Origin of the sequence: Ureibacillus terrenus, from assembly GCF_006569205.1 — a bacterium.
GTDB lineage: Bacteria > Bacillota > Bacilli > Bacillales_A > Planococcaceae > Ureibacillus > Ureibacillus terrenus.
The window spans coordinates 57,672-115,342 of the sequence record NZ_VIGD01000006.1 but is presented as its reverse complement, the minus strand read 5'-3'; the positions used below and the strand labels follow the sequence as shown (position 1 = coordinate 115,342).

The following is a 57,671-nucleotide window of genomic DNA, read 5'->3' as shown; positions in this document are numbered from 1 at the left end:
TAGTAAATCAGCCCTTTTAGAAAATGCAGATCCACATAATCGGGGTATAGGGCGATGGCTTTATCAATGCCCTCCAAGGCATTCTCAAAGCTGTTTGTATCGACCAGGATGCCATATTTCAAGCGGTAGAGAATGGAAGGCGGTTTAACGCCGTTCAACAAGAAACGAAAAATGGATTCATTTAAATAATCGAACGCTTTTTGGTAGTCTCCGCGGCGGTAATATTCATTTGCCAAATGATATTCAATCCAGGGGCTGTGGTTGGGATCCTTGTATTCTTCCTGAATGAGCTGCAGATTCCGTTCCCCTTTACCGCGCTTTTTGGTTAACTCTTCAATATATCCGTAGTGATGGATTGGCACTTTCAAATAATCAACTGTATAACTGGAATCGCGGTTCTTTGGGAAAATAGGGGTTTCATGGATGCGATTATAGAATTGGATGCCTTTATGATTCTGGAATAAGCGTGGCTGATGATACAAAAAAGCTTTTTCGGGGTCTACCGGGAAAGATTCGCCATAATAATTGATGACCGGCAAATAATACATGGTCACATTTTTATTTTTCAAGTTCTCCATCAAAAATTCTTCATGGCCGGTTTCCAGTTCCTCGTCCGCATCGAGCCACAAAATCCAATCGCCGCTTGCTTTCGATAAGCCAAAGTTTCTGGCATCGGCGAAGTGATGGTTCCAACGATAAGGAAAAATGGATGCATTATATTTTTTGCAAATTTCGATGGTCTGATCGGTTGAACCTGTATCCACGATAATAATCTCCTGCACTGCGTTTTGAACGCTTTTTAAACATCTTTCAATAAAATCCTCTTCATTTTTCACAATCATGCATAGCGAGATGGAAGGGGAAGACAATGAACCTACACTTCCTTTATCTGTTTTATTTGCGAATGATTCGCCAGCCAAGGAGGAGGCAAGGGTGATAAGGTAAAGATTATGCGGATTGTTTCATCATCAGTGGATCCATGATAATAATTCAAAATTTGAGCCACGGTTTTTTTGGCGATGCTTCGATTTGTTTCGATAAGAAAAGGATGCTGATCAATAAGATTGTTTAGTTTCTGAAAGATTTCTTTGATTTCCGCATCTGGGGAAAGGTTGGTAAATTCATTGGGAAAAAAGTGGATTTGTAGAATTGAAAAATATAAAAACTGCTGCATATGTAATTTTTCGATCAGTACCAAGGATTGGATTATTTGATTTTCGCTTTGTATCAGTTCTTTTTTTGATGCTTCCGGTGGAGGATACCCTTCAAAATAGTTTAATAGAAATTGGGCATAAGAATGGATAAATGAAGTAAAGTTTATGGAACTTTGGAAAAATTCAACTTGATCATTCTGTTGCATTGTTCACCCCCCTCAATAAATGGGTTTGATTTATTCGTGCGATTTTTTATGGGGTTTGCATTTCGGACAATTGCAGTTTTTGTTCTTTTTGTTAGGGCAGTAACATAACGATGAATCGAATACTTCTACACAATCTTTCTTTTTGCAATCCTTCCCATCCTGATCTTTGCATTTGCATGGTTTTTTTGGATGGGGAGGGGGACAGCATGATTTGTAATCCAACGTTACTACTTCTTCCAATTTGAATTGGAGCAAGATTTGTGATTTTACAACTGTCCGCAAAGTTTTATTAATGCTATCATTGATGGCCAAATATTTGTAAAAATCGCAGGGAGATTTTTTTAGAAAAGCTTGAAGTTTTTCCGCTTCGGCATTCAAAATATGGGATAGCCCGATTTCTTCCATTGCAATAGAGGATAGCAGCAAGTCGATGGTTTTGCAGCGATCCAATGTAATTTGGGGCGTGATATCGGGGATGGTAGGCAATGACATGTAAGGTGACCTCCTTATAAATTAAACCATACAAAGTGGCATAAACAGCTCCTATACAATTTCTAGTGTATTGAAAGGAAATTAGTTTTGTGCCTACTTTTTATGATTTCATTTATAATCGGGAAAAAATATATGGTGTTGTTCATTGAGGACTATTGCCGATTTAAATAAAAAACTGCAGACCACTTGAATGGATCAAGTGTGTCTGCAGTTTGTCAATTCGTTTATTCAATTCGATGGATGGACCAATGGATTGGAGGAGCAGTACCTCCACCCAAGTTTAAACCGATTGTTAATCCGTTTGCTACATAGAATAGCGCTACTTCGTCACCCGCGTCTAATTGGACATCTCCAACAATTGTGACTGTTCCGCTTCCTAGAATGACTCTTAGCGTGATAAGTAATAAGATGTTAACATCCAAGATAGGGAACAAGCCTGAAATCAGGTCTTCTTGCGGACCTGGAGCGATTTTTCTGATGACAAACGCAGGGTTAACTCCAGCGCCAAGTTGTGCTTGAATAGCAGCGGTTGTTTGATAGCTGATCGTAGCGGAAATCATATATCTGCCTGATGCCGGTGCCGTGTAGACACCAGTAGCTGGAGCAAAGTTACCGCTGTTATAGATTTCCGTCCAACCACCAATTTGAGTAGTAGCGTTAACACCAGTTGCTTGTGTGGTTGCTATGAAACCTTCTTCTGCGAACACAGGTCCTGTAGCTCCAGTAGGCCCCGTATCGCCCTGAGGTCCCGTAGGTCCAGTAGGTCCAGTCGGGCCAGTGTCACCTTGAGGTCCCGTAGGTCCAGTAGGTCCCGTATCGCCCTGAGGTCCCGTAGGTCCAGTAGGTCCAGTCGGGCCAGTGTCACCTTGAGGTCCCGTAGGTCCAGTAGGTCCCGTATCGCCTTGAGGTCCCGTAGGTCCAGTAGGTCCCGTATCGCCTTGAGGTCCCGTAGGTCCAGTAGGTCCCGTATCGCCTTGAGGTCCAGTAGGTCCAGTCGGGCCAGTGTCACCTTGAGGTCCCGTAGGTCCAGTAGGTCCAGTCGGGCCAGTGTCACCTTGAGGTCCCGTAGGTCCAGTAGGTCCCGTATCGCCTTGAGGTCCCGTAGGTCCAGTCGGGCCTGTCATCCCCGTTGGAACAGTATCCATTTCTATTTGTACAGTTGCAGATCCATCAGTTACTGTGATGTTCAAAGTATTAGACAAGAATGTTAAAGTGTCGCCTAATTGCATTGTTGCAATATTACCGGATCCATCGGCTACAAAGAATAAATCCTGATCTGGATCAAATACTCCCGTAGGTCCAGTAGGTCCCGTCGGTCCAGCAGGTCCAGTAGGTCCTGTTGTTCCCCCAGTATCTGTAATTAGTCTTGTAACCTGTTTTAATTTATTATCTAATAACAATTCCTTTTTGATGGACATTGCAATCGTGTCTTGAACAGTGCTGTTTACCAATAATAAATCTTCAAGTGTTGCTGCAGGTGAAAGACCGGAAATGCCTGGAATCGTTCCCAGAGCGTATTGGATTTTTTCTCCTTCTGCATTCAGGATATGTGCCAAACTAAGTTCTTCCATCGCAATGGAAGCAAGAAGCAAATTAATTACATCGGCTCTGTTGATGGTAATATCGGGGGTTATGTTCGGCAAATTGGGTTGTGACATTCCATTTCTCCTTTCCTTTAAAGTGAAACGCTTCACCACATGTGGAAAATTCCAAACCAGAACAGATGCGTAAAGATGATCATCAACGGTGAAACGGTCGTTACTAATCTATTCGGCACCTGCAAGGAGATAGGGAATAAATGCCTATTTTGCAAAGATTACGGACATCATAGATTTTTTTAATAAAATTAAAAAAATGATTAATCATTAGAATCATCTTTTAACAGATCGATGACTTGTTTTAATTTTTGATCTAATAAAAGCTCTTTTTTGATGGCGGCTGCCAAAGTATCATTGACGCTTGAATTTATTTTTAAAATTAATTCTGCGGCAGTAGGCGGAGGAGAAGGTGCATCATTCAAATTTTGGATGGCAAATTGGATTTTTTCGCCTTCCGCATTGATAATGTGGGCCAGCCCTATTTCTTCTAATGCGATGGATGCCAATAAAAGATTGATGACATCGTCCCGGTCAATGCTGATGGCGGGGGAGATGTCCGGGATGTTGGGCATTGACATAGAATTTCCTCCTTTAATGAACATAATAAGTACACCATTTAGGCATACGTACAAAAGTAATATATTCATGTATTAAGCAGGGGTTCTTCCAATTCGGCAAATGGGGACAATTAGGGAAGACTTCATTTGAATGAAATATGGTGAAAAAAGTAGAAAAAATTGACTTGACCTCAAAAATCAGAAGATTCAAAATGGAAATATCAATGAAAAGGGGTGGAGAAATGGAATTTTTACAATACCGTCAAACAGAGGATATCGGTTATATTACCATCGACAATATGCAGGAATTCAATACATTGACGATGGCATTGCTGGAAGAAATGGATGGACTTCTGAAACAAATAGCGAAAGAGCGGGAAGTGAAGGTTGTGGTGATTGAGGGTTCCGACAAAGTTTTTTGTGCGGGGCATAGTTTGCGTGAGATTGAATCTATGACTGAAAATGAAGTGTTGAAGCTTTTTCAAACGTGCCAGCAGGTAATGCGCACAATGAGTGAAATGCCTCAGCTGATTATCGCCAAAGTGAAGAAAGCGGCAGTAGCAGCCGGATGCCAATTGGTGGCTGCCAGTGATATGGCGATCGCCAGCGAAGATGCAAAGTTCGCGACCCCGGGCATCAACAGCGGATTATTCTGCAGCACGCCTGCGGTATTTTTAAGCCGCAATATAGGAAGAAAAAAAGCGGTGGAAATGCTGTTTACCGGAAATTTCATCACCGCTGGGGAAGCTTTGCAGCATGGCCTGGTAAATAAAGTGGTTCCGGCCGAATTGCTGGATGAAGAAACGGAGAAGCTCGCAAAAGAAGTGACAAAGCAAAGTTTAAACATCATCGAATTAGGAAAACGGCAATTTTATCAGCAAATTAATATGGAGGATTTCCAGGCGCTTAATTATGCTACAGAAGTGATTGCGTTAAATAGCAAACATCCGGATGCCCAGGAAGGAATCCGCGCCTTTTTTGAAAAACGGCGGCCTGTCTGGACGGATACAAAAACTCTGATTTAGGTAAGAGGACAAGCCTTAAAATAAGGGGAATTTGAGAAATTCAAGTTCTCCTTTTTTGTTTGCGTAAAACCGTTTATTCAATTGATAACTCATTCTTTAACGCTTTGATATTTACGATAAAATGCCCTGCAGAATCTGTACGGAGAAGTCCTTTTTTCTTTAATTGATTTAGTGTCCGGTTGACTGTTTCTCGGCTTGATCCGATCATATTGGCCAAATCGCGGTTCGTAAATTGATTTTTTATAACGAAAATCTGTTCCCCTATTTCTTCCCCGTAGTTTGATGCCAGACGGATAAGAAGAGAGATGATTTGTTCGTAGGAATTTTGTAAAATTTTCTCTTCCAAACGATTTTGGAGATCGACGATTAAATCTCCCAGTATCCGGAAAATTTTTATACAGACTTGGGGATTCTTCATTAAAAACTCTTCAAAGGACTGAATGGGAATTAAGATTAACGAAGAATCTTCCAGTACTTGTGCATGAGCGGGATAGTTTCCTTTCCGGAAAAAACCTTGATGGGGAAACATTTGTCCGGATACGAGTATGTTAATGATCTGTTCTTTTCCCTGTAAATCGGTTCGATAAATTTTGATTCTTCCTTTCTGAATAAAATATACATTGGTTAACGGTTCATCCTGCATGAATACATGGGTGCCTGCCCTGTATTTATGTGATTTTGCCAGATTCACAATGGGCATCATCTCTTCATCGGATAAGTCTTTAAATAAGGGAAATTGCTGAAGCAGAGATTGAATGGATTGGTTTTCCATAAAGTTTTCACGCCCTTTAAACATGCATTTTATATATTACTTTAACACAGGAACAGAAGTTCAAGGAAGAAAAAATGAAACAGTGTGCTTTATCTCACAACGAAAACTTTTATTTATAGCTATGATTTATTTTGTACTGATAATCAATAAAACATGGAGGTGCCATCATGAAAAAAATTTCCGCAAGCATCCATGCCCCGGATTATGAACCAAGAATCCGGCATGCAAAAATATTTGAAACTTTTGAAGGGTTAAAATCCGGTGAGTATATGGAATTGATTAATGATCATGATCCGAAGCCCTTATATTATCAATTCATGATTGAACGGGAAGGGGAATTTTCTTGGGAGTACGTTGAAGAAGGGCCTGAACGTTGGAAAGTAATCATTGGAAAAAATTAAAGGATATACAGTGTTTATGGTCTAAGTGTTAATCTCTTTAATCCATCTAAAAAAGCTTTCATTCATGACTGGAAACGGGTCTGAATGAAAGCTTCATTTTGACTCAACATTCGGGCAGATTAAATAACTTTCTGGTGTTTTCGGTTGCATGTTTTGCAACGATTTCCGGTTCAACGCCCATATATTTTGCGATTTCTTTTGCAATATGGGGCAAGAAAGCCGGTTCGTTTCTCCGGTTTTTCGGTTTATTTTCCAAGTTTCTCGGAAGAAGATAAGGAGCGTCGGTTTCAATCAATAAACGGTCAAGCGGGATATATTTGACCGCATTTTGCAAATCCCGGCCCCTTCGCTCGTCGCAAATCCATCCGGTGAGGCCTATATAAAAACCCATTGAAACATATTTTTTTACTTGTTCTTCATCGCCGGTAAAGCAATGGACCACGGAGGTTTCGGCCAAATCCCTGAAGTTAGCGAAGATTTCGCAGAAGCGTTCATGGGCGTCCCGTTCATGTAAAAAAAGAGGCATTGATAACTTTCTTGCCAGGTGCAGTTGAGCTTCAAAACATTCCTCCTGAACGTCCTGGGGTGAATACATCCGGTTGAAATCCAGGCCGCATTCCCCGATGGCCACGACTTCCTTATGCTGCGCCAGTTTCTCCAATTCCCCGATGGTTTCACTTGTAAAGGTTTTGGCATCATGCGGATGGATACCGGCTGTTGAAAACAATATGTTTGGATATTGTTTGGCGATTTCCAGTGCTTGCCGGCTGCTTTTTAAGCTGGAGCCGGTTAATATCATTTGAACGACGCCGTTTTGAATTGCCCGATCAATGACTTTTTCCCGGTCGTTGTTGAAATGTTTATCCGTTAAGTTGACCCCTATATCAATCAAATATTGCATAAAAACTTCCTCCATATGCATGATTTAATGAACTTTTACATCGAATACAAAAGCGGTTTTCCCTACTTTCCGACGGTTTCCACCTCGTAAATATCATATCCTTCCTGTAATGGAGGGGCAAATTCTCCGATTGGATGCCGATCGCTTATTTGTGTTTGAATAGTTGGAGTAAAAAGTATTCATGCGTTAAAGGCGTAAGATTTCATAATAAAAAGCAGGCGGCTAAACCGCTTTTCAAGGGTTTAGCCGCTTAAAGAACCAGACTGTGGAATTTCTGCTTAAATCGCCCAATCGCCTTTGCGGAAAATTGGCACGACGGAACCATCTTTGGTAATGCCGTCTATATCCATTTCCGCGGAGCCGATCATAAAGTCCACATGAACATTGGAGATATTTAAACCATGCGCACGCAATTCTTCTTCATTCATTTTTGTTCCGCCTTCGATGGTCGAAGGATAAGCGGAACCGATGGCAATATGGTTTGAAGCATTTTCATCAAACAATGTATTGAAGAATGTGATGCCGGATTGGGAAATCGGCGACGGATCCGGGACAAGGGCCACTTCCCCTAAGCCGGTTGCCCCTTCATTTTCAAAGACAAGTTTTTTGATTGCTTCATCGCCTTTTTCGGCGGAAATGTCCACGATTTTCCCATCTTTGAATTGGACAACAATGCCTTCAATTAATTGTCCCGCATAGCTTAAAGGTTTCGTGCTGCGAACGATTCCTTCCATCCGGCGAGTATCCGGGGCGGTAAAAATTTCTTCCGTCGGCATATTGGCAATAAATTCTTCGCCTTTTGGATTATAGCTTTCCGCACATGTCCAGATATGATTTTTCGGCAATCCCAATTTGAAATCCGTTCCGGGCGCTTTGAAATGCAGCATGTCAAATTGATATTCATTCAATTTTGTAGCCTTTTCGTTCAATATATTTTTGTGTTTGTCCCAGGCTGCAATCGGATCGTCTTCGTATACGCGGCAAGTTTTAAAAATTTGATCCCACAAAGCATCGACTTGTTCCTCGGCAGTTTTCAGATGCGGGAAGACTTTCTTCGCCCAGGCGCTGCCGGCTGCTGCCGCAACCGTCCATTTAATATCATTGTTTTGCGTCGCTTTTCGCTGGGCGTGGAATGCTAGGGTTGCCGCCTTTTGGAACGCGGCCACTTTGGCGGGATCGGCTGAGTCGAGCAAGCCCGGGTCGCTGGAAAGGATGGAAAGTCTTGAAACTTTTTTATTTAACACATGGTCTTCGGATTCCTCGATTTCATATGGAGGAATGTCCGTTAAAACCTCGGTTGGCTGGTGCAGATAATGCAATTTTGTGATTTCGTCATCATTCCATTTGACAATGACTTTTTCCGCTCCTAATGCATAAGCTTCTTCCGTAATGTAACGGGCAAGTTGCGCCTGATCAACGGCAATCGTCAGTTTCACCCAATCGCCCGGTTGTACGTTGATTCCTTTTGCGACCAATAGTTTCGCATATTTTCTTAATAGTTCATCGAAATTTTTTAACATATCAATTCCTCCGCATGCTCTTTTTTCCAATTTTATCATATTGAATGCAAATGGAGTTGCAGGATGCCTTGGATTATTTTTTTGTAAAACGATTGGCATAGGTGCTTGCAACGAAGGAATCCGGTTTAATTTTGGCTTCGATGCCGAGAGAATTCATCCTTGCAATCATTTCATTGACAAAGACGCTCGTTTTGTTCCTTTGTCCGCATCCGATGTCGATATGGCCTTCAATCGTGAAGCTTGCACCTTTGTACACATGAGGCAGGACAAGATTGATCAATTGTTCCTTTTTTTCTTCCGTGAATAGTGAAACGACTTCTTCCGTCAAAGAGGTTTCATAGGAGATGCGCTCATGCAAATTTGTCATTCGCCTTGGGACGATTACTTTGCGGAAGCATGCCCAAACACCTTTGCCTTTTTGCTGAATGACAATGCCGGTAATAAATTTTGTTTCTTTGCTGTATACTTGCGAATCTGTTCCAAACATCAAAGTAAAGTTCCCGGTCGGATCTTTTTTAATAAACTGTACAATGGCTTCAAAAACTTGATCGAATGTCATGTTTTTTTGAGTCAAATTTTGAAAGGTGCCGTCCGTCAATCGATCGTTATTCATAGATCTTACCTTTCTTGGCGATTTTAGAATTAGTACAGTTTATTCAATATTGGAACAGAAATGTGCTTATCCACGACTGAAGGATTTTCGGGCAATTATTGAATCCGTCTCCGCCTTATCTATTCGATTCGCGGATCGATTTCATCACCCGTTTTGATATCAATGATTTTTTCATGATTTTTCGGTGTTGGGATAATTTTGCTTTCTGGAGGCTGTACATTATTTTCCACCCAATCCACCAGCAACAAAAATGCCTGGTGTACATAGGGCAACAACGGCTGAAGCTCTTTTTCGGGATCCGTTGCCGGGTTCCATACGAGCCCATCTACATGATTTCCTTTTTCTATGATATATAGACGATGAAGATGTCCTCTTTTTGCCCGTTTAACCAATTTTTCATATCCTTTTGCATGAATGTCCGGGAAAATGAGGGCGTCCAAAGAACCGGTGATGCTGATGAGAGGAACGTCAATTTGGCCGGTGTTTTCAATCTCTTTTATTTTTTCTTTCATGAATTTTCTTCTTTCGTTGTAACGATAATTTTTGAAAATATGATCATAAGTGCGGTCGCGGAGGCCGTTTTCGTCAAACTTCAAGTAGTCGCGCCAATGAATGCGGTTTGGTGCGGCAGGGTCGAAATGGTCCCGGTAAATGTTCAATGTGATAAACCAATAGATTTGGTCATGATATGCCCATAATTTTTCGGAGCCTTTTGGCACGCCCGCCTTATATAATTCATTTACCGCTTTTTCTTTTTCCTTCCCGTTTCCATAGATGGCCTGTTCAGCATGATTCACGACCGGAATCAGGGAGCTGATCAGATTTGGCGCTTTTTCTGTCCAAAGTACGCCTTCCCAGTCCACACCGCCGTCAAATAATCTCGGTTCCCCCGTCTTTTTCGGGTCATCATTTTCCAAAGCATAGCGCACAATATATCCGCCATTTGAGATGCCGATGGCGTAAGTCGGCACTTTATGATCAGGCCGGACCAATTTGCTTGCCGGATTTGACGAATCATTCGGATCAATCAATTTTTCGCTGAAATTGTTGATTAAATATTGCTGGGCCGCCTTTGTAATTTGCCTGAAGCGGAAATGCCACTCTGCGACGGAATCATCTTCATCGACAAGAGCATTTTTCACTTTCGCCAATGGATCGCCTTCCACTTCCGTTCCCTGTGTTCCCTTGTCGATTGCTGCGAAGGCATATCCTTTTTCAAGAACAAAATCGCTGAATAATAAGTCTGTCGCTGTTTCATTTCTTGTAGCGGGTATGCCGGAAACGACCAATTTGCCGTTCCAATGGTCAGGCACCCGGATGACGAATTGGGCATCTTCAAAAGCGCCCGTCACCTGGGTACCGGTTATTTCCGCCGGTTTGTACATTTGATGCCAACCTGTCCCTTTTTCAGGATTTCCCCAATAAATAGGAGCTAATAGATTATTGCCATATAGATTGGCCTTCTCCAGCTGCCGCGGATTCAACGTTGTCAGCCAGCGCAGGTCTTGTCCGTCAAAATAAGTCACTTCCACTGAATGGGCCCCGGGAATTATTTCATTTGCATGTGCCGGCGTCCCCCCGCCGATGGAATTGATTCCAAAAAAGAGAAACGAGGTTAAAGTAATTCCGGTAAGTTTCCGATACAAGGAATGACTCTCCTTTTCAACGTGATTTTCTTTAATTGTATATTCATATTTTTGGAAATTTATGAAAACTTACTGCATCAATTGGGCTTGGCCGCATGCAAAAGTGGAAGAATTATTGTTATAATTAACGTAAAAAGAAGAAAATTTGCCGAAATAGAGGTGAAAAAATAAAAAATCCATCATAAAATATAGATAACAATAAAATTTTTAGGGAGGTATGTGGATGATAACCGGTCAGTTAGAGCGGGCTTTTCAATTGGCTGAAAAGCATCGTCTCGAAGTCAGCACCATTTTGGAATTAGACAAAATCATAAGGAAGGAAATCAATTCGACCCCGATGATGGAGGAAAAAATACTTCATCAAGTCATTAAAATTTTGGAAAACAATAAAAGATTTCTTAAGGAGGCAACATAGCAATTGGAAAAACAAGTGGAATTGTATGGTGATATAGACGAATTTGATTAAAGGCACTGCTCTTTAAAAAGAAATGGTGAAAGAGCAGTGCCTTAATAATTTTATACATAATTCAGTTTGCTTTTGACTCTTTGCGTTTTTTGGCAATTTCCGCAGTAGCGGTGAACAATACGTCGGATGAGGAATTCAATGCGGTCTCGCAAGCATCTTGCAATACGCCGATGATGAATCCGACAGCCACCACCTGCATGGCGATATCGTTGGAAATGCCGAACAGGCTGCATGCGACAGGAATCAGCATCAATGAACCGCCGGGAACTCCCGATGCGCCGGCGGCTGAAATTGCCGAGAGCACTACCAGGATAATGGCCGTAATGACATCTACATCAATTCCCAACGTATGACAAGCCGCAATCGATAAAACGGAAATCGTAATTGCTGCACCGGCCATGTTAATCGTGGCGCCTAATGGAATGGATACGGAATATGTGTTTTTATCCAAACGCAATTTTTCGCATAAAGCCAAATTGACCGGAATATTCGCTGCTGAGCTTCGGGTAAAGAACGCGAATATTGCGCTTTCTTTTAATGTCATCCAAACGAGGGGATATGGATTTTGCTGCGTAAAAATAAAGGTAATCAGCGGATTGATCACTAAAGCCACAAAGAACATGCAGCCAAGAAGAATGGCTAAAAGTCTTACATAATCTTCCAAAGCGGTAATTCCGTTTGTTGCGACCACTTCAAATACAAGCCCCATAATGCCGACCGGCGCTAATTCAATTACCCATTTCACAATTGCCGAAACGGCTTCCGCAAAGTCATCGATCATCGTTTTAGTGGAGTCCGACGCTTTCTTTAACGTAATTCCAAGGAGGACTGCCCAGGCCAAAATTCCGATATAATTGGCATTCACCAGCGCATCGACAGGATTTGAAACGATATTGGAAAGCAAGGTTCCAAACACTTCCCCGATTCCTTGAGGCGGTGTTATATCTTCAGCGCCCGATTTAAGTTTAATGGTCGCAGGGAAAAGGAAGCTGGCAACGACCCCGACCGCCCCGGCGGAAAATGTGCCGATGGCATAAAGAACTAAAATCATTTTCATATTGGTTTTCGCGCCGCTTTTATGATTGGCAATCGCCTGGATTACCAGCACCAGAACCAGGATAGGCGCAACCGATTTTAATGCCCCGACAAACAGACTTCCAAAAACGGAAATCCAACTGATTGCTTTTGGTATTGTTATGCCAAGAATAATTCCTAAAATTAATCCGGCCAATATCCGTTTGACCAGACTGATCCGACACCAGGTATTCCAAACTTTTTTCATAAAAAACCTCCACATTTTGCTCTGAAAATACATTTGTTTTCATCGAAAGGACATCGTCAAATATAGTTTAGCATGAATATTTCAAATCCGAAGAAATTTGTAATTTCAAAATAGTAAATGTATTTTGATTAAATAAAAAAATCTCCTGAAAAGGAGATTTCAAAATTATGATAATTTTGTTATTTTACTTTCCACAAACCGGCTCCATTCAAAATTCTTTGGATTCCTCCTTTGCAGAGGCCATATGACCTCCAACTGCACGTATAACAGAGAACATCTATATCTTCCGGAGTCACATATTTCCGGATACGGGATTCCACTTCTTCCCAAGTGATGACTTGTCCGACGCTTAATCCTAATTTTTCCAATACTTTTTTGTCCCGTTCAAAAATGTTTTTGTCCAGGCAATGATAGTCTTTGCAGTCAGGGTATTTTTCGCAGATTTGATCAACCCCGTCAATAATTTCAATTAATGTTTTCGGGTTTTTTCTCAATTCAGTATGTATTCGTTTCATATTTTCCGCAAATTCCTCGGAATACCCCATCCCCCTGAAACCGATGAGGCAGAACAGATGGTGACCACGTAATTTAAACATGAGCTTCCTCCCATAGGCAACGTTATAAAGTTAATTACATCATACCATTTGGGAGGAAAAAAATGCACATCCAGAAAAAAACAACAATTATATGCGGCAAAAATCAATGGATTTCCAACGATTCTCAATGTTCCCTGCATTTCTAAAGTATTAAAAACTTCCCCTTGTGCATTCTAATGGCACAAGGAGGTGAACGGCATGGCGAACCGCAGCTCCAACAAATTATTATTCCCTGGTGCAGAAGCGGCCTTAAACCAAATGAAATATGAAATTGCGCAAGAGTTTGGCGTAAATCTTTCACCGGATTCTTCATCCCGTGCAAACGGTTCTGTCGGTGGGGAAATTACGAAACGTCTTGTGCTAATGGCTCAACAACAATTGCAAGGGAAGTCTGAATAAATCATCAGAGTAGAAAAAAGAGCGAATAAAATTTCGCTCTTTTTTCATTTGCTGCAAGCCCGCTATTATTGTAACCATTATGAATGATATTACTCATATGTAAAACAGAAAATGTTTAAGAATTTATTAACAATGTGAAATATAAACCGGCCAATGTGAAGAACAAAATCGGCAAAGTCAACACAATCCCTATTTTAAAATAAGTTGCCCAGGAAATTCTGATTCCCTTGTTTTTAAGGACATGTAGCCAAACAAGGGTGGCAAGGGAGCCGATGGGCGTAATTTTTGGGCCCAGATCGGAACCGATGACATTGGCAAAAATCAATGCTTCGCGGATGGCGCCGGATGTATCGGTTTCCGCAATGGCCAGCGAGTCAATCATGATGGTAGGAAGGTTGTTCATCACAGAGGACAGGAAAGCCGAGATATATCCCATGCCGATGGTAGCGGCAAACAATCCGCCCCGAGATGTCCACTCGATGACAGATGCCAATCCTTTTGTAAATCCCGCATTTCCCAGACCATAAACGACCAAATACATCCCGATGGAAAAAAATACAATATTCCATGGAGCTCCTTTTAACACCGCTTTTGTATTGACTGCAGGACTTTTCCAGGCCATTCCCAACAGGAAAAGCGCCATAATCCAACCGATGAAGGAAACGGGGATATGTATCAATTCTGCTGTAAAATAACCGGTTAATAATATTGCCATCATCGGCCAGGCCAACAGAAACAATTTTCGATCCCGAATCGCTTCCCGCGGATTTTTCAGCATCGCTACATCATATTTTGATGGAATGGATTTATGGAAATATAAAAGCAGCACAACAATCGTCGCGGTTAAAGAAAACAAATTCGGAATGATCATCCGAAGAGCGTATTCCTTGAAACTGACACCAAAAAAATCGGCAGCAATCACATTCACCAAATTGCTGATTAAAAAGGGAAGGGAAGTGGTGTCCGCGATAAACCCACTGGCCATGATGAATGGAAAAATCATTTTTTCGCTAAAACGTAAATTCCGGACCATGGCAAGAACAATCGGTGTCAAAATCAGAGCCGCTCCGTCGTTGGAGAAAAAGGCTGACACAAAAGCCCCGAGAACCGTCACGGTAATGAACATCCGCACTCCGTTTCCTTTCGCGATGCGGGCCATGTGCAGGGCAGACCATTCAAACAAGCCGATTTGATCCAAAATAAGTGAAATGATAATGATGGCTATAAATAATAATGTGGCATTCCAGGTGATGCTTACAACGGCGAAAACATCTTCCAGGTCCACCACTCCGGCGATCAACGCAAGCACCGCACCGCCGCAGGCAATCCACCCGATATTGATGTTTTTTGGCTGTCTTATCACGAGGACAAGGGTGATGGTGAAAATGAAAATGGCCAAAATGAAATTAAGCAAAATCGTTGCCTCCATCCAAACTCAGCTGAAATAGGATTATCTAAATTTCACAAGTGCTATTTTACTATATTGATTTTTGTTTTCCTATCGATTCCTGAATATGTGCAAAATAAAAACCTGCCAATCAATTGGCAGGGGAATTTATGAAATCAATTGCGGCTCTATGTCTTTCAGCAACTGCTCGATTGTTTTTTGTTGTTCCTCATTTAATGGCACTAATGGCAAACGTACTCCTCCAACAGATATGCCTTTTAGATTTAAGGCAGCTTTGACAGGTGCAGGGTTTGGCGCGATGAACATTCCTTTCATGATCGGCAAAAGTTTTCGGTGTTCTTTTGCAGCTTCTTGGATATTGCCGTTCAAGAAATGCTGGATCATGGATTGCATTTCGTTTCCAATAATATGGGAAGCTACGGAAATAACTCCTGTACCTCCTACCGCCATTGAAGGCAATGTCAAGCTGTCATCTCCGCTGTAAAGGGAGAAATCATCCGGTGTTCTTTCGATGATTTGTGCCATTGCATCCAAATTGCCGCTTGCTTCTTTAATAGCCACAATATTCGGAATCTCCGCAAGACGGACAACGGTATCAACGGATAAATTTACGACGCTTCGTCCAGGAATGTTGTACAAAACTACAGGCAGCTTTGTGCTTTGGGCAATGCTTCTGAAATGTTCATACATGCCTTCCTGGTTAGGTTTATTGTAGTACGGAGTAACGAGCATTACACCGTCAACACCGATTTCTTCGGCTTTTTTTGTAAGTTCAATGGAAGCCCTTGTATTATATGATCCTGTACCTGCAATTACCGGGATTCTGCCATTGACAGTTTTTACTGCAAATTTAAAAAGTTCCAATTTTTCGTTTTCTGTTAATGTAGGGGATTCCCCGGTTGTTCCGCAAACAACCAAACCGTCTGTTCCGTTGGCCATTAAGTGATGAATTAACCTTTCTGCTGCGTCAAAGTCCACTTCACCGTTTTGGTCAAACGGTGTCACCATTGCTGTTAATACTCTCCCGAAATTCATTTCTTCTCCACATCCTTTTCATTTTTTTGTAATGGAGAAGGGCAATTTTCTAATAAACGCAAAAAGCAACAACGAAGAGCCCCGTTGTTGCAAAAAAATGAAAATTTTTGCGTAAGATAGCCCTCCATATAGTTTCCTATATGACAGTCCTGCACTTATTCAATGCAGGACCAGCCCCTGAAAAAATGAGTTTCCAGGGACTTCGGCAAATCCCCCTTTCCACAATGATCATTGGACCTCATTATCCTCACACTGTGTACTCTTGGTCTTTGCGCCTCTATCCTTACTTCAACACAATATTGAATTGAAATAAGTCGATGTATAATTATATACATTGTATATTCTTTTATTTGGAAAAGCAATAATGATTATGGCTTCAAATGGCTTCCGTATCTTTATTTTATAAGAAATATAGAAAAATTTGAAATATTCGATTGGATTTTTTATAAAATAAATTTTTTGGTGTCCATAAATTGGAATCCGGAAACGCAGGCAAAATGTAGGACAAGGCCGATTGGAAAATGTATTTTTTATTATTTTCGCAACTTGCCGTTTCCGTCAATTCATCGGATTTTATTAACCGTATATGATGCAATGAAGCGTATCGTTTGGCGGAAGCGGTAAATTGGCCGGATATAATAATGGCTTCATCCGCTCCATAAGTTTTTTTCTTGGATTGGACAATTTGTATGCTCCGGATATCCGCTGCATTTCGGGAATTTATAGATTGTACAATATATTTTTTTGTGCCTTTCCATAAAATCAGATCTACATCGAAGGACTCCAATTCTTTGGATACAACGGCCACATAACCTTGTTTTTCAAAAATGTTTTTTAAGAAATAGAGGTATTCCAAATCTTGTGACCGGTTGATTTGTTTTAAATCAATCTCTTTTTTTCCGGATTTTATCAATTTAATAAAACGGCATACCGAGTAGAAAATGAAACGGAAACTCGATGTTCTAAAAGGTTTGTAAAAAATGGCGGCTGCAATGAATAACATGAAGTGCAATTTTACATCATAAATATCCGGCTTTGCGGAAAATGAACTGATAAATGTGATGACAATTCCGAAACTAAACATCGACACTATTATGAATTCAATCGCTTTATGGCCGAACTTCCGATTTTTCATGGCAATCATCCTTGTTTTTAGTCTTATTTTTCGCTTATTGGGTCCAAGTTATTCTTAAAACTATGGGCTATACCGAGATAAAAATATTGATAATTTTTCTGTTCTTTGTGTATGATAAGAAAAACATTTCAATTTCGAGATAATAGCCATGAAGGCTTGATGGGGGAAAAGTGATGGAAATAGGATTAACGACATTTGTCGAAACGACGCCCGATGTACGGACTGGGAAAGTGATCAGTCACGCACAACGCCTTCGGGAAGTGGTGGAAGAAATCGAGCTTGCGGATGAAGTAGGATTGGATGTTTATGGTGTGGGGGAACATCACCGGAAAGATTATGCATGTTCCGCTCCGGCGGTTTTGCTTGCGGCAGCTGCAACGAGGACAAAACGCATCAAATTGACGAGCGCGGTCACGGTGCTGTCTTCGGATGATCCGGTTCGGGTGTATCAGCAATTTGCAACGCTCGATGCCATTTCAAATGGCCGGGCGGAAATCATGGCCGGCCGCGGTTCTTTCATTGAATCATTCCCGTTATTCGGGTACGATTTGAAGGATTATAATGAATTGTTTGAGGAAAAATTGGATTTATTATTAAAAATACAAAAGAATGAAATTGTTCAATGGAACGGCAAATTCCGTCCAAGCATTGACGGACGCGGAGTATATCCAAGACCGGAAAGGGAAATTCCCATTTGGATTGCCAGCGGAGGAACACCCCAGTCCGTGGCAAGAGCGGGCGCATTAGGCTTGCCTTTATGTTTGGCCATCATCGGAGGAAGTCCATTGCATTTTGCGCCTCTGGTAAAGCTCTATTACCGAGCAGCCAAAGAAGCGGGGCACGATCTTTCAAAATTAAAAGTGGCTTCCCATTCCCATGGTTTTGTTGCGGAAACGACCGAAGAGGCAGTGGAAAAGTTTTTCCCGCCAACCCAGTATGCCATGAATGTATTGGGCAGGGAGCGCGGCTGGGGACCTTATACGCAGGCGACATTTGATTATGCCCGAAGTTTGGAAGGGGCATTGTATTGCGGAGATGTCAAAACGGTAGCGGAAAAAATCATTTTCCTGCGCAAAAATGTCGGCATTACACGATTTTTGCTTCACTGCCCTGTAGGTTCGATGCCTCATGAGGATGTGATGAGATGCATTGAACTGTTGGGAAAAGAAGTGGCGCCAATTGTCCGGGAAGAAGTGGCAAAATGGGAAGCGCAAGGAAATGGCCAAATTGAGAGGTGATCAATGACCTTGGGAAAGAGAAAGGTGAAACAAAGACGAATTGGGAAGATCCCCAATTCGTTTTTTATGTAATATTGACTGATTCGGAAATATTATCAGAATTGGAAGCCGCAGATGAACGACATGTAAATGGCATTATCAAATGAGGAGGAAATAAATTTTGGCAAATTGCCTGGGAGAACATAAAAAAGGGTGCGGGCTGAAAATCCCGCACCAAAATGGAGTAGATAAGAAAGGGGTTTCGAAAGGATATACTTAAAGCATGGGGCAACAATGTAAAAGCTTTACAAATTGTACTCCATTCATCCTTTGATTTAATTTTACTCCAAAAACATGATGAATAAAAGAAATGGGAAATTTTTTCAAAGAATATTCAAAACTTTTTGAACAGCTTTAGACAAACAAATTTTGATTGAATATGGAAGAAAATACTTGGGGTTTATTTTTCTGCTATAGAATGTGATATAATTGAAGAAATTTTGTGGGATCCAGAGGTGAACATTATGATCAAAATTACGGCAGATAGCACTTGCGACTTGTCTCCGCAAATTTTGGAACAATACAACATTTCATTAATCCCTTTTCACATACTGATCGATGATGAGGATTTCCGGGATGGGGTTGACATTACTCCGAAAGATTTGTTCCGCTATGTCAGCGAAGAGGGGAAATCCTGCAGAACAGCCGCGATCAATGTTTTTGAATACGAAAATTTTTTCAAAGAATTTTCGCCGAATTATGATGCGGTCATACATATCAGCTTAGGATCCGGCTTTTCTTCCACCCATCAAAATGCAAAAATTGCCGCAGAACAATTTGAAAATGTGTACGTTATCGATTCGCAAAATTTATCGACCGGAAGCGGACACGTTGTTCTGGAAGCGGCGATTATGGCGCAAAATGGGGCACAGCCCGAAGAGATCATCAAGCATTTGGAAGAAATTGTTCCTAAAGTGGATACAAGCTTCGTCATTGATACGATGGAATATTTAAGAAAGGGAGGACGCTGTTCCGGAATTGAAGCTTTTGGAGCTACACTGTTGAAAATCAAGCCGTCCATCGAAGTGGTCGATGGCAAAATGATTGTCGGAAAAAAATATCGGGGAAATTTCGACCGCTGCATTGTCAACTATGTTAAAGACCGCCTTGAAAATAATGATGATATCGATTATTCAAGAGTGTTCATTACCCACTCTTATTGTTCACCGGAAACTGTCCAAAAAGTCAGAGTGGCCATTGATAAGTACGCCAAGTTTGAAGAGATTATTGAAACGTATGCGGGCTGCACTGTTTCCACTCACTGCGGTCCCAATACGTTAGGGATCTTATATAAGCGAAAAAGCAAAAAGTAACATAACGATATGCTGAAACCGTCCGGATTACTCCGGACGGTTTTTTCCGTTTTTTACATTCAGGGCAAGTCCTAAAAAGTGGAAAAGAAGGGATTGATATTTGTATAATAAAACTGGAATCATTTTGAAAGAATAATAGGAGGGATTATGAATGGATCCGAAGGCGAAAAGAACTGCATTGAGAGGGATCACATACGGGCTCTACATTATCGGCACAAAAGACAATGAAGGTGTAAACGGATTTGCGGGCAACTTTTTGACGCAGACTTCTTTTGAACCGCCTCTTGTAGCCATCGCTGTAAAAGAAGGCACCCGCTCCCAAAAACAAATTGCCGAAAGCGGCGTCTTCAGCGTAAACATTTTGGAATCCGGCCAAAAAGATATGGTCACTGCCTTCTTTAAATCATTGCAACCGGAAGGGAATAAATTGGCAGGATATGAATTCTACACGGCAGAGACAGGCTGCCCAATCTTCAAAGATGCATTAAGCTTCTTCGAATGCAAAGTGGTGGACAAAGTTGAAAAAGGCGACCACTACATTTATGTAGGGGAAGTCATCAATGCCGGCGTTCACCGCGAAGGAGATCCGCTAACAATGAAAGAAACAGGCTTCTATTATGGGGGATAAAATTTCTTCATAAAAATGATGAACCATCATAAAATGGTAGTGAAAATCTTGAAAAAAGCTTTCCTAAAGCAGGCGTGCTTAGGAGAGCTTTTTTCTATCTTATAGAATCTCAAATGAAAATTCATAGGTATCATACACCAAACGCAATCATACTATGTTATAAATTAAAGCCCTGAATGGAGGGAAGGCGCTATCGACATTTTAAAGAAAATCAAAGAGCACAGAGAAGAAGAAGAGAAGCTGAAGTGGGAAGGGACTTTTGCCGAATATTTGGAAATTGTGAAAAAACGTCCAGAAGTTGCACAATCTGCTCACGCCCGGGTTTACAATATGATCAAAAGCGCAGGAATCGAGGAAAAGAATGGACAAAAAATCTATAAATTCTTCAGCAACGAAATCTTTGGTCTGGAATCGACTATTGAACGCTTAGTGGAAGAGTATTTCCATCCTGCCGCCAAAAGACTTGATGTGCGGAAACGGATTCTGCTTCTAATGGGACCGGTCAGCGGTGGAAAATCAACCATCGTGACATTGTTAAAACGCGGATTGGAAAAATATACCCGCACTGATGAAGGAGCGGTCTATGCAATCAAAGGCTGCCCGATGCATGAAGATCCTCTGCACCTGATTCCGCATCATTTGCGCGACGATTTTTATAAAGAATATGGCATACGCATTGAGGGAAGTTTGTCTCCGCTTAATCAACTGCGATTGGAACAAGAGTATGGAGGACGCATAGAAGATGTCATGGTAGAGCGGATCTTCTTCTCGGAAGATAAACGGGTAGGAATCGGAACTTTTACCCCGTCCGATCCAAAATCCCAGGACATCGCAGATTTGACAGGCAGCATCGACTTCTCGACCATTGCGGAATACGGTTCGGAATCCGACCCGAGAGCTTACCGGTTTGACGGCGAGTTAAACAAAGCGAATCGTGGGCTTATGGAATTCCAGGAAATGTTAAAGCTTGATGAAAAGTTCTTATGGCATTTATTATCACTCACGCAAGAAGGCAACTTCAAAGCCGGAAGATTCGCGCTCATTTCAGCCGATGAGCTCATTGTGGCCCATACCAACGAAACCGAATACCGTTCCTTCATTGCCAATAAAAAGAATGAAGCGCTCCACTCAAGAATTATCGTCATGCCGATTCCATACAACTTAAAAGTGAGTGAAGAAGTGCGCATTTACGAAAAAATGATCAAAGAAAGCGACATGGCCCATGTACACATTGCGCCTCATGCGCTGAGAGTGGCTGCGATGTTTTCCGTATTGACAAGACTGGAAGAGCCGAAAAAGCAAGGCATTGATATTGTGAAGAAAATGAGGCTGTATGATGGGGAAACAGTCGAAGGATTCAACGATACCGATGTGGAAGAATTGAAAAAGGAATACCCGAATGAAGGAATGAAAGGCATTGATCCGCGCTATGTCATCAACCGCATTTCATCGGCGATCATCCGTAAAGAAGTGCCATCCATCAATGCGCTGGATGTTTTAAGGTCATTAAAAGATGGACTAGATCAGCATCCGTCCATTACACCGGAAGATCGGGAAAAATATTTGAACTACATTGCCATTGCAAGAAGAGAATATGATGAGATAGCCAAAAATGAAGTTCAAAAAGCCTTTGTTTATTCTTACGAAGAGTCCGCCAAAACATTGTTGAACAATTATTTGGACAATGTGGAGGCTTATTGCAACAAGCATAAAATCAAGGATCCGCTGACCGGTGAAGAAATGCCGCCTGATGAAAAACTGATGCGTTCAATAGAAGAACAAATCGGCATTTCGGAAAATGCGAAGAAGGCGTTCCGGGAAGAAATCCTCATCCGTCTTTCCGCATATGCAAGGAAAGGAAAGAAATTCGACTATAATTCCCACGAAAGGCTGCGGGAGGCGATTCAAAAGAAATTGTTTGCAGACTTGAAAGATGTCGTAAAAATTACGACTTCCACAAAAACACCGGATGAAGCGCAGTTGAAAAAAATCAATGAAGTAATCGCCAGATTGATAGATGAATATGGCTACAATTCCACTTCAGCCAATGAATTGCTGCGTTATGTCGGCAGTTTATTGAACAGATAAACTTATTGCAGGCAGTAAACACCCAGTGTATGTGCTAAGATTTTTTCTTAGCACATTTTTTATGAAAAAAATGTAGTGGTAATCCTGCAAAACTCGCGCATATGATAAAAAAAGTGATTTTCCGGATGGACTCGGGAAGATCATGAAAGATGGGTGATGAACAAATGAAGAACGAAAATAATAAGGATTATATTGTTTCTCGAGAGGATTGGTCTTTGCACCGCAAAGGTTACCAGGACCAACAACGTCATATGGAAAAAGTGAGGGAAGCGATCAAAAACAATCTGCCGGATTTGATCAGCGAAGAGAGCATCATCATGTCCAATGGCCGCAAAGTGATCAAGATTCCGATCCGTTCTCTTGAAGAATATAAAATCCGTTATAACTACGGGAAAATGAAACATGTTGGCCAAGGGCAAGGAAACAGCAAGGTCGGCGATATCATCGCGCGGGATTCGCAGGGAGCCCAAGGGCCGGGAAAAGGGAAAGAGGCCGGAAATCTGCCCGGTAAAGACTATTATGAAGCCGAAGTGAGCCTGGAAGAAGTGCAAAACCTCTTATTCAGCGAATTGGAATTGCCGAACTTGGAACAAAAGGAAATGTCCAATATTATAACGGAAAAAATTGAATTTAACGATATCCGAAAAAAAGGCTTAATGGGAAATATCGATAAGAAACGCACGATTCTTTCGGCGATGAAGCGCAATGCATTGAGGGGAAAAGCGCAAATCATGCCGATTACCGAGGAAGATTTGCGGTTCAAGACATGGAATGAGGTCATAAAACCGGAATCCAACGCGGTCGTGTTGGCAATGATGGATACAAGCGGCTCCATGGGAAATTTTGAGAAGTATTGTGCCCGGACATTTTTCTTTTGGATGACCCGTTTCTTGCGTACGAAATATGAAAAGGTGGAAATTGAATTTATTGCCCATAGCACAGAAGCGAAAATCGTAACGGAAGAAGAATTTTTTACAAAAGGGGAGAGCGGAGGAACCATCTGCTCATCCGCCTATTTGAAAGCTCTTGAATTGATTAAGTTAAAGTATAGTCCAAGTCGTTATAATATTTATCCTGTTCATTTTTCAGACGGGGAAAACATGTCCAGCGACAATGAAAAATGTTTGAAACTCGTCAATGAACTGATGAAAGTTTCCCAGATGTTTGGATATGGGGAAGTGAATGCATTAAACCGTTATTCCACTTTGATGAATACTTATAAAAAAATCAAGAATCCGAAATTCCGCCATTATGTGATTCGCCAAAAAAGCGATGTTTACGAAGCGTTAAAAAGCATGTTCCAAAAACAAGAGGCAAATGCTTAAAGGGGAGATTCAGGTGGATAAAGAACTCCAGAAGGCCATTGATGAAATTACGGAAATTGCCATTGGTTTCGGGCTGGATTTTTATCCGATGAGATATGAAATCTGCCCTGCGGACATCATCTATACCATTGGCGCCTACGGGATGCCGACAAGATTTTCCCATTGGAGCTTCGGGAAGCAATTTTACAAAATGAAGCTGCAATATGATCTGGGTCTCAGCCAAATCTATGAACTCGTCATCAATTCCAATCCTTGTTACGCCTTTTTATTGGAATCCAATACCCTTACGCAAAACAAATTAATTGTCGCCCACGTACTGGCCCATTGCGACTTCTTTAAAAACAATGTACGTTTCTCCAATACGAGAAGAGATATGGTGGAGAGCATGACGGCGACCGCTGAACGCATTGCCAGCTATGAGCGGCAATATGGCAAGCATGAAGTTGAAAAGTTTTTGGATGCGGTATTGTCCATCCAGGAACATATCGATCCGTCCATCATTCGTCCGCAGTTGATCTACGATGAAGAAGAGGAAGAAGATGAAAGCAGCATCATCATTCCGACACCATATGATGATTTGTGGAAATTGGATGAACTTGTGGAAGGAAAAAAAGAAGAGAAGCCCAAGAAGAAAAAGAAGAAATTTCCTCCAAAGTCGGAAAAGGATTTGCTGTTGTTCATCGAACAATACAGCCGCGAACTGGAGGAATGGCAGCGGGATATTTTGACGATGATGAGGGAGGAAATGTTATACTTCTGGCCACAGTTGGAGACGAAGATTATGAATGAGGGATGGGCGTCCTACTGGCATCAGCGGATTATGCGGGAACTGGATCTGGATACGGCCGAAACGATTGAATATGCCAAACTGAATGCGGGAGTGCTTCAGCCATCGAAAACCTCCATCAATCCGTATTACTTAGGTTTAAAAATCTTTGAAGATATTGAAAGGCGCTACGACAATCCGACGGAAGAAATGAAAAGAATGGGGGTAAAACCGGGATCAGGAAGGGAAAAAATCTTTGAAGTTCGGGAAATCGAATCGGATATTTCCTTCATCCGGAATTATTTAACAAAAGAACTTGTGGAACAGGAAGATTTATATTTATTCGAGAAAAAAGGAAATACGTATCAAATCACGACTAAGGATTTTGAAAAAGTCCGGAATCAGCTGGTATCCATGAGAGTGAACGGAGGATTTCCTTACATCGTAGTGGAAGATGGAGATTATGAAAGAAACGGGGAATTGTACTTAAAGCACTGTTACGAAGGAATGGAGCTGGATCCTTATTATTTGGAACATGTATTGCCATATATTTATCAGCTTTGGGGGCGCTCCGTCCATTTGGAAACGGTGGTTGAAGGGAAGCCGGTGCTCTATTCCTATGATGGAAAAAGAAATTCAAGAAAAACGTTGTAACGGCCTCTTGAAAGCTCATGAAGTATCATGGGCTCTTATTTTTTATTTTATGGGAAGAAGACGTGGAACTTATTTTTTTTATTTCATCGTTTTTCATACCGGGTAACTTTACTAAAATTTTGTTAATATAATTGTAGGGTAGTAGATTGATTATGGTTTCTTTTCAGAGGCGGAAATGAACATGCTTAGAAAATTGAATTGGAAAAAAATTACTTGGACCATTTTGTTTTTTTCATTATTGTTTTCCGTTATTTTTATTATCACCCGTATGGTGTTTGCTCCCGCAGAATTAAAAGCGATGGAAGAACATGCAAAGGTCAAGACTGATTATGTGCTGATGCTTTTGCAATGCAGTTCCGGATTATTGATCATGATGATTCCTGCAATTATCGAAAGAAAAAATTCCGTTGACATTCCTGACTCCATTGAAGTCATTTTTTATATGTTTTTATTTTGCGCCATTTATTTAGGGGAAGTGAAAAACTTTTATTATCTCGTACCATTTTGGGATACCATCCTGCATGCTTTCAGCGGAGTGATGCTGGGGGCGCTGGGATTCATATTAGTGAGGTACTTAAATGAATCAAATCGCATCCACGTTCAATTGTCTCCGTTTTTTGTATCTTTTTTTGCTTTTTGTTTTGCGGTGACGATGGGGACAATGTGGGAAATCTATGAGTTTTTGGCAGATGGTATTTTATCAACCAACATGCAAAAATTTATTGCGTCCGATCTGACCGTGCTCAGTGGAAGGGATGCTTTGAAAGATACGATGATGGATTTGATAGTGGATTCAGTCAGTGCCCTGATCATATGCTTTTATGGATATCTGAAGTTGAAAAAATTGAAGAAACAAGGATACTTGAGATAAAAAGGGTGCAGAAGGGCATACCTTCTGCACTCTCCTTTTATTTATGGAAAGAAACGTGCCCTTTCAATGGATTTTGTTTCCCGGCCTTTGTACCTCTTCTTTCGCTGCTTTCCGAATTCTTCCTGGCAAACGTTCTTACTTTTAAATAGGAACTATGATCGGCAGTATCATCGGCTTTTTCTTTGTTTTTTCATACAAATATTGGCCTACGTCTTTTTTGACGGCTTTTTTCATGGCAAAAATATTGAAATCTTTATCTTTGAAAGAATCAATTGTGCTCTTGGTGATTTCATTAATATTGCGAATCAAATCACCCGATTCCTTGGCATAAACAAATCCCCGGGAAATGGAGTCCGGTTCTGATACCCGGCTTCCGTCAGCTTTATTGACGGTGATGACAATGATCAGCATACCTTCTTCCGAAAGCTGCTTCCGGTCTCTCAACACAATATCTTCAATTCCTTCTTCGCCAAAGGCATCGACATACGCATCTCCGGCGGGGATTTTTCTCGTTTGCCGGGCTTCCTGGTGCTGTATATCCACCACATCGCCGTTATTTAATATGAAAATGTTTTTTGGTTTGACACCGACGTCTTCCGCCAATTTGGCATGCAAATGCAACATGCGGTACTCCCCGTGAATCGGAATGAAATATTTTGGCTTCATCAGCGTCAGCATCAGTTTGAGATCTTCCTGATAGCCGTGTCCTGAAACATGCATGCCGGTTTTGGAGGCCGGGCCATAAATGACATTGGCTCCCAGCTTGAATAAGTTATCGACGATTTTTGTGACGTCTTTTTCGTTCCCGGGAATAGGCGATGCGGCAAAAATCACCGTATCTCCCGGGTCCACCCGGACATCCCGGTTGCTGTTGGTGGAAAGCCTTGAAAGGGCGGCAAGCGGTTCCCCCTGGCTGCCGGTACATAGAACGACGACTTTTTCGGAAGGCCATTGTTTGACGTCTCTTGCATCGATCAGCAACCAATCCGGGATATCAATATAACCGTATTTTTTGGCGACACTGACGACGTTCACCATGCTTCTTCCAAGAAGGGCGAGCTTCCGGTCCGTTTTGATTGCCGCTTCCACAATCTGTTGGATCCGGTTGACATTGGAAGCGAAAGTAGAAATAATGATTTTCCCGGAAGCATTAAAAAAGGATTCCTCAATTTGTTTCCCCACTTCCCTTTCGGAGGGGGTCGAACCTGGCCGTTCCGCATTCGTACTCTCGGAGATCAGAAGCAAAACTCCATCGTCCCCAATTTGGGCCATTTTATGAATTTCCGTAAACTGCTTGTTTACCGGTGTAAGATCGAATTTGAAGTCCCCGGTATGGACTATTTTTCCTTCCGGCGTATGGAAAACGATGCCTAAACAATCCGGGATGCTGTGGATGACTTTAAAAAAGGTAGCCTGAATGTTTCCGAAATTCAATCTGGAATCCGAATGAATCTCAATGAGTGTGGATTCGCGGAAAATTTTATGTTCCTTCAGTTTTAATTCGATTAATCCCAAAGTAAAACGTGTGGCGTAGACAGGGATATTGATTTTTTTCAGCAAATATGGGATGCCGCCAATATGATCTTCATGGCCATGGGTAATGATGATTCCGCGGATTTTGTGTTGATTTTCCACGAGATAGGTAAAGTCAGGGATAATCAGATCAACCCCCAAAAAAGTCCTGTCTGCAAACTTTCCTCCGCAGTCGACAATGACTAAATCCTCTCCGTATTCAATGACATACATATTTTTCCCGATTTCATTAATGCCGCCTAATGCGCAGACAGAAAGCATGCCTGTAGATGACAACATCATCCCCTCGCTCCATCAAATTTCCATCCTTCAGTATGGGATATTCTTTTATTTCGTATACAACAAAAGCCTGCTCCCTTTATTCTGCTGCAGGAAGCAGGCTCTCCGTTTAATTGGCCAAAGCTTGCATGATGGCGTGTGGATTAAATCCCACAATCCATTGTCCATCGATTTCTATTTGAGGTACGCCCATTTGACCCGTTTTGTTTACGAGTTCAAACATCGCTTGAGGGTTCATCTCAACGTTTATTTCTCTATAAGGAATGTTTTGCTGCTTCAAAAAATTTTTGACCATCACACAATATGGACAGCTGTTTGTCGTATAAACGGTTACGTTCTTCAAAGAAAAATCCCCCTTTTTGCATTATACCCTTATAAGTATAATATACAAAAACATTTATAAAGTACAATAATATGCGTTTTGTTTATTTCGTTAATTAATTACCTATATGGGTATTGTGGCAAGAAAAATTTTATAAATCAATCATAAATCTCTTTTTGCCGAATAGTATGGTAATAACCTGATAGAAGGAAAGAAGTTTTTAGCGAATGACTTTAATAGAGGTGATGTGATAATGCCCCTTTTCATTTGTGTGCTGGAGATAGTTTATTTGTTTTTATGGATGGGATCCGGAAACAAGATTTTTTTCTTTATTGCATTGGGGATTTTTCTTTGGTGGATTTATGAAATGAGGAAGGAGGCAAGGCTCAGAAGGGAAAAAATCGAACAGGATACGATCCGGAGGCTGGAACGGATTCCCCATAACAGAAGAGCGGTTTCCGATGATTGTTTAACCGCAATCTTATTGGACGAGCATTCGAAAACTTTTTACTATCTGAAAAGAGATGACGTGGAATCGGGTTTTAAAAAGAAGAGTTATTCATTTGACGAAATCTATGAATGCGCGATTGCCGTGAACGGAAGCATCTGCTCCTTGATTTCAAAAGGCGGCATACATGGCTGGTCAATATTGAATGATGATGTAGAAATATATAATGAGGAAGCTTTCAAAGAAGAAGATACGATCAAAAAATTAAGTTTAAAGATCGCTGTGGACGATTTATCCAACCCCATTATCGAATTCGTATTTTTTGAGGACAAGCGCGGCATTGAAAAAGATACTGAAGAATATGAAGAAATTTGGAAAGAATGCAGGAATTGGCATAAAAAAATCAGCATCATTATTAAACGCAACCAGAAGAATCAGGTGGCTGTCAGCAACTGGGCCCACAATTGAAGAAATTAATTTTGCAACGATCCTTCATGTTAAGAAAAGGATCGTTTTTTATTGAAAGTGTGATTTTCCTCACTTCGTGATTAGTTCGCTTTCGATACAATAAAATCAAAAGATGTATTAATAATATTTCTTTTGGAGAGTGTGATCGGAATGTATAAACGGGATTATAATCAAAATCCTTTTATTGTCATTTGGGAGCTGACAAGGGCCTGTCAGCTGCATTGCCTGCATTGCCGTGCGGAAGCGCAGCGTCACCGCCATCCGTTGGAGCTCGATTTTGAAGAAGGAAAAGCGTTGATTGATCAAATTTATGAGATGGATAATCCGATGCTTGTTTTTACAGGCGGAGACCCGCTGGAAAGGGAAGATGTGTTTGATTTGGCGGAATACGCCATTTCCAAAGGAATGAGGGTATCAATGACGCCATCTGCCACACCGAATGTGACTAAAGAAGCCATTCAACGGGCAAAAGAAATCGGTTTAGCAAGATGGGCGTTCAGCCTTGATGGCCACTGTGCGGAAGTGCATGACCATTTTCGCGGTACGAGCGGTTCTTTTGATTTAACGATGAAAGCGATTTCATATATACATGAACTTGATTTGCCGTTGCAAATCAATACGGTCATCTCCCGTTATAATATCGATTATTTGGAGGAGATGGCCAAAATGGTGGAAGATTTAAATTGCGTCCTTTGGAGCGTTTTCTTCCTCGTCCCGACAGGAAGAGGAAAAGAATCCGACATGATTTCTCCGGCTGAGCACGAGAAAGTATTCCTGTGGCTATATGAATTGTCGAAGAGGGTGCCTTTTGACATAAAAACAACTGCCGCCCAGCATTATCGCCGGGTAGTCATCCAGCAGAAGCTCCGGGAACGCCGGGGGGTGAAGAGTGGGGACCATATTGATTATGAAGATGCTTTGATGAAAGGAAAAACAGGCCAAATTGATGGATTGGGACGGGCCCCGCAAGGCGTCAATGACGGAAACGGCTTTTTGTTTATCTCCCATATTGGAGATGTTTATCCAAGCGGGCTGTTGCCAATCAAAGCGGGGAATGTACGAAAAACACCGCTTGCCGAAATTTACAGAGAATCAGAGATTTTTAAAAATTTGAGAAATCCGGATATGTATAAAGGGAAATGCGGTGTATGCGAATTCAACAAAGTGTGCGGCGGTTCACGTTCACGGGCCTATAGCGTCACAGGCGATTATATGGAAAGCGAACCGTATTGCGTCTATATTCCGAAAGTAATGCGCAAGAAACCAAAACATAACGAAGTTCGATAAATGGCGGTGCAGGAGTGCAATTACTCCGCCCGTCTTTTTTTCATATGTATCTGCAAAGCGCTAAAATAATAAAGGGGACATCTCAAATATAGATAGACGCCCCCGCAAAGTTAATAGTGGATATATACCGCTGTCCCATTTGGTACGATGCTCGCCAGTTCTTCCACATCTTCATTCAACATGCGAACACATCCCTTGGAAACCGCATATCCGATGGAGCCCGGATCATTGGTTCCATGAATACCGTAGCTTTCCTTGGAAAGGGTCAACCACATCGTACCAAAAGGTCCTCCAGGATTAGGGGCTCTATTGACGATCACGAAGTTTCCTGTGGGCGTTTCATAAAGCATTCTTCCTACTGCAATCGGGTAAGTTTTTACTAAAACGCCGTTATGATATAAAGATAAAGTGCGGTTATTGATGGATACATCAATTTCATAAGGAATCGTACTTGGATCCGGCAAACCCGGGATGTTTATCGGTTGGCCGGCATAGATCAAATCCGGATTTGTAATCTGCGGATTATTTTCCAATAATAGAAGATATTCGACCCGATAATCCCTTGCGATTTGAACAAGTGTTTCTCCGGGTTTTACATAGTGAATCATGAATGCACCTCCAACCTATCCGCTAAACACATTTTATTCGGTGCTTTTGGAATAAGTGTCACACAGGAATTTTTTGGGGCTATGATGCTTGTCGGCACATATGCAAAGACCCTGTATAATGTATGACCATATTCTCAAAGATATGTTAGACTTTGTATCAGGTTGTTTTAGAAAAGCGTATTTCTTTATAATCAAAACAGGGTACTTTCTTGGAGGATGCTATGAAAAGATATATTGGGGAAATAATGTTGCTGACAACCGCCATCATCTGGGGGAGCGGTTTTGCTTTTAGCGCCATTTCACTGGACTACTTTACCCCTTACCAAATATTGGCGGTTCGTTTCACTGTCGGGGTATTGATTTTAAGCGTTATATTCTTTCCGCGGGTGAAGCGATTGAAGAAGCCGACCATAAAGAGGGGATTCATTTTAGGTTTTTTATTGTATTCGGCGTTTCTGTTGCAGACGGTCGGACTGCAATATACGACACCTTCGAAAAATGCTTTTATTACAGCGATTAACGTCGTGATTGTCCCGTTTATCGCTTTTTTTCTGGATAAAAGAAAAGTGGATAAATTTGAATTGGCCGGTGCATTTTTGGCCATTATAGGCATTGCCTTTCTATCATTGGAATTATCCATAGCGGAAATAAATATGGGCGATTTGCTTACCTTTGGATGCGCCGTCGGTTTTGCTTATCAAATTTATTACACTTCCAAATATGTGAAAGACGAAGACCCGATATTGCTTACGGTTGTACAGATGGGGGCGGCTGCCCTGTTTGCATGGATGTTCGTGATGGTCAAAGGGGAAATTCATTTTGCGCTGGAATGGAAAGGAATTTTATCTATTTTGTATTTAGGTTCGTTTTCGACGGCTCTTGCTTACTGTTTCCAAACGATGGCGCAAAAGTATACGGGCGAAACCAAGACCGCCATCATTTTATCCACTGAAGCATTATGGGGGATGATTTTCTCCATAATCATATTAAACGAAGTATTGACAGGAAGAATGATCATCGGGGCAGCTCTGATTTTAACGGCCATCATCTTGGCTGAAACGAAACCGGACTTTTTGAGGGGAAAATCAGTGGAGGATGTCAGACAAATCAAATAATGTAGCGGAAAATTGGATCCTGGAGTATAGCTCCAGGATTTTTTACATGAAGGTTTTTTTATGTTTTCTTTTTGCAACGGCACTTGTCGCAATACCGACCGAGGTGATGGCAACAATCGACAGCCATAAAGTGTTGGCGGAGATGAGGAGTCCTCCGATCAGGACAATAATGGAATCGATCATCAAAATAATGATGCCGACATTCCATTCGGTTTTATCGCTGATGAATTGCGCCAATAGGTCGGTTCCCCCGGTGCTTGTATCGAATTTTAACATCAAACCGATTCCCAGCCCTACAAAGGCTCCTCCGATGATTGCCGCATAGATGGCTTTGATGTCCAACAAGTAACGGAGGGGTTTTAACATGTCTATGATGACAGAAGAGACTAATAAGCCGTGGATGCTGTTAAAGAAGTAATGCTTATATTTAAACCATGCCAAAATAAAAATGGGTATGCTCAATATAATCGCCATCAATCCGATTTTCAGATTGAAGAGGTAATGCAAAATCAGCGAAAGTCCAATGATTCCGCCATCCAAAATTTCGTAAGGCGCCAGAAAAAGATTAATGCCAATCGATAATAAAATGCTTCCGAACAGAATAGCCATTCCCTTTTTCACACAGTACATGAACATTCCTCCATATAAGGACATGCACTATTGTATGAAAGGGAAGGGCGGAAAATGCGAAATATGTTATGTGCCGATGAACGCGGCATTATACCTTCCAAACGCAAAAAGGATGGCCTCCGGTTATGCCCAATGATTTGATCTTGCGATAAAAACGTATATGCATTTCAGGGCTTTTAAGGAGTTGGAAGAAAATGAACGATGGTATGATGAATAATTCAATGCAAATTTAACATGATAAAGGCATAACGCTTTAGGAGGTGTTTTAAATGGCAAATAACAATAAACGGTTTACACAAACAGGAACAGATATTGAAGAGGTAAAGCAACAAAATGCCCAAGGAAGCAGCAGTTCTTCTGGAACAAATCCTCAAAAAGTGAGAGAAGAAATTGCGCAGGAAGGCGGATTTGGGACTCCGGGCTTTTCTCAGCCAAGCCAGCCTGGTAAAACCCCAGCCGGGACAGACATTCAGAAAGTGAGAGAAGAAATAGCGGAGGAAAGCGGATTGGAAAGACCAAGCAAGCCGCAGCCTGCTCCGGCACCCGGGAAAACACCGGCCGGGACTGATATTCAAAAAGTAAGGGAAGAAATTGCAGAGGAAAGCGGATTCCCGCAGCAGCAACCGAAAAACAATCAACCAACCCCATAAAATGGAAGCGCCTCTTTTTTAGAGGCGTTTTCATTATTTTGTACGAAATTTGATTTATCTATCATAAACAAAATTTGCTAGTATGGAAATAGAACAGTCGTGCGAGGTGACTTTCATGGAAACTCCCAAAATTATCGGTTTGCAAAAATTAAATGAGCAATGGACGACAGAAAGCCCCTTTATTTCTGTGACATATCATAAAGACATGTATCCGCCGGGCACTGACCAGCAAGGAGTGGAAGAAAAGTGGCTGGAAGGAAGAGACTTAGGGGAGGATTTCAAATTAAAAGACGGCTTTCGTATGTATCATGGAAAAACGGTTCCCGGATTCCCGGTTCATCCCCACAAAGGGTTTGAAACGGTGACAATTATTTTAAAAGGGGTCATTGATCATTTCGATTCAAAAGGTTCGTCCTGCCGGTATGCCGACGGGGATGTGCAGTGGCTGACAACGGGCCGGGGGTACCAACATTCTGAAATGTTCCCTCTTGTCAATGAAGATGGGCCTAATCCTCTTGAAATGTTCCAAATTTGGTTGAATTTAGACAGAAAAGGGAAAAGAACGGATCCGGAATACAAAATGTTTTGGAGAGAGGATATACCGGTAATTGAAAACCATTTCAACGGCAAAAAAACGATCGTAAAAATCATTGCAGGCGAATTGTATGGAATTCATTCATTGGAACCGAATCCGGCATCTTGGGCCAAGGACAAAAACCATCATGTAGGAATTTATTTGATACATATGGAGCCTGGGGCAACTTTCACAATCCCGAAAGGATCCGGTACGATGAACCGGAACTTGTATTTCTACGAAGGGGATACCATCCAATTGGAAGGTGTGACTATAAAATCGAATTACCGTTGCAAACTTGTAGGCGATGAAGAAATCGTAATAGTAAATGGAGAACAAAACAGTTCGATCCTCATTTTGGAAGGGGAGCCGATCAATGAGCCCGTTGCTCAATTCGGTCCGTTTGTGATGAATACAAAAGAAGAAATCTACAATACTTTTGCTGAATACAATAAAACGAAATTCGGCGGCTGGAAATGGGACCGGCCTGATCCGGTCAATGATCGCAATGCAGGCAGATTTGTCAAATATCCTGATGGAAGAATTGAAGAACCGGGGGCAGGAACGAATTAAGGGTTTCCTGCAAGGTGACATCCCTTGCAGGAAACCCTTCGTTATTCTTCGCTTATCCGTTTTACAAGCACATCGCATTCGGCATTCGTTACAATCTGTTGGGTGACAGATCCTAAAAAGATTTGTTCGGCAGGCGTCATTCCTGTTGCACCGCATATGATCAAATCGGCGTTTACTCTCTTTGCGATATCGATCGGAATTAATTTTTTTGGCGAACCTTTTTCGATGATCACTTCCACGTTTTTTATATTTTGGGCTTCCGCCTGTTTGCGGTAAGCATCCATCCGTTTATTTATTTCATCAATGTTGCGTGTCAATAAGTCCCTGTATTTTTTCGCTCTTGCAACACGGGTTGTATCGATTACCGTTACCAATATTAAAGAAGCTTGATTTTCTTTGGCCATTTCGATTCCTTCGCTAAGGGCGGCTTCAGACTCTTTCGAACCGTCAATGGCGACTAAAATGTTTTTATAAATTCCTGGCATCCCAATCACTCCTTTTATTGGAAATATTATAACATGAAAGCGCATTCAAAAATTTTGAGATTTTGTGGAAAGTAAAGGCATGGTTTGCTCCAATCAGCTCTTCGGAGTAGTCGGCATGATGAGCGTATTTGGAGTCAAGGAGGATTGTGAAAAAAAGGAACGTGATTGGGCGATCCATAAAAAAAGCTGTCCGGAAAGCTTCCGGGACAGCCTTTCGTTTTATTATTATTTTAATACGTCATGATCCACATAACGTTCTCCGTTTAATTCACTGAGAACATTGATGGCCACTTTTGCGCCGTCACCGGCAGTGATAATTGTGTGGACGCTGACGCCCGCGCAAGTGCCTGCAGCCCAAATGCCTTCCACATTTGTTCTGCCATCTGCATCGACATCAAAAACGGTTTTAATTCTTGGCTCTGTGCCAGGTTTTGTTTTAAGCCCGATGCTTTCGGCAAGGTCCGTTAGCACACCGGTAGCCAGGATGACATGTTTTGCTTCAACTTCGCCATTTTCATATTGAAGTTTAAATCCGTTTTCTGTTTTTGAAATGTTTGTTACTTTTGCTTCGATGAGCTCTGCGCCATAATGTTTTGCCTGTTCGATTCCCGTTTTGACTAGTTCAGGGCCTGTAATTTCTTTCACACCGTAGTGATTATAAAGCATCGCGCGTTTTGTAATCCCTTGATCGCTGTCCAAAATTACCGTTTTTTTGCCTGCTTTAGCCGTGAAAAGCGCTGCGCTTCCTCCGGCAGGTCCGGCACCAATGATTGCTACATCATACATAACGATATCCCTCCTAAATTTTTCTATATTTATAATTCTACCAAAATATTAAATTCCTCTCTAAAAATATGGCTATTTTTAAAAAAGAAGTCGATGATTTGAAATTCCATTTTTTGAGTATTACGATTTTGTTAAGGACACTTTTTGATTTTTGGAGGGGATAGTCGTGGGTTGCTTATTATCAATCGACTGGGACTATTTTATTTCCGCTGAAAATCATGAAGTTGTATCAAGCATTGAAAACAAAAGAACCATCAATGATTTATGGTATAAAAAATACTTTCAATATAAATCTTATGGCGAAGATTTCGAGAAATCCTTTGTCCTTTCAGAAGAAACAGACAATTTCTGGGATAAAATCAAACAATTCTTCAGATGGAATCAGGATGTGGGAATTTACGTATCGGATTCTCATGCCTTATCTTATAAAATTGCTGAAAAATTTGGCGTGGATGAAGTATATCTTTTTGACGCCCATTCCGATTTGGGATATGGAGGCCTTGCTTCGCTGGAATTTGAAGTCAACTGCGCCAATTGGCTTGGAAAGCTTTTGCAAAATCAAATCATCAATAAGGCCAAGATCATATACAGCCCATTTACAAAAGAAGCGCCGGAGTTTTTTAAAGACATGATAAAAGTATTTGATGTCGAGTTTATTAATTTTGAGGATTTGAGAAAAGATATCAAAACAAACGTCATCCACATTTGCCGCTCCGGCGCATGGAGTCCGCCTTGGTTTGACGGGAAATTTATAGAATTTGTCAAAGGTCTCGGACTTCCTTACAAAGTGTATCAGTGTCCAACTAGAAAGTGGAATCCGAATAATGTGACATATGCGGAAAAATTGCAGTACTTAATGGCATAAGCCAATGCGTATAATGGTCCGGTCCCGACACATACTATCGTAAAAGGAGTGTGTTGGGATGAAAAAAGAATCATTGCCGGAATCCAAAAAGCGTTTTGCCGATATGCCTTATAAAGAGAAACCGGATCGGGTGCCATCCGATGGAATCAGCATTTTCGATTTGCATGAAGATATGCAGACGGTGGATGCCATTCCGGTGGATGAGCTGAATAAACGGGTGAAAGCAGAAGGAGATGAACTCCTAGAAGAATTGTTCCGAAAAGAATCTCCCGATGAAAAGCACCATTTTGATAACGCTTAGATGCAGCGACGACTGCATCTTTTTTCTTTGGCAACTGGAAGAAAAAATTTCTTCATCATTGTACAGAATTTGTAATAATTATTGCAGAAATTACAAATAGAACTTTGTCCAAATAATTGATTTTAATACCATTTCATGCTACTTTCATTTTGTCGGAAAGTTGTTAAATATAATGATGAAGAGAGATGAAGAAACGATGAATCAACCATTTTTGCCGGTATTGTGCGGTTCGGATATGAATGCATACGGAATGGCCCGCGCCTTCCATGAAGCATATGGAATAAAATCGCTCGTTGTAGGGCGTTCTCATTTAACAGCAACGCAAAACAGCAAAATCATTATTTTTGAACAGGTTGACAATTTTAATAATCAGGAAGTTTTTGTGCCTGCATTGAAAAAAATTGCCGAAAAATACAAAGATACAAAATTGCTGCTTCTTGCCTGCGGGGATGATTATGCAAAATTAATCATCAAAAATAAACCGGAACTTCAAAAATATTTCATAGTGCCATACATTGATGAATCGTTGATGGATAAAATTGTATTAAAAGAAAACTTCTATAAAATGTGCGACAAGTATGGCTTCAAATATCCAAAAACAACGATTATCAGCTATGAGAATTACAAAGAATTTAAAATCCCGTTTGATTATCCGATCATCATCAAAGCATCCAATTCCGTAGCCTATTGGGCATGCAAGTTCCCGGGAAAGAAAAAAGTGTTCGTCGCCCATGATGAAAACGAGAAAAATGCAATATTAGATGCCATTTACAGCTCCACTTACAAAGACAATTTAATTATCCAGGAGTTCATTCCAGGCGATGATTCTTATATGCGCGTATTGAACGCCTATGTAGGAAAAGACGGAAAAGTCAAATTGATGTGTTTGGGCAACCCGATTTTAGAAGAACATTCCCCGGAAGGAATTGGAAGCTATGCGGCAATTATTACTACATACGACAAAGAGTTGATGGATCGTGTACGCTATTTCCTGGAAGATATCGGTTATACCGGATTTGCGAATTTCGATATGAAATTGGATCCAAGAACCGGGGAATACAATCTGTTTGAGATTAATTTGCGCAATGGCCGTTCAAGTTATTTTGTAACGGCGGCAGGCTATAATCTGATGAAATATGTTGCGGATGACCACATATTTAATATTAAACAGGATTTAACTTATGCCGATAACAAGCACCTTTGGCTGGTCATACCTAAAGGTGTATTGTTTAAATATGCATCAAATGAAAAGCTGAAAATTGAAGCAAAACAATTGATCCGCGAAGGGAAATGGACAAACTCCCTATATTATCCTTACGATATGAATTTCAAACGTTGGATCAAATTAACGTTGAATAAATTAAATTATTATCGTAAATATAAAAAATACTTTAATAAAAAAGGTTTGGCTGAATAATGAAGAAGACTTTAGGAATCATCGGCGGTGTAGGTCCCCTTGCGACGATGTTCCTTGGGGAAGCGATCGTCCGTTTAACGAAGGCATCCAAAGATCAAGAACATGTTCATACAATTATCGACAATGATACATCGATTCCTGACCGGACTGCTTTCATATTGGGAAAATCCAAGGAAAACCCGGTTCCCTACATTATTCGGGATGCCAAAAAGTTGGCTGCCTGCGGGGCAGATCTCATATGCATCCCGTGCAATACGGCCCATAGCTTTTATGATGAAATCCAGCAAGGTTCTCCCGTCCCTGTCATCCATATGATCAGGGAAACGGCGAAAAGGGCAAAGGAGCTTGGCGCCCATAAAGTGGCCATTTTAGCGACAGACGGCACCATCCATTCGAAAGTTTATCAAACGGCATTAATGGAAGAAGGCATTGAACCGGTTATTCCTGATGCACAAACACAAAAGATGGTAATGTCCGTCATTTATGATGGCGTAAAATCGGGAAAAGATGTATCGCAAGAAGAGTGGAAGAAGATTGAAGAATCCGTCTTTGCGCTCAATTGTGACCGTGTGATTTTGGGATGCACCGAATTATCTGTTATAAACAAAAATTTGGGATTGGGAAATCAGTATATTGATTCGTTAATTGTGCTGGCGGAAACCTCCATCATCCGCTGTGGCTATGAAATAAAAGAATAGAAACACGAAGAAGAATTCGCTTTTCGGAATTTGTCATCCCGGAAAAGAAGACCTTTTGGAGAAGAATTTCCGGCAAAAAGCGGATTCTTTTTTCATGCTGAAATCGGAAAGAATAGTTGAAGCGGCGATTGATGCCTGCTAAATTGTGGTAAACTATTGGTGGGAAGGCGGGAAGACGATGTCAGTCATTGATTTATTGAATGAATCGTTGCAGCAAAAATGGAAATTTAAATCCACGACGAAAGTGCAAGAGGAAATGATTCCGGCCATGCTGGAAGGGAAAGATATTGTGGCCGAATCCCCTACAGGATCGGGGAAAACATTGGCATATGTTCTGCCAATGCTGCATAAATTGGATGGCTCGAAAAAAAGAACGCAAGGTTTGATTGTAGCACCTTCTCAAGAATTGGCTATGCAGATTGTAGAAGTCATCCGGGAATGGAGCGCCGGAACGAATATTACAGTCCAACAACTGATCGGCGGAGCGAACATGGCCCGCCAAATTGAAAAATTGAAGAAAAAACCGACGATCGTCGTCGGTACGCCAGGACGATTAAATGATTTGGCGAGAACGAGAAAATTAAAATTGAATGAAATTGAAATGATTGTGTTGGATGAGTGCGACCAACTGTTGAGCAGAGATTACCGGGTCATGGTGAAATCCTTTATTGAAGGGGCATCTCCTAACCGGCAAGTAGCGCTTGTATCCGCGACCATCACCGATGAAATACAGTTGGTTGCCAGCAGGATGTTGAAAGATCCGGTCCGTATCAAAATCAAGCCGGAAGAAATGATAAAGGTCGGAAAAGTTGTTCATTCCTTTGTGAAAGTGGAAGAACGGGATAAGACGGACGCTTTAAGAAAACTTGCCAATATCGAAGGAATCCGGGGGCTTGCGTTCATCAACCATTTGGATCAGTTGTTGTTGAAAGAGATGAAATTGAAATATAAAAATGCAAAAGTGGTATCCCTTCATGCGGAAATGAGCAAAGAACAGCGGAAAAAGTCATTGGAAGAATTCCGCAATGGCGAAGCGCGCATTTTGCTGGCAACGGATTTGGCTGCCCGGGGACTTGATATTGAAGGGCTTACTCACGTGATTCATGTTGATCTTCCGCATACAGTGGAGCAGTATTTGCACCGTTCCGGACGCACCGGAAGAGCGGGAGCGGACGGGGAAGTGCTTACTCTTTTATCCTATAAGGATGAAAAAAATTATAGGAAATTGTTAAGGCAAGTAGGGCAGAAACCGGTCCAAAAGGTGATTTACAAAGGGCAATTGATTGAAGGAAACGCCAATACCATTGCAAAAAAAGTGAGGGATCCACATGACTTTTGAAGAAAAATTGGAACAATATGCGGAACTTGCCGTGAAAATTGGAGTAAATATCCAAAAAGGCCAATATTTATTGATTAATACGACATCAGACGCATTGGACTTTACAAGATTGGTTGTAAAAAAAGCGTACGAAGCCGGTGCGGGGAGAGTGGCTGTTCATATAACAGATCAAGAGATTACCCGCATGTTTTATGAATTTGGGGCAGAGGAAGAATTCGCCAAGTTCCCGGAATGGATTGTTGCGCAGCGGAATGAATGCATTGAACGGAAAGGAGCCATCCTCTGGATTGATGCGGAAGATCCGGATTTGTTGAAGGGGATTCCCGTGCAGCGCATATCTGCCCAACAGAAAGCGAGCGGAGAAGCCCTTGTGAATTATCGGAAAGCGATTATAAACGATTTGATTGCCTGGTCCATCATCGCGGTTCCATCGAAAAAATGGGCGGCAAAGGTGTTTCCGGATTTGCCGGAAGAAGAACAAATGAATGCGCTTTGGGAAGCGATTTTCAAAACGGTGCGCATCGGAGAAGGGGATGCGGTGGAAAATTGGAAACGGCATATTCGGGAACTGGAACAAAGGGCGGAATATTTGAACCGCAAAAAATATGCAAAATTGCATTACAAAGCGCCCGGTACGGATTTGACGATAGAACTTCCCGAAAAACACATATGGTGCACCGGTTCCAGCAAAACGCCGGAAGGGGTTACATTTATTGCCAATATGCCGACGGAAGAAGTATTTACGCTCCCTTCGAAATTTGGCGTCAATGGCTATGTGCGCAATACGAAGCCATTAGTCTATCAAGGAAACATCATCGACGGGTTTACTCTCACTTTTGAAAAAGGAAAAATCGTTGAAGCCCACGCGAAAACCGGCAATGAATTGTTGCAAGAATTGATCCGCACGGATGAAGGATCCGCCTATTTGGGTGAAGTGGCGTTGGTTCCGCATGAATCGCCGATTTCATTATCAAACATTTTATATTACAACACGCTCTTTGACGAAAATGCCTCCAACCATTTGGCCATCGGCGAAGCTTATCCGACTTGCTACGTGGGAGGCCGCGATTTGGAAGAAAAGCAATTGGAATCTTTGGGCATCAATGTTTCGATTACCCACGAAGATTTTATGATAGGAAGCGCGGAAATGGATATTGACGGAATTTTGCCGGATGGAACCCGGGAGCCGGTCTTCAGAAAAGGGAATTGGGCTTTTTAAATCAACGTGCAGCCACATCTTTCCTTGTTGAGAAAGGAGATGTGGCTTTTTTCGTTTTCGGAAAGAAACAAATTTTGAACAAATAAAAAGGGGAACGGATATTCGTAAATCGGGTGGCCGTTATTTTTCACCCATGCTACAATAGATACATAGTTGAAAGTGGAGGTCGATTGAATTTGAAAATTTTCCATACGGCAGACTGGCATTTGGGAAAGCTGGTGCAAGGCGTTTACATGACGGAAGATCAGCGGCATGTTTTGAATCAATTTTTGCAGGCAATCGATGAAGAGAAGCCGGACGCAGTGGTCATTGCCGGGGACTTGTATGACCGGGCGCTTCCCCCGGTGGAAGCGGTGGATTTGCTGGATGAGACTTTCGCGGAAATCGTATTGAAGCGGAATGTGCCAGTTCTTTGCGTCGCGGGAAATCATGACAGCCCGACCCGCCTCGAATTTGGAAGCAAATTGATGAAGGAAAGCGGGCTTTATATCGCCGGTGAACTCGATGATCAATTTGAGCCGATCATTTTGCATGATGAATATGGAGAAGTTCATTTTCATTTAGTGCCCTTTGCGGAGCCTTCCACTGTCAGAAACGTGCTTCAATGCGATTCGGTTCATACATATGATGATGCCATGAAAACGATCATTGAAAAAATTGAAGAGAAAATGGACAAAACCAAACGGCATGTATTTGTGGGACACGCCTTTGTCACACCGGACGGGGAAAAAGGGGAAAATACGAGCGAATCGGAACGGCCTTTGGCCATCGGGGGCTCGGAATGTGTCAACGCCCATTATTTTCAACCGTTTCATTATACAGCGCTCGGACATTTGCACAAGGCCCATTACGTTTTGGACGAAACGATACGATATCCGGGCTCGCTATTAAAATATTCGGCATCTGAAGCAAATCATCAAAAGGGTTTTTTAATAGTCGATTTAGATGAAAAAGGGCAAGTTGCCGTCGAAAAGCGCATTTTTACCCCAAAAAGGGATTTGCGCATTATCGAAGGATCCATCCATGAAATATTGAAACATGATTGCTCCGAAGATTATGTGTTTGTGAGACTGACAGATTTGACGCCGGTCGTGGGAGCAATGGAACAGATCCGCACCGTTTATCCGAATGCCATGCATGTAGAACGGAAAACGATCCAAAGAACGGATGAATCGGAGGAGATGATAAACATCCGCCGGGAACAATTGGATGATGTAACGCTGTTCAAAGCTTTCCACCAAGAAGTTATGGGAACAGAGCCGACGGAAGAGGCCCTTCAGCTTTTTAAAGAAGTGCTGGAAGAATTATTGCAGGCTGAAAGAGAAACAAAAGGGGAAGTGGTGATGAAGTGAAGCCGATTCTGCTGAAAATGACCGCCTTTGGACCATATAAAGACGAAGAAGTGATCGACTTTACGAAACTTCAAGAGAAAAGATTATTTGTCATTTCCGGACAAACGGGAGCAGGAAAAACAACGATTTTTGATGCCATCTGTTTTGCCCTGTATGGATATGCCAGCGGACAGGACAGGAAAGAACCGAAAATGCTTCGCAGCGATTTTGCGGATGATGATGTCCATACTTCCGTCGAGTTCATTTTTGAAATCCGCGGCAAAAGATATCGGGTATTGCGCCGGCTGCCGCATGTGAAAAAAGGAAGAAAAACTGCGACAGGCGAAAAATATGAACTGTTTGAAATCCTGCCGAATAATGAAGAAGTTCCGGCGGTGGAGCGGCAAAGGGTGTCGGATATTAATCAAAAACTGGAAGAAATCATCGGGTTGACCTATGATCAGTTTTGCCAAATCGTCATGCTGCCCCAAGGGGAGTTCCGCAGATTATTGACTTCAAAATCGGATGAAAAAGAAGAGATTTTAAGAAAAATCTTCAAGACGGAACGGTTTATTAAAATGGCGGATAAATTGGAAGAAAAGAAACGGGAAATGGAACGGAAATTGAACGAAGCGCAGGCGTTAAAAAACAGTTATATCAATCAAATTGCAGGCGCGTTGCCGGAAAGGGAATCGCCGCTTTTTTCCGCGCTTAGCAAAGATTCGAACATTTATCAAATTCTTGACGGGTTGGCGGAGGAGCAGAAATTTTACCAAGAAAAAATCCGGGAAGATGAACATAAATACCGCGAGGCCTACCGGAAGTATCAAGAAAAGTATGAAATATACGTTGCGGAAAAAAAGTTGAATGAAGAAATCGAAGCCTATGAAAAAAAGAAAGAACAGTTGATGCAATTGCGATCCCGCCAGGACCATTATGAACAAATGAAAGAGACGATTGATGCGGCCAATCGGGCAATCCGGATTTCCCCCCTTTATTCCCGCATGATGGAACTGGAAAATGAAAAAACGGTCCTTGAGCAAAAAATGAAAGATGCAACCGGGCAACTGGACGAAGCGAAAAGAACCTTTGCTCTGGCTGAAGAGTGTTTCAAACGGGAAGCGGATTTAGAGGACGAGCGGGAACGGGCGAATGAACGGGTAATCCAATTGGAAAAACTTGTCCCCCTTTATGAACAAATGAACGAACAATTAAAGCTTGTGGAAAAACTGTTGAAAGAAAAGAATGAGCTGCAAACACAATTGCATCTCTTGGAAAATCATATCAAAGAAAAGAACGAGGCCATAAAACAGGAAATGGACATCATTGAACAGCTTGAGAAAGATACGGAATCCTTAAGTGAACTTTTGGAAGAGCAGCGGCGACTAAAAGAAATCGTCGACACTTATTCCAAATATCATGAAACCGGGTTGAAAGTCCGCGAACTCGAAAAGGAATGGGAAAAGGCGGCCGCGACATATGAAAAAATTCAAAAAGATTATATAAGGGAAGAAGAAAAATGGCTGAACAACCAGGCGGCGATGCTTGCGGCAAAGCTGAAGCCCGGAATGCCTTGCCCGGTTTGCGGCAGTACGGAACATCGGATCGAACATAAAGAGATGGATGACGGCGTTGAACTGATGGAGCTGAAACAATTGAAGGCGGCCTTGGACGAAGCGCAGCAAAAGCGTTATGCCGCTATGGCGAAGTTGGATTCAAAACGTCAAATGTTGAAAGAAATAGAACAGACATTAATGGAACGGTCTGCGCCGATTGACGGACAGCAGATATTCTTCAATCGTTTGCGGGAAGTCGAAGAGGCGTTACATGAAAAAGAAAGAAAAAAAGAGGAGCTTTCCAACAGCAAAAAACTGCTGAAATTGCTGCAGAAAGAAAAAGAAGAAATTGAGGAGCAATATAAGGAAACCGAGCGGGAATACAATGAATCCAATGAAAAATACACGCAGGAAAACACGATTTTGGAACAGCAACGGAAAAACATTCCAAAAGAATTAAGCAGTTTTTCCCTGCTGCAGGAAGCATTGCAGCAAGCGATGAGCGTAAAACAAAAATTAAAAGAGTCCTGGGAGAAGGCGCAGAAAGATTACCAAGAGGCCAATAAACAACTGGCAACAAGCGAAGAAGCGGTGAAACAGATTTCCGGGCAGGCGAAAAGTGTACAGGAAAAACTGCAAAAAGCAAAAGACGAATTTATTGCAGGGCTGGTCCAGGCGCAATTTGCCACAATCGACGAATTTTTGCTTGCCAAGCGGCCGCAGCAGGAAATTGATGAGCTGGAGAAGATGTATGAAGATTTCATGAAGGAGCTTCATTTGCTGGAAATACAGGTTGAAGAAGATGAAGAAAAATTCAAAGGCAAAGCAAAGGCGGATTTGACAAAATCGGAAAAAGAATTGGAAGATTTGAAATCTGGCTACGAGAAGGCGCTGGATATACTCAATTACTCGAAAGCGTGCGAAAAGCATTGCATCGATTTTGCGGAAAAACTTGAAAGAATTGCCGATGAGATATTCCAAATGGAAGAAAAAGCAAATCAAATCATCCATCTCTATAATTTAATCCGGGGACAAAACAGCAAAAGGATTTCCTTTGAACGCTATGTGCAAATGGGATACTTGGAACTGATTACGGAAGCGAGCAATCTCCGCCTGAAAAATTTATCGAACGGCCAATATTATTTGCAGGTTTCGGACCGGGTGGAATCCCACGGAAGAGCAAGCGGTTTGGGATTGGATGTATACGATGCGTACACTGGACAAGCAAGGGATGTCAAAACGCTGTCCGGAGGAGAGAAATTTAATGCTTCTTTAAGTCTGGCGCTTGGAATGGCGGATGTGATTCAAAGTTATCAGGGAAATGTCAATATTGAAACTTTGTTTATTGATGAAGGATTCGGCTCTCTGGATGAAGAATCCTTGATGAAGGCGATTGATACGCTCATTGAGCTTCAGAAAACCGGACGGATGATCGGGGTCATCTCCCATGTGGAAGAACTGAAATCGGCCATGCCTGCGGTTCTGCAAGTGGAAAAGAAAAAAGAGGGATACAGCAAAACTTCGATTTTGTTAAAGTAGTGTATTTTATTGAAAGAATAATAGCTTTTGGTAAAATAACAATAAATCCAACTGAACATTGGAAAAACCACAAGGGGTGCTGATGAAGTCAGCTGAGAGTGTGCCGTATGCACTAACCCTTTGAACCTGTAAGTTAGTACTTGCGTAGGGATGTGGGATAGAAACCGAAACGTCTGGCGTCTCGGATCTGTCCGGGCGCCTTTTTCTTTTCTATCCTTCTCTCGGGTTTGCGCTGGGAAGAGAAAGGAGTTGCTGAAATGAGAAATACTAAATTATTAATAATGATCGAAATTGCCATCTTTGGTGCAATCGGGTACGTGTTGGATCAATTGAAATTTTCGGTTTGGGCGCAAGGCGGTTCCGTCAGCCTGGCAATGCTTCCAATCGTTTTGATGGCCATTCGCCGGGGGATATCTGCCGGCCTCGCTACAGGGCTTATTGTAGGATTATTGAATATGACAATCAACCCTTACATTGTACATTGGGCCCAGGCGACACTGGACTATCTTTTCGCCTTCACTTTTGTCGGATTTGCGGCGCTCGTCCGGGAACAAGTGCTGGATGGTGCAGCGGCAAATAATAAAAAAAAAATAGCATGGTTTGTTGTCTTAGGAACAATTGTCGGCGGATTGCTGCGCTTCATCTGCCATACGATTGCCGGAGCCATTTTCTTCAAGGAATATGCCGGCGATCAGAATGCATGGATTTATTCAATTGTTTATAATGGCACTTATATGGTTCCGTCAATCATTTTAACTGCTATTGCGGCGTCTTTAATTTTCACGGCCGGCCCACGGCTGTTGAAACAATAAAAAAAAACTGAATGGCTGCATTTAGGAGCTTTTGGCAAAACAGCGAATTGGAAAATGTTTGTTTTCCGATTCGCCATTTTTTGTGCTGCGATTTTGCGGTTCATCCAAAAAAGCTTTAATATATTTATTGTGTTTTGTTGTGCCGGTTCCATCATTCCAAACGTCCATTTACCGCAGAATATGTTATTATTTATAAAGAGAAATTGAACAGAGGAAAGGATCTTTTACATGATAGTCAAAACGCAAGAAGAATTGGAAGCATTAAAAAAAATCGGCCGCATTTGCGCGGAAATTCGTGATGCCATGAAAGCCGCAACAAAGCCTGGCATCACAACAAAAGAATTGGACGAAATCGCAGGCCGCATGTTTGAAGAAGCCGGAGCCATTTCCGGTCCAAAAGGGGAATATGATTTTCCGGGTTATACGTGCATCAGCGTCAATCATGAAGTGGCCCATGGCATACCCGGAAATAAAGTCATTAAAAAAGGCGATTTAGTCAACATTGATGTTTCTGGTTCTTTAAACGGTTATTTTGCCGATACGGGAATTTCATTTGTTGTCGGCGAAGGATATGAAGACAAGGAAAAGCTTTGTCGAGTGGCCCAATCAGCCTTCGATCGCGCGATGACAAAAGTGAAAGCGGGATCGAAGTTAAATCAGATCGGGAAAGCGATTGAACGGGAAGCAAAAGCCCATGGACTGAAAGTGATCATGAACTTGACGGGGCATGGCGTCGGCCGCTCGTTGCATGAAGAACCCCAGCATGTTTTGAATTATTATGATGCTTGGGATAACACCATTATGAAAGAAGGGATGGTCCTGGCGGTAGAACCGTTCATCTCCGAAAAAGCGGACCACATCATTGAATCCGGAGACGGCTGGACATTTGTCACACCGGATCAGTCCCTTGTTGCCCAAGTTGAACATACCATTGTGGTTACAAAAGATAAGCCGATTATTCTAACAAAAATCGATGACGAAACCGATTCATGATCAATTTCATTAGGATGCACAAAATTTCCCTGAAAAAAAATCCTGTACGTTCATAAACGTACAGGATTTTTTTTCATGAATAATACCCCGACTATCAATACTCCGCTTAAAAATAGGGCGGAAGTGGTCACTAGCAATTCATCGAAGCCGTTGGCAATGGCGATTCCGATAAAACACCATACGAAAACAAGGGGATAGGCGATATCATGATGGTGGTAGCGCAGGTGCAATGCAACCAAAGTGGCAAATGTAAGGATGATGACAGCCCACAAAGCATCGCTCAATCCGAATCTGTTCCATTCGTTATACACCAGCAAATAACAAGCGTTGATAATAAAAATAAAAGTTGTCCAGCCGAAATAAATAGCGATGGGCATTCTTTTTTTCAAATAGTCCCCTTGCATGGGATATGTAAGATATAATGCAAATAAAGCGAAAAGCTGCAAGCCAATGCAAATCAAAGAGTAAAATAGCATTTCTTTATTCCATAGATAGATGGAAAGGATTTGCAAAAGCATTGCAATGAAAAAAAGGATCGTCTGCAATGGTGAAACGAAGCTTTCAGATTTTCGATTTTTGGAATAACTGAAGGCCCAGATAAATAAAACAATAAATAGGAAAAACCAAAATATATATACATATGAAGCCGGTGATATCAAAAGTGGCAGACGGTTGATAATTTCAATGGTGGATTTGTCTCCGATGTTCGGCAGCCAAAAGGTATATAAAGTAAAGATGGTTGTGACAATCAGGCTGCCAATAATCACAATGATTCGGCCCATGCTTCGCACTCCTTTCCATAAAATTATATACATTAAAAAATAATTCAACAACTTAATCTCGGGATGGATTCATTTTTTTGTAAATTTTTTTATGGAAAATGGACACTTTTGAAACAAACGTCGATTCTAATAAATTTCGGGAAAAAGAGATAATAATTATATCAAAAATCTGCACAAGAAGCGGTGCCGGCCATTTGAAACATTCGACTGGAAAGCTCAAACATAAAATTCAAGACCTGCGAAGAAAATTGAAATAATAATGAAGGCATCTGGAATCTACTATATAGTAGATATAGAAATAAATAATTTAAGAAAGGGCTATAGGTATCAAAATGGTGAAAAAGCTGTTTCAAATTATTAAAAAGAAGGGTGATCATGTGATTCGAATCGAAAGCGACAGGCTGCATTTGCGCACCTTTGTGGAAACGGATGCAAAAAAATTGGCGCAATTATTGCAAAGAAACAAATATTTTTGGGCAACGTATGAACCGCTGCATGATGCCGAGTATTACACAGAAGAAGCCCAATACCGGAAAATATTGGAGGGAATCCATCTTCAGCGTTCAAATCGCGAATATTCTTTCGGGATTTTTACAAAAGATGAAGAAGAATTAATTGGGCACATTTCCCTTTATGCAATTAAACGATTGCCTTATAATAGCGCGTTCATCGGGTATTCCATAGATGAAAGATATACCGGGAAAGGCATTGCGACCGAAGCGGTAAAGGAAGTTGTGCAATTCGGGTTCAATGTCGTGAATCTGCATCGAATCGAAGCATATGTATCACCCAAAAATATCGCTTCCGTAAAAGTGTTGGAAAAAGCGAATTTTAAAAAGGAAGGGCTATTGAGGGAATTATTATATATTAACGGTTCTTGGGAAGATCATTATATTTATGCCCTTTTGCAAGAAGATTATTATCGGAAAAACAATTAAGGAAACCCCGTTTCCAACCGGATTTTACGGGATTTGATCCGGAGTCGATTTATTCAGGGAAAAATAAAAAAAGCCCATCCGTATAAAACGAATGGGCGAAGCAAATTCAATTATGAATGTTGATGGCGCAATTCCAAATATTCATGTCCATTTGTCAATAAATCAAGTTTTCCTGTTTCCGGATCCATCACCAAGCCATGAACTGGCGTATTTTTAGGGAAAAGCGGATGGTTGCGGATGATGTCCACGCTTTTTAACACATTCTTTTCAACGTCGCCAAAACCGCGAAGCCATTCAACTAAATCAATTCCCGAATACTTGATGGATTTAATCATTTCATCGCTGATTCCTCTTTCTCTCATATGATCAATCATGACGAAAGGATCCACTTTGCTCATGCCGCAATCATGATGACCGATTACATACACTTCATCCGCCTGTAATTCATAGACGGCCACTAAAATACTTCTCATAATTCCTCCGAAAGGATGTGCAACCATTGCGCCTGCGCTCTTGATAATTTTTGCATCGCCATTGCGCAAATTCATCGCTTTCGGCAATAATTCAATCAAACGCGTATCCATGCAAGTTAAAATGACAATTTTTTTGTCAGGGTATTTTGATGTTATATAAGGCAAATATTGCTTATTCTCAACAAACTCTTTGTTAAAACGCAAAATTTCCTCTAATGATGTCATCATGTATCCCCCCTTGGATGTTAAACATGATTATAACAATAAGAAAAGGGGCAAAACAACGGAAATACTACAAGACCAATAAATCAGGCAATAATTGATAAAAAAAACCGACAAAAACAGGAGAACCTGTTTTGTCGGTTTTTAGGCAGCTTTATCTAATTAAAATTTTTCAGTTGGTTTTGGATCAACTTTTACTGAGCTGGAGGAATCTAAACCTTTGCGCAAATAATGAATGAACATGGCAACTGATACCACAAGAAGCCCAAGAAAACCAGTTACAGTCGTTAAAAATAAGCCCATCATTAGACCCCTTTCTAAAAAAACAATTCTGGTTACTACTAATTATACTATAACTATATGATTTTTTTAAAGGTTTTAGGAGAAAAATAACGTTAGCAATTCCAAGGAGACTTTCGTTGGATTGCTAATTTTGTATAAAACATGGCAACCCTGTGACCAGCCTGGAAAACGGCCCAACCTTTTTTCCCCATTTAAAAAAGCAGCGGATTTTGGTTTGCTTATAAAGCTGTTGAGCGGCATGGTACCTGTAACGGAAAGGCTATGCCGCTCTTTTTTTTGCCATTAAAACTGTTGAACGTTGTGACATTGTCCCATCATTAAATAACCAGTTTTTATCAAAATATTAATGTATTCAAATAAAAGGAGATTAAAAAATAAGGATAGATGCCGAAATAAATAGTAGCGGAAGATTTGGAGGTACAGATTATGGATAAAGCGACAGTGATAGGTATACTTCTTGGAATCATCGCTATTTTTTTCGGAATGGTATTAAAAGGTGCATCATTAAGCATTTTGATTAACCCGGCAGCTTTTTTGATCATTATTGTCGGTACAATCGCATCGATTGTAGTTGGATTTCCTGGAAAAGAACTTAAAAGGATTCCGAAATTATTAAAAGTCATTTTCACAGAGCAAAAAACCGTCAGCGATGCGGAAATCATCAAAATGTTTTCAAAATGGGCAGATCTGGCCCGTCGTGAAGGTCTTCTTGCATTGGAAAGCGAGGCGCAAGAAATCGAAGATCCTTTTTTAAGAAACGGATTAACCCTTGCGATCGATGGCCAAAGCGCAGATTACATACGCGACGTGTTAAATGAAGAAGTGGAAGCGATGGAAGAACGCCATGAAAGCGGCGCCCAAATTTTTTCCCAAGCGGGTACATATGCACCGACGCTCGGAGTGCTTGGTGCGGTTGTCGGCCTGATTGCAGCATTGGGTGATTTGAATAATATAGATAATCTTGGTTATGCAGTTTCATCCGCCTTCGTAGCAACATTGTTGGGGATTTTCACAGGTTATGTGCTATGGCATCCATTTGCCAATAAATTAAGACGCAAATCCGTTATCGAAGCAAGACAAAAACGTTTAATGATCGAAGGTATTTTATCTGTATTGGAAGGCGAAGCTCCACGTATTATTGAGCAAAAATTGGCTTCCTATTTGACGGAAGAAGAACGGAGACAAATTTTTGAAAGCGGGGCTGATGGCCTTGGCAAAGAAAAATAAAAAGAATGCCAAAAAAACGGAAATTAATGATTCATGGCTGTTGCCCTATTCGGATTTGATGACGCTGCTGTTGGCATTGTTCATTGTTTTGTTCGCGTCCAGCACCATTGACCAGGAAAAACTGGAAAAGATGTCACAGGTGTTCAGCGAAATTTTTAGCGGAGGAGTCGGCTTCATGCATGATACTTCAATGGTTGATAGTCGAGAACCGATGCCTGGCGGGATAACGCCCGAGCAAAAAGCTTATTTGGCAGATCAGGCGCAATTGAAACAAATCCAAAAAGATATTGACGGCTTTATTGCTGTCAATGAATTGGAAGATACCTTTTCAACGAAAATGACAAATGAAGGCTTGCTTCTGACAATACGTGACAGCATTTTGTTCGATCCTGGAAAAGCGGATATAAAGCCCGAAAATATCCCCATCGCCCAGAAGCTATCGCGGATTTTAGATCTTGATCCTCCGCGTTATATCGTCGTGACGGGACATACGGATAATGTACCCCAAAACACCCCCGAATTCAGGTCGAATTGGGAACTGTCTGTAATGAGGGCGGTCAATTTCCTGAAGTTGCTGATCGATTCGAACCCGGATTTGGATCCGAAATATTTTAGCGCAAAAGGATATGGGGAATACAACCCGATTGCATCGAATGATACCGCCGAAGGAAGGGCGCAAAATCGCCGGGTAGAAGTTTTAATTCAGCAAACAGTAAAAGACAATACGGAATCATCCCGGACAACTTCCGAATAAGCAACAAAGAGGAGCGTCCCATCATGGGGCGCTCCTTTTTGTAAGCTTTTGGATAATCATTGAGGATTCCACATTTTTTGAATAATGGTGCATAAATTAGGAAAAAGTATGCGGTAGTAATCGAAATCAGGCTCATTTGCGGAGGGAACCCAGCTCGGAAACGATGGCCTGTATTTCGCTTGGACTGAAAGTATCGCGCTTCATAATCCATTCATATATATCGTATAAAGCTTGATAATCGGATTCTGAAAAATCATCAGGACGCAATACGTTTGTATTCACCATTTTTAATTTTTCTTTAATTTTTTCTATCATATACGCCAAATTATCTTTAGAAGGCGTAGACAAATTCATATTCATTTTCCACCTTTCTTTGAACTTTGTATCATCATTTCATTTCAATCCATTGTTGTCAAGTGAATTCCATGCATTTGTCTTTGCTTTTAAAAGATGAAAAGTTCTTATAGAATATGATTAGAAATTATTTACAAGGATCGACAGGAGGAGTAGGGTCATGAGCGAGAGTAAATTGTGCAAAGGCGTTGTGATTGGAGCATTGGTTGGGGCGGCAGTGAGCATGTTGGATCGCACGACAAGGGAACAGACGGTGGAAAAACTGAAAAAAACAAAGAACAAGGTTATTTATTATGCGAAAAACCGGAGCGAATTGCAGCAATTGGTAAATGAAAAAATCGAAAAAATGCAGAAATTGTATGAGGATACAAAGGATAATGTCAATTTCATTATGGAAAAATTGGATGAAGTAAAAGGAATCCCTGGAGCAGTGCAGGAGATTGTACAGGATACAAAAGAAGTTTTTTCATCCAATGAAGAAAAATCATATCAGGGGGAATGAAGGGAAGTGAACTAGCGTTTGGACAATACGAAAATTCCCCAAATAAAGTGGATTTCGAGAATTCAATCCTTTTTCAAACCGGATGAATCAACCATAAACGTAACCACGTTCAAAGGATTTGTCCAAGATTTAATCATTCGGATATGGAAAGTGGATGTTTCCGGAAAGGGAGCGCAACTGGCTTATTTCTTTTTATTATCTTTCTTTCCGCTATTGTTAGTGATTGTTTCCATCCTCCCTTATTTGAACATTAATCAGGAACATGTATTTCGTTTCATGCAAACCATTGTGCCTACAGAAGTATTTCTGTTGACACGGGGAACGATTGTGGAAATATTGACGACTTACAATGGCGGCGGTCCTTTGTCGATCGGGATTATCGGTACCCTTTGGGCGGCTTCGCAGGGGATGAACGCAATTTTAAAGACGTTGAATGAAGCGTACGAAACGGAGCCGAAGATGGGAATCATCAATCGGGGCTGGTCATTGGTTTTCACGGTATTACTTATCCTCGTGCTATTGCTCGCATTGTTGGTTCCGATTTTTGGACAACGATATATGTATCAGTTGTTTGATTTTTTAGGAGTGGGGGCATCCTTTGTGGTTTTTTGGAATTATGTTCAATGGATTTTGCCGCCGCTTCTCATTTTTATTGTATTGCTATTGTTGTTTTGGCTAATCCCATATACACAACCGAAAGTGCCTATAAGGACCGTTCTTCTGGGAGCGTTGTTTTCCACCGTTTCATGGGTAATATTGATTTATGGTTTCTCTTTTTATGTAAAGAATTTCGGTAACTTTACATCAACCTACGGAAGCATTGCAAGCGTCATCATTTTATTGCTCTGGCTGTATTTTACCGGCATGATTTTAATCTTTGGCGGAATGCTGAATGCTACCATGTATAAACGATATCTGGCCAAGAACAAGCGGGGCAGTTAGGAGCGCCGGCATTACATCCCCCAATGAAGCGGGACAGGTCGGACAGCAAATAAAAAAGGCGGCTTAAGCTCTTTGAAGGCTTAAGCCGCTTTCTGTTATTTGAGGCCATTCCTTATAAACTGAAAATGTTTACTTTAAAGTTTTAAGCATCCTTAATCCGTTTAATATGACCAAAATGGTGCTGCCTTCGTGGCCGACAACGCCCAAAGGGAGATCGACAATTTGAAGGAAGTTTGAAGTTATAAGAATCGCAATGACGGCGGTCGAGAAGATTATATTCTGTTTGACAATCTGCTGCATTTTTCTTCCAAGTTTAATGGAGTAAGCAATTTTTGATAAATTGTTTTTCATTAAAACGACATCGGCCGTTTCCAATGCAACATCGGTTCCTCCCCCCATGGCGATGCCGACCGTCGATTTGGCAAGGGCAGGAGCATCGTTAATTCCGTCTCCGACCATGCCGACATATTGATATTTCGTCAATGCCTGCTCAATAAATTCCGTTTTGGTGATTGGAGAGCATTTTGCAATATAATCGTTTACTCCCGCCTCTTTAGCAATCACTTTCGCTGTTTTTTCGTGATCCCCTGTCAGCATGGCGACTTCTATCCCAAGTTGTTTCAAAGTTTCGACCGCCTCTTTCGCTTCGTTTCGAATCGTATCTTTTAAGGCGATCATTGCTGCAATTCCATCATCATCTTTCAAAAAGACGACGGTTTTTCCTTCTTCTTCGAGGCGGGCTGCGATGCCATCGGCGAAGCTGTCTGCTTCTTCATTGCCGACAAAATCGGCATTACCGATTATATAAGAACGGCCGTTGAAATTTGCCTTTACCCCTTGGCCAGGAATATCGATGATATCGATTCCGGAAATGATGCCGATTTGTTGATCTTTGACGTATTGAACAATGGATTTGGCAAGCGGGTGATTGGATTGGGACTCCATTGATGCAATGAGCTTCAGCGTTTCTCTTTCATCCAAATCTTCCCGGACCAGGACATCCGTAACGACCGGCATTCCCTCTGTCAATGTTCCTGTTTTATCCACGGCCAGCAACTTGAGGGCGCTTAAATTTTCCAAGTGGACGCCGCCTTTGAATAAAATTCCGTGGCGAGCGCCGTTTGAAATGGCTGCAAGTGTGGCAGGCATGATGGAAGCTACTACGGCGCAAGGTGACGCAACGACAAGCAGCACAATCGCCCGGTAAAATGTTGTATTCCAATCCCAGCCGAATAAATAGTGCGGCAGAAACATCATGAGGGCAACGGCGATGAGCACCGCTTTTACATAAATGCCTTCAAATTTTTCAATGAACAATTGGGAAGGGGATTTTTCGCTTTGGGCCGTTTGGACAAGCGTGATGATTTTTTGGAATAATGTTTCGGAATTCGGCTTCGTCATATGGACGGTGATTGTACCGTTTAAATTGATGGTACCCGCAAATACTTCGTCCCCCACGTCTTTTGACACCGGGATCGATTCCCCGGTAATCGCCGATTCATCGATGGAAGAAGAACCTTTAATGATTTTGCCGTCCGCCGGGATGCGTTCGCCCGGTTTAATTAAAAGATGGTCTCCCACCTTCAATGAAGAAACGGGCACTTTCATCGGCTCGAAATCCCCGCGGACGAGCCACGCTTCTTCCGGCTGCAGGTTCATCAGGGCGGATATTTCACGATGGCTGCGATTCATTGCATAAGTTTCAAGAGCTCCGCTTAAAGAGAAAATGAAAATTAGGATGGCCCCTTCCGTCCAATACCCGATGATCATGGAGCCGATGGCGGCCAAAATCATTAAAATTTCCACATTCAACGTTCTGTTTTCTATGGTATCAATGATTCCTTCCTTTGCTTTCGCATACCCCCCGATAATAAATGCGGCAATATAAGATATGACAGATGCTGTTGATAAACCGTTCTTTTCCAATTTCCATGCGATTAAGATCAAAATTCCGCTCGCAATAGCGGCAATCAATTCCTGATGCTGTTTTATATTCTCAATTAACGAGAATTTTTCTCGATTAGAATTCAACATCAATACCTCCTTATGATAATGAATTTCAGTATCAAAGCATCAATTTTATTGCAATTGATAATAAATATCAATTATTTAAAATTTATATTATTTTATAATTATTCTAATCTATAAAATTCCCTTTGTAAAGAAATAAACATAAAAATAAGAAAATTTAAAATATATTATTCTTACTTGACTAATAGGAATAAATATGTATTATTAGGTTTGTTCATAAAAAAGGAGGTTGCTGTATGGGAATTATCTTAAATATAACCGTGCTAGCGGTGTTAATGGCATTTTTATATTTTTTTAAGGAAAAAACACGTAAAATTTTCCAATAGAGTGTTTATTGCAATGGCGCTTGGCGTTTTATTCGGCATCGGGATGCAATGGATTTATGGATTCGGATCAGAAACGATAGAGAAAACAATGCCATGGTTTAATATTATTGGAAATGGCTATGTAAAGTTGCTGCAAATGATTGCGATGCCGCTTGTGTTTATTTCCATTTTGGCGGCATTTACGAAAGTGACAATCGGAAAAAACTTGGGTAAAATTGCGATTCTAATATTGGGAGTTTTAATTGGCACAACGGCGATTGCCGCATCATTCGGTATTTTATCGACGGCATTGTTTGATTTGGATGCGTCACAAATTGTGCAGGGGGAACAGGAAGCGGCACGCGGAGAAGAAATAGTGCAAAAAGCGGAAAGTGTCAAGACTTTGCCGGAACATATTTTGGAAATGTTCCCTTCAAATCCGTTCCTTGATTTGACTGGGGCCCGTTCCACTTCAACAATCGCTGTTGTTATTTTTGCCGCATTTTTAGGATTTGCCTATTTGCAGCTCCGACGGAAAGATGAGGATACGGCCAATACAGTCAAAAAGGGTGTTGATGCATTATACGGCCTTACCATGGGCGTTGTGCGAATCGTCTTGCAATTAACGCCATACGGGGTTGTCGCACTTATGGCCCGCACGGTTGCCACTAGCGATTTTGGGGCAATCGCCGATTTGGGCAAATTTGTCGTTGCGTCCTATGTTGCGTTGATTGCCATGTTTATTGTGCATTTAATTATTGTGTCGTTAACCGGTCTAAATCCATTGATTTACGCGAGAAAAGCGGTAGAAACTTTATTATTTGCCTTCACTTCACGTTCAAGTGCTGCCACATTGCCGTTGAATCTTCAAACACAAACAAA

Annotated in this window: 57 protein-coding genes, 1 pseudogene and 2 riboswitches (2 of these 60 cut by a window edge); of the genes and pseudogenes, 32 read left to right on the top strand and 26 right to left on the bottom strand. The window is 41.4% G+C overall.

The genetic code is table 11. The features are described 5' to 3' along the window. The 5 genes from FKZ59_RS06245 to FKZ59_RS06225 all read right to left on the bottom strand — a co-directional run. Positions 1 to 842, bottom strand: the 5' portion of a protein-coding gene (locus tag FKZ59_RS06245) for a glycosyltransferase family 2 protein (RefSeq protein WP_246045837.1). 163 nt of this gene lie to the left of the window's left edge; 842 of the gene's 1,005 nt are visible here — the first part of the coding sequence; its start codon is at positions 840 to 842; the stop codon falls past the left edge of the window. A 32-nt stretch (positions 843 to 874) separates the two neighbouring features. Further along, positions 875 to 1,360, bottom strand: coding sequence for a hypothetical protein (locus FKZ59_RS06240; protein WP_141601891.1), 486 nt, complete (start codon positions 1,358 to 1,360; stop codon positions 875 to 877). A 30-nt stretch (positions 1,361 to 1,390) separates the two neighbouring features. Next, entirely contained in the window at positions 1,391 to 1,852 is a 462-nt protein-coding gene (locus tag FKZ59_RS06235; protein ID WP_141601890.1) for a hypothetical protein, read from the bottom strand. Positions 1,853 to 2,076: 224 nt separating this feature from the next. After that, entirely contained in the window at positions 2,077 to 3,510 is a 1,434-nt protein-coding gene (locus FKZ59_RS15195; RefSeq protein ID WP_141601889.1) for a collagen-like domain-containing protein, read from the bottom strand. Between the two features lie 200 nt (positions 3,511 to 3,710). Then, the gene (locus tag FKZ59_RS06225; protein WP_141601888.1) at positions 3,711 to 4,028 is read right to left on the bottom strand and encodes a hypothetical protein; all 318 of its coding nucleotides are present in this window, start codon (positions 4,026 to 4,028) and stop codon (positions 3,711 to 3,713) included. A 221-nt stretch (positions 4,029 to 4,249) separates the two neighbouring features. On the opposite strand from FKZ59_RS06225, the gene FKZ59_RS06220 reads away from it, so the two are divergent. Then, positions 4,250 to 5,032 (top strand): enoyl-CoA hydratase-related protein, encoded by a 783-nt coding sequence (locus tag FKZ59_RS06220; RefSeq protein ID WP_141601887.1) that lies wholly within the window; start codon positions 4,250 to 4,252, stop codon positions 5,030 to 5,032. 73 nt (positions 5,033 to 5,105) lie between these two features. On the opposite strand, the gene FKZ59_RS06215 is transcribed toward FKZ59_RS06220, so the two are convergent. Next, positions 5,106 to 5,804, bottom strand: a complete 699-nt coding sequence (locus FKZ59_RS06215) for a Crp/Fnr family transcriptional regulator (RefSeq protein ID WP_141601886.1) — start codon at positions 5,802 to 5,804, stop codon at positions 5,106 to 5,108. A 167-nt stretch (positions 5,805 to 5,971) separates the two neighbouring features. Between FKZ59_RS06215 and FKZ59_RS06210 the strand changes: the two genes are divergently transcribed. Continuing rightward, positions 5,972 to 6,205, top strand: coding sequence for a DUF2249 domain-containing protein (locus FKZ59_RS06210; RefSeq protein ID WP_141601885.1), 234 nt, complete (start codon positions 5,972 to 5,974; stop codon positions 6,203 to 6,205). Positions 6,206 to 6,308: 103 nt separating this feature from the next. Here FKZ59_RS06210 and FKZ59_RS06205 read toward each other — a convergent pair whose 3' ends face one another. The 4 genes from FKZ59_RS06205 to FKZ59_RS06190 form a co-directional block, all read right to left on the bottom strand. Continuing rightward, positions 6,309 to 7,106 carry a TatD family hydrolase gene (locus FKZ59_RS06205; protein WP_141601884.1) on the bottom strand — a complete coding sequence of 266 codons (798 nt, stop codon included), beginning with the start codon at positions 7,104 to 7,106 and terminating at the stop codon, positions 6,309 to 6,311. Between the two features lie 278 nt (positions 7,107 to 7,384). Beyond that, positions 7,385 to 8,626: an aminopeptidase gene (locus FKZ59_RS06200; RefSeq protein WP_141601883.1), complete on the bottom strand. Its 1,242-nt coding sequence runs from the start codon at positions 8,624 to 8,626 to the stop codon at positions 7,385 to 7,387. A gap of 73 nt (positions 8,627 to 8,699) precedes the next feature. Then, on the bottom strand, positions 8,700 to 9,239 hold the full coding sequence (locus FKZ59_RS06195) for a ribonuclease H-like YkuK family protein (RefSeq protein WP_141601882.1): 540 nt from the start codon (positions 9,237 to 9,239) through the stop codon (positions 8,700 to 8,702). Between the two features lie 119 nt (positions 9,240 to 9,358). Next, a complete protein-coding gene (locus FKZ59_RS06190; protein WP_141601881.1) occupies positions 9,359 to 10,885 on the bottom strand; it encodes an alpha/beta hydrolase in 1,527 nt (508 codons plus the stop codon). A gap of 223 nt (positions 10,886 to 11,108) precedes the next feature. Between FKZ59_RS06190 and FKZ59_RS06185 the strand changes: the two genes are divergently transcribed. Beyond that, positions 11,109 to 11,300, top strand: coding sequence for an ABC transporter permease (locus tag FKZ59_RS06185; protein WP_141601880.1), 192 nt, complete (start codon positions 11,109 to 11,111; stop codon positions 11,298 to 11,300). 112 nt (positions 11,301 to 11,412) lie between these two features. On the opposite strand, the gene sstT is transcribed toward FKZ59_RS06185, so the two are convergent. Next, positions 11,413 to 12,633, bottom strand: a complete 1,221-nt coding sequence (sstT, locus tag FKZ59_RS06180; RefSeq protein ID WP_141601879.1) for a serine/threonine transporter SstT — start codon at positions 12,631 to 12,633, stop codon at positions 11,413 to 11,415. Positions 12,634 to 12,812: 179 nt separating this feature from the next. After that, positions 12,813 to 13,229: a DUF1284 domain-containing protein gene (locus FKZ59_RS06175; RefSeq protein ID WP_141601878.1), complete on the bottom strand. Its 417-nt coding sequence runs from the start codon at positions 13,227 to 13,229 to the stop codon at positions 12,813 to 12,815. 198 nt (positions 13,230 to 13,427) lie between these two features. Here FKZ59_RS06175 and FKZ59_RS06170 point away from each other — a divergent pair, with 198 nt between their 5' ends. After that, positions 13,428 to 13,628, top strand: a complete 201-nt coding sequence (locus tag FKZ59_RS06170; protein WP_141601877.1) for an alpha/beta-type small acid-soluble spore protein — start codon at positions 13,428 to 13,430, stop codon at positions 13,626 to 13,628. Positions 13,629 to 13,743: 115 nt separating this feature from the next. Here FKZ59_RS06170 and FKZ59_RS06165 read toward each other — a convergent pair whose 3' ends face one another. The 3 genes from FKZ59_RS06165 to FKZ59_RS06155 all read right to left on the bottom strand — a co-directional run bounded on the left by FKZ59_RS06165 (position 13,744) and on the right by FKZ59_RS06155 (position 17,206). After that, on the bottom strand, positions 13,744 to 15,042 hold the full coding sequence (locus tag FKZ59_RS06165; protein ID WP_141601876.1) for an arsenic transporter: 1,299 nt from the start codon (positions 15,040 to 15,042) through the stop codon (positions 13,744 to 13,746). 141 nt (positions 15,043 to 15,183) lie between these two features. After that, complete coding sequence (gene dapA, locus FKZ59_RS06160) at positions 15,184 to 16,071, bottom strand: 4-hydroxy-tetrahydrodipicolinate synthase (RefSeq protein ID WP_141601875.1); 888 nt, start codon at positions 16,069 to 16,071, stop codon at positions 15,184 to 15,186. A gap of 109 nt (positions 16,072 to 16,180) precedes the next feature. After that, positions 16,181 to 16,359: riboswitch (Lysine riboswitch) on the bottom strand. A 112-nt stretch (positions 16,360 to 16,471) separates the two neighbouring features. Further along, positions 16,472 to 17,206 carry a restriction endonuclease gene (locus FKZ59_RS06155; RefSeq protein ID WP_181733207.1) on the bottom strand — a complete coding sequence of 245 codons (735 nt, stop codon included), beginning with the start codon at positions 17,204 to 17,206 and terminating at the stop codon, positions 16,472 to 16,474. Positions 17,207 to 17,379: 173 nt separating this feature from the next. On the opposite strand from FKZ59_RS06155, the gene FKZ59_RS06150 reads away from it, so the two are divergent. The 7 genes from FKZ59_RS06150 to FKZ59_RS06120 all read left to right on the top strand — a co-directional run bounded on the left by FKZ59_RS06150 (position 17,380) and on the right by FKZ59_RS06120 (position 26,128). Then, positions 17,380 to 18,444, top strand: coding sequence for an LLM class flavin-dependent oxidoreductase (locus tag FKZ59_RS06150; RefSeq protein ID WP_141601873.1), 1,065 nt, complete (start codon positions 17,380 to 17,382; stop codon positions 18,442 to 18,444). 503 nt (positions 18,445 to 18,947) lie between these two features. Beyond that, complete coding sequence (locus tag FKZ59_RS06145; protein ID WP_181733206.1) at positions 18,948 to 19,796, top strand: DegV family protein; 849 nt, start codon at positions 18,948 to 18,950, stop codon at positions 19,794 to 19,796. 151 nt (positions 19,797 to 19,947) lie between these two features. Further along, positions 19,948 to 20,424, top strand: a complete 477-nt coding sequence (locus tag FKZ59_RS06140; RefSeq protein ID WP_141601872.1) for a flavin reductase family protein — start codon at positions 19,948 to 19,950, stop codon at positions 20,422 to 20,424. A 192-nt stretch (positions 20,425 to 20,616) separates the two neighbouring features. Beyond that, complete coding sequence (locus tag FKZ59_RS06135; protein WP_141601871.1) at positions 20,617 to 22,512, top strand: PrkA family serine protein kinase; 1,896 nt, start codon at positions 20,617 to 20,619, stop codon at positions 22,510 to 22,512. Between the two features lie 164 nt (positions 22,513 to 22,676). Then, the gene (gene yhbH, locus FKZ59_RS06130) at positions 22,677 to 23,837 is read left to right on the top strand and encodes a sporulation protein YhbH (RefSeq protein ID WP_141601870.1); all 1,161 of its coding nucleotides are present in this window, start codon (positions 22,677 to 22,679) and stop codon (positions 23,835 to 23,837) included. After that, complete coding sequence (locus tag FKZ59_RS06125; protein WP_141601869.1) at positions 23,830 to 25,257, top strand: SpoVR family protein; 1,428 nt, start codon at positions 23,830 to 23,832, stop codon at positions 25,255 to 25,257. The genes yhbH and FKZ59_RS06125 overlap by 8 nt, the downstream gene beginning before the upstream one ends. Before the next feature lie 181 nt (positions 25,258 to 25,438). Further along, positions 25,439 to 26,128 (top strand): hypothetical protein, encoded by a 690-nt coding sequence (locus tag FKZ59_RS06120; RefSeq protein WP_141601868.1) that lies wholly within the window; start codon positions 25,439 to 25,441, stop codon positions 26,126 to 26,128. 141 nt (positions 26,129 to 26,269) lie between these two features. On the opposite strand, the gene FKZ59_RS06115 is transcribed toward FKZ59_RS06120, so the two are convergent. Then, on the bottom strand, positions 26,270 to 27,940 hold the full coding sequence (locus tag FKZ59_RS06115; protein WP_141601945.1) for a ribonuclease J: 1,671 nt from the start codon (positions 27,938 to 27,940) through the stop codon (positions 26,270 to 26,272). A 109-nt stretch (positions 27,941 to 28,049) separates the two neighbouring features. Then, complete coding sequence (locus tag FKZ59_RS06110; protein ID WP_141601867.1) at positions 28,050 to 28,283, bottom strand: glutaredoxin family protein; 234 nt, start codon at positions 28,281 to 28,283, stop codon at positions 28,050 to 28,052. A 346-nt stretch (positions 28,284 to 28,629) separates the two neighbouring features. Between FKZ59_RS06110 and FKZ59_RS06105 the strand changes: the two genes are divergently transcribed. Then, positions 28,630 to 29,178 (top strand): hypothetical protein, encoded by a 549-nt coding sequence (locus tag FKZ59_RS06105; RefSeq protein WP_141601866.1) that lies wholly within the window; start codon positions 28,630 to 28,632, stop codon positions 29,176 to 29,178. 150 nt (positions 29,179 to 29,328) lie between these two features. After that, the gene (locus FKZ59_RS06100; protein ID WP_141601865.1) at positions 29,329 to 30,465 is read left to right on the top strand and encodes a TIGR04053 family radical SAM/SPASM domain-containing protein; all 1,137 of its coding nucleotides are present in this window, start codon (positions 29,329 to 29,331) and stop codon (positions 30,463 to 30,465) included. Between the two features lie 110 nt (positions 30,466 to 30,575). On the opposite strand, the gene FKZ59_RS06095 is transcribed toward FKZ59_RS06100, so the two are convergent. Next, positions 30,576 to 31,073 carry a L,D-transpeptidase family protein gene (locus FKZ59_RS06095; protein WP_141601864.1) on the bottom strand — a complete coding sequence of 166 codons (498 nt, stop codon included), beginning with the start codon at positions 31,071 to 31,073 and terminating at the stop codon, positions 30,576 to 30,578. A 221-nt stretch (positions 31,074 to 31,294) separates the two neighbouring features. Here FKZ59_RS06095 and FKZ59_RS06090 point away from each other — a divergent pair, with 221 nt between their 5' ends. Then, positions 31,295 to 32,188 (top strand): DMT family transporter, encoded by an 894-nt coding sequence (locus FKZ59_RS06090; protein ID WP_141601863.1) that lies wholly within the window; start codon positions 31,295 to 31,297, stop codon positions 32,186 to 32,188. A 42-nt stretch (positions 32,189 to 32,230) separates the two neighbouring features. Here the strand turns inward: FKZ59_RS06090 and FKZ59_RS06085 are convergent, their stop codons facing one another. After that, complete coding sequence (locus FKZ59_RS06085) at positions 32,231 to 32,818, bottom strand: YitT family protein (protein WP_141601862.1); 588 nt, start codon at positions 32,816 to 32,818, stop codon at positions 32,231 to 32,233. A gap of 269 nt (positions 32,819 to 33,087) precedes the next feature. Here FKZ59_RS06085 and FKZ59_RS14685 point away from each other — a divergent pair, with 269 nt between their 5' ends. Next, the gene (locus FKZ59_RS14685; RefSeq protein ID WP_181733204.1) at positions 33,088 to 33,468 is read left to right on the top strand and encodes a hypothetical protein; all 381 of its coding nucleotides are present in this window, start codon (positions 33,088 to 33,090) and stop codon (positions 33,466 to 33,468) included. Positions 33,469 to 33,583: 115 nt separating this feature from the next. After that, positions 33,584 to 34,615 carry a pirin family protein gene (locus FKZ59_RS06075; protein ID WP_141601861.1) on the top strand — a complete coding sequence of 344 codons (1,032 nt, stop codon included), beginning with the start codon at positions 33,584 to 33,586 and terminating at the stop codon, positions 34,613 to 34,615. A gap of 41 nt (positions 34,616 to 34,656) precedes the next feature. Here the strand turns inward: FKZ59_RS06075 and FKZ59_RS06070 are convergent, their stop codons facing one another. Beyond that, positions 34,657 to 35,100 (bottom strand): universal stress protein, encoded by a 444-nt coding sequence (locus FKZ59_RS06070; RefSeq protein WP_141601860.1) that lies wholly within the window; start codon positions 35,098 to 35,100, stop codon positions 34,657 to 34,659. A gap of 225 nt (positions 35,101 to 35,325) precedes the next feature. Then, on the bottom strand, positions 35,326 to 35,886 hold the full coding sequence (locus FKZ59_RS06065; RefSeq protein WP_141601859.1) for an FAD-dependent oxidoreductase: 561 nt from the start codon (positions 35,884 to 35,886) through the stop codon (positions 35,326 to 35,328). Positions 35,887 to 36,052: 166 nt separating this feature from the next. Between FKZ59_RS06065 and FKZ59_RS06060 the strand changes: the two genes are divergently transcribed. From FKZ59_RS06060 to map, 10 genes are all read left to right on the top strand, one after another. Next, on the top strand, positions 36,053 to 36,751 hold the full coding sequence (locus FKZ59_RS06060; protein WP_141601858.1) for an HAD family hydrolase: 699 nt from the start codon (positions 36,053 to 36,055) through the stop codon (positions 36,749 to 36,751). A gap of 58 nt (positions 36,752 to 36,809) precedes the next feature. After that, the gene (locus tag FKZ59_RS06055) at positions 36,810 to 37,052 is read left to right on the top strand and encodes a hypothetical protein (RefSeq protein ID WP_141601857.1); all 243 of its coding nucleotides are present in this window, start codon (positions 36,810 to 36,812) and stop codon (positions 37,050 to 37,052) included. Positions 37,053 to 37,224: 172 nt separating this feature from the next. Further along, a complete protein-coding gene (locus FKZ59_RS06050; protein ID WP_246045832.1) occupies positions 37,225 to 38,469 on the top strand; it encodes a carboxylate--amine ligase in 1,245 nt (414 codons plus the stop codon). Continuing rightward, a complete protein-coding gene (gene cuyB, locus FKZ59_RS06045; RefSeq protein ID WP_141601856.1) occupies positions 38,466 to 39,167 on the top strand; it encodes a cysteate racemase in 702 nt (233 codons plus the stop codon). Before FKZ59_RS06050 ends, cuyB begins: the two co-directional genes overlap by 4 nt. A 178-nt stretch (positions 39,168 to 39,345) precedes the next feature. Beyond that, complete coding sequence (locus FKZ59_RS06040; protein WP_141601855.1) at positions 39,346 to 40,506, top strand: DEAD/DEAH box helicase; 1,161 nt, start codon at positions 39,346 to 39,348, stop codon at positions 40,504 to 40,506. Continuing rightward, positions 40,496 to 41,725 carry an aminopeptidase gene (locus FKZ59_RS06035; RefSeq protein WP_141601854.1) on the top strand — a complete coding sequence of 410 codons (1,230 nt, stop codon included), beginning with the start codon at positions 40,496 to 40,498 and terminating at the stop codon, positions 41,723 to 41,725. Before FKZ59_RS06040 ends, FKZ59_RS06035 begins: the two co-directional genes overlap by 11 nt. Positions 41,726 to 41,901: 176 nt before the next feature. Next, the gene (locus FKZ59_RS06030; RefSeq protein ID WP_141601943.1) at positions 41,902 to 43,077 is read left to right on the top strand and encodes an exonuclease SbcCD subunit D; all 1,176 of its coding nucleotides are present in this window, start codon (positions 41,902 to 41,904) and stop codon (positions 43,075 to 43,077) included. Next, positions 43,074 to 46,151, top strand: coding sequence for an AAA family ATPase (locus tag FKZ59_RS06025; RefSeq protein ID WP_141601853.1), 3,078 nt, complete (start codon positions 43,074 to 43,076; stop codon positions 46,149 to 46,151). Before FKZ59_RS06030 ends, FKZ59_RS06025 begins: the two co-directional genes overlap by 4 nt. A gap of 62 nt (positions 46,152 to 46,213) precedes the next feature. Further along, positions 46,214 to 46,319, top strand: a riboswitch (TPP riboswitch). 89 nt (positions 46,320 to 46,408) lie between these two features. Continuing rightward, on the top strand, positions 46,409 to 46,963 hold the full coding sequence (gene thiT / locus FKZ59_RS06020; protein WP_141601852.1) for an energy-coupled thiamine transporter ThiT: 555 nt from the start codon (positions 46,409 to 46,411) through the stop codon (positions 46,961 to 46,963). 228 nt (positions 46,964 to 47,191) lie between these two features. After that, positions 47,192 to 47,956, top strand: coding sequence for a type I methionyl aminopeptidase (gene map, locus FKZ59_RS06015; protein ID WP_141601851.1), 765 nt, complete (start codon positions 47,192 to 47,194; stop codon positions 47,954 to 47,956). 50 nt (positions 47,957 to 48,006) lie between these two features. Here map and FKZ59_RS06010 read toward each other — a convergent pair whose 3' ends face one another. After that, positions 48,007 to 48,738: a hypothetical protein gene (locus tag FKZ59_RS06010; protein WP_141601850.1), complete on the bottom strand. Its 732-nt coding sequence runs from the start codon at positions 48,736 to 48,738 to the stop codon at positions 48,007 to 48,009. Between the two features lie 377 nt (positions 48,739 to 49,115). On the opposite strand from FKZ59_RS06010, the gene FKZ59_RS06005 reads away from it, so the two are divergent. Then, on the top strand, positions 49,116 to 49,676 hold the full coding sequence (locus FKZ59_RS06005) for a GNAT family N-acetyltransferase (protein WP_141601849.1): 561 nt from the start codon (positions 49,116 to 49,118) through the stop codon (positions 49,674 to 49,676). A gap of 110 nt (positions 49,677 to 49,786) precedes the next feature. Here FKZ59_RS06005 and FKZ59_RS06000 read toward each other — a convergent pair whose 3' ends face one another. Both FKZ59_RS06000 and FKZ59_RS14680 read right to left on the bottom strand, forming a co-directional pair. Beyond that, entirely contained in the window at positions 49,787 to 50,374 is a 588-nt protein-coding gene (locus FKZ59_RS06000) for a beta-class carbonic anhydrase (protein WP_141601848.1), read from the bottom strand. A 159-nt stretch (positions 50,375 to 50,533) separates the two neighbouring features. Continuing rightward, the gene (locus FKZ59_RS14680; RefSeq protein WP_181733202.1) at positions 50,534 to 50,674 is read right to left on the bottom strand and encodes a hypothetical protein; all 141 of its coding nucleotides are present in this window, start codon (positions 50,672 to 50,674) and stop codon (positions 50,534 to 50,536) included. A 426-nt stretch (positions 50,675 to 51,100) separates the two neighbouring features. Here FKZ59_RS14680 and motA point away from each other — a divergent pair, with 426 nt between their 5' ends. Both motA and motB read left to right on the top strand, forming a co-directional pair. Next, positions 51,101 to 51,901, top strand: a complete 801-nt coding sequence (motA, locus tag FKZ59_RS05995) for a flagellar motor stator protein MotA (protein WP_141601847.1) — start codon at positions 51,101 to 51,103, stop codon at positions 51,899 to 51,901. Further along, complete coding sequence (gene motB / locus FKZ59_RS05990; protein ID WP_141601942.1) at positions 51,885 to 52,655, top strand: flagellar motor protein MotB; 771 nt, start codon at positions 51,885 to 51,887, stop codon at positions 52,653 to 52,655. Before motA ends, motB begins: the two co-directional genes overlap by 17 nt. Positions 52,656 to 52,787: 132 nt before the next feature. On the opposite strand, the gene FKZ59_RS05985 is transcribed toward motB, so the two are convergent. Beyond that, positions 52,788 to 53,009, bottom strand: a complete 222-nt coding sequence (locus tag FKZ59_RS05985) for a DUF1128 domain-containing protein (RefSeq protein ID WP_141601846.1) — start codon at positions 53,007 to 53,009, stop codon at positions 52,788 to 52,790. Between the two features lie 160 nt (positions 53,010 to 53,169). Here FKZ59_RS05985 and FKZ59_RS05980 point away from each other — a divergent pair, with 160 nt between their 5' ends. Both FKZ59_RS05980 and FKZ59_RS05975 read left to right on the top strand, forming a co-directional pair. Further along, the gene (locus FKZ59_RS05980; protein WP_141601845.1) at positions 53,170 to 53,511 is read left to right on the top strand and encodes a YtxH domain-containing protein; all 342 of its coding nucleotides are present in this window, start codon (positions 53,170 to 53,172) and stop codon (positions 53,509 to 53,511) included. 18 nt (positions 53,512 to 53,529) lie between these two features. Further along, positions 53,530 to 54,453, top strand: coding sequence for a YihY/virulence factor BrkB family protein (locus FKZ59_RS05975; RefSeq protein WP_141601844.1), 924 nt, complete (start codon positions 53,530 to 53,532; stop codon positions 54,451 to 54,453). Positions 54,454 to 54,582: 129 nt separating this feature from the next. Here FKZ59_RS05975 and FKZ59_RS05970 read toward each other — a convergent pair whose 3' ends face one another. Further along, entirely contained in the window at positions 54,583 to 56,487 is a 1,905-nt protein-coding gene (locus FKZ59_RS05970) for a heavy metal translocating P-type ATPase (RefSeq protein ID WP_141601843.1), read from the bottom strand. 233 nt (positions 56,488 to 56,720) lie between these two features. On the opposite strand from FKZ59_RS05970, the pseudogene FKZ59_RS05965 reads away from it, so the two are divergent. Beyond that, a pseudogene (locus tag FKZ59_RS05965) lies at positions 56,721 to 57,671 on the top strand (L-cystine transporter) (it continues 424 nt past the right edge of the window).

What these genes read in the sequence shown, in the direction of transcription:
- FKZ59_RS06240 (WP_141601891.1), bottom strand. Translation starts at nt 1,360, where the DNA reads ATGCAACAGAATGATCAAGTTGAATTTTTCCAAAGTTCCATAAACTTT.
- FKZ59_RS06235 (WP_141601890.1), bottom strand. Translation starts at nt 1,852, where the DNA reads ATGTCATTGCCTACCATCCCCGATATCACGCCCCAAATTACATTGGAT.
- FKZ59_RS15195 (WP_141601889.1), bottom strand. Translation starts at nt 3,510, where the DNA reads ATGTCACAACCCAATTTGCCGAACATAACCCCCGATATTACCATCAAC.
- FKZ59_RS06225 (WP_141601888.1), bottom strand. Translation starts at nt 4,028, where the DNA reads ATGTCAATGCCCAACATCCCGGACATCTCCCCCGCCATCAGCATTGAC.
- FKZ59_RS06220 (WP_141601887.1), top strand. Translation starts at nt 4,250, where the DNA reads ATGGAATTTTTACAATACCGTCAAACAGAGGATATCGGTTATATTACC.
- FKZ59_RS06215 (WP_141601886.1), bottom strand. Translation starts at nt 5,804, where the DNA reads ATGGAAAACCAATCCATTCAATCTCTGCTTCAGCAATTTCCCTTATTT.
- FKZ59_RS06210 (WP_141601885.1), top strand. Translation starts at nt 5,972, where the DNA reads ATGAAAAAAATTTCCGCAAGCATCCATGCCCCGGATTATGAACCAAGA.
- FKZ59_RS06205 (WP_141601884.1), bottom strand. Translation starts at nt 7,106, where the DNA reads ATGCAATATTTGATTGATATAGGGGTCAACTTAACGGATAAACATTTC.
- FKZ59_RS06200 (WP_141601883.1), bottom strand. Translation starts at nt 8,626, where the DNA reads ATGTTAAAAAATTTCGATGAACTATTAAGAAAATATGCGAAACTATTG.
- FKZ59_RS06195 (WP_141601882.1), bottom strand. Translation starts at nt 9,239, where the DNA reads ATGAATAACGATCGATTGACGGACGGCACCTTTCAAAATTTGACTCAA.
- FKZ59_RS06185 (WP_141601880.1), top strand. Translation starts at nt 11,109, where the DNA reads ATGATAACCGGTCAGTTAGAGCGGGCTTTTCAATTGGCTGAAAAGCAT.
- sstT (WP_141601879.1), bottom strand. Translation starts at nt 12,633, where the DNA reads ATGAAAAAAGTTTGGAATACCTGGTGTCGGATCAGTCTGGTCAAACGG.
- FKZ59_RS06175 (WP_141601878.1), bottom strand. Translation starts at nt 13,229, where the DNA reads ATGTTTAAATTACGTGGTCACCATCTGTTCTGCCTCATCGGTTTCAGG.
- FKZ59_RS06170 (WP_141601877.1), top strand. Translation starts at nt 13,428, where the DNA reads ATGGCGAACCGCAGCTCCAACAAATTATTATTCCCTGGTGCAGAAGCG.
- dapA (WP_141601875.1), bottom strand. Translation starts at nt 16,071, where the DNA reads ATGAATTTCGGGAGAGTATTAACAGCAATGGTGACACCGTTTGACCAA.
- FKZ59_RS06155 (WP_181733207.1), bottom strand. Translation starts at nt 17,206, where the DNA reads ATGAAAAATCGGAAGTTCGGCCATAAAGCGATTGAATTCATAATAGTG.
- FKZ59_RS06150 (WP_141601873.1), top strand. Translation starts at nt 17,380, where the DNA reads ATGGAAATAGGATTAACGACATTTGTCGAAACGACGCCCGATGTACGG.
- FKZ59_RS06145 (WP_181733206.1), top strand. Translation starts at nt 18,948, where the DNA reads ATGATCAAAATTACGGCAGATAGCACTTGCGACTTGTCTCCGCAAATT.
- FKZ59_RS06140 (WP_141601872.1), top strand. Translation starts at nt 19,948, where the DNA reads ATGGATCCGAAGGCGAAAAGAACTGCATTGAGAGGGATCACATACGGG.
- yhbH (WP_141601870.1), top strand. Translation starts at nt 22,677, where the DNA reads ATGAAGAACGAAAATAATAAGGATTATATTGTTTCTCGAGAGGATTGG.
- FKZ59_RS06125 (WP_141601869.1), top strand. Translation starts at nt 23,830, where the DNA reads ATGCTTAAAGGGGAGATTCAGGTGGATAAAGAACTCCAGAAGGCCATT.
- FKZ59_RS06120 (WP_141601868.1), top strand. Translation starts at nt 25,439, where the DNA reads ATGCTTAGAAAATTGAATTGGAAAAAAATTACTTGGACCATTTTGTTT.
- FKZ59_RS06115 (WP_141601945.1), bottom strand. Translation starts at nt 27,940, where the DNA reads ATGTTGTCATCTACAGGCATGCTTTCTGTCTGCGCATTAGGCGGCATT.
- FKZ59_RS06105 (WP_141601866.1), top strand. Translation starts at nt 28,630, where the DNA reads ATGAGGAAGGAGGCAAGGCTCAGAAGGGAAAAAATCGAACAGGATACG.
- FKZ59_RS06100 (WP_141601865.1), top strand. Translation starts at nt 29,329, where the DNA reads ATGTATAAACGGGATTATAATCAAAATCCTTTTATTGTCATTTGGGAG.
- FKZ59_RS06095 (WP_141601864.1), bottom strand. Translation starts at nt 31,073, where the DNA reads ATGATTCACTATGTAAAACCCGGAGAAACACTTGTTCAAATCGCAAGG.
- FKZ59_RS06090 (WP_141601863.1), top strand. Translation starts at nt 31,295, where the DNA reads ATGAAAAGATATATTGGGGAAATAATGTTGCTGACAACCGCCATCATC.
- FKZ59_RS06085 (WP_141601862.1), bottom strand. Translation starts at nt 32,818, where the DNA reads ATGTACTGTGTGAAAAAGGGAATGGCTATTCTGTTCGGAAGCATTTTA.
- FKZ59_RS14685 (WP_181733204.1), top strand. Translation starts at nt 33,088, where the DNA reads ATGGCAAATAACAATAAACGGTTTACACAAACAGGAACAGATATTGAA.
- FKZ59_RS06075 (WP_141601861.1), top strand. Translation starts at nt 33,584, where the DNA reads ATGGAAACTCCCAAAATTATCGGTTTGCAAAAATTAAATGAGCAATGG.
- FKZ59_RS06070 (WP_141601860.1), bottom strand. Translation starts at nt 35,100, where the DNA reads ATGCCAGGAATTTATAAAAACATTTTAGTCGCCATTGACGGTTCGAAA.
- FKZ59_RS06065 (WP_141601859.1), bottom strand. Translation starts at nt 35,886, where the DNA reads ATGTATGATGTAGCAATCATTGGTGCCGGACCTGCCGGAGGAAGCGCA.
- FKZ59_RS06055 (WP_141601857.1), top strand. Translation starts at nt 36,810, where the DNA reads ATGAAAAAAGAATCATTGCCGGAATCCAAAAAGCGTTTTGCCGATATG.
- FKZ59_RS06050 (WP_246045832.1), top strand. Translation starts at nt 37,225, where the DNA reads ATGATGAAGAGAGATGAAGAAACGATGAATCAACCATTTTTGCCGGTA.
- FKZ59_RS06040 (WP_141601855.1), top strand. Translation starts at nt 39,346, where the DNA reads ATGTCAGTCATTGATTTATTGAATGAATCGTTGCAGCAAAAATGGAAA.
- FKZ59_RS06035 (WP_141601854.1), top strand. Translation starts at nt 40,496, where the DNA reads ATGACTTTTGAAGAAAAATTGGAACAATATGCGGAACTTGCCGTGAAA.
- thiT (WP_141601852.1), top strand. Translation starts at nt 46,409, where the DNA reads ATGAGAAATACTAAATTATTAATAATGATCGAAATTGCCATCTTTGGT.
- map (WP_141601851.1), top strand. Translation starts at nt 47,192, where the DNA reads ATGATAGTCAAAACGCAAGAAGAATTGGAAGCATTAAAAAAAATCGGC.
- FKZ59_RS06010 (WP_141601850.1), bottom strand. Translation starts at nt 48,738, where the DNA reads ATGGGCCGAATCATTGTGATTATTGGCAGCCTGATTGTCACAACCATC.
- FKZ59_RS06000 (WP_141601848.1), bottom strand. Translation starts at nt 50,374, where the DNA reads ATGACATCATTAGAGGAAATTTTGCGTTTTAACAAAGAGTTTGTTGAG.
- FKZ59_RS14680 (WP_181733202.1), bottom strand. Translation starts at nt 50,674, where the DNA reads ATGGGCTTATTTTTAACGACTGTAACTGGTTTTCTTGGGCTTCTTGTG.
- motA (WP_141601847.1), top strand. Translation starts at nt 51,101, where the DNA reads ATGGATAAAGCGACAGTGATAGGTATACTTCTTGGAATCATCGCTATT.
- FKZ59_RS05985 (WP_141601846.1), bottom strand. Translation starts at nt 53,009, where the DNA reads ATGAATTTGTCTACGCCTTCTAAAGATAATTTGGCGTATATGATAGAA.
- FKZ59_RS05980 (WP_141601845.1), top strand. Translation starts at nt 53,170, where the DNA reads ATGAGCGAGAGTAAATTGTGCAAAGGCGTTGTGATTGGAGCATTGGTT.
- FKZ59_RS05970 (WP_141601843.1), bottom strand. Translation starts at nt 56,487, where the DNA reads ATGTTGAATTCTAATCGAGAAAAATTCTCGTTAATTGAGAATATAAAA.